Annotated in this window: 54 protein-coding genes (2 of these 54 cut by a window edge); 26 read left to right on the top strand and 28 right to left on the bottom strand. The window is 72.5% G+C overall.

Going from position 1 to position 57671, the window contains the following annotated elements; genetic code table 11:
- From ACNTMW_RS12065 to ACNTMW_RS12045, 5 genes are all read right to left on the bottom strand, one after another.
- Positions 1-396, bottom strand: the 5' portion of a protein-coding gene (locus ACNTMW_RS12065) for a flavin-containing monooxygenase (protein ID WP_426633552.1). 1047 nt of this gene lie to the left of the window's left edge; only the first 396 of its 1443 coding nucleotides appear in the window; it begins with the start codon at positions 394-396; its stop codon lies off the left edge, out of view.
- A 265-nt stretch (positions 397-661) separates the two neighbouring features.
- Complete coding sequence (locus tag ACNTMW_RS12060; RefSeq protein ID WP_426633727.1) at positions 662-1363, bottom strand: endonuclease/exonuclease/phosphatase family protein; 702 nt, start codon at positions 1361-1363, stop codon at positions 662-664.
- A 50-nt stretch (positions 1364-1413) separates the two neighbouring features.
- Positions 1414-2358, bottom strand: coding sequence for an ROK family glucokinase (locus ACNTMW_RS12055; protein ID WP_426633551.1), 945 nt, complete (start codon positions 2356-2358; stop codon positions 1414-1416).
- A 19-nt stretch (positions 2359-2377) separates the two neighbouring features.
- Positions 2378-3238, bottom strand: a complete 861-nt coding sequence (locus ACNTMW_RS12050) for a hypothetical protein (protein WP_426633550.1) — start codon at positions 3236-3238, stop codon at positions 2378-2380.
- Positions 3239-3323: 85 nt separating this feature from the next.
- Positions 3324-3776: an SRPBCC family protein gene (locus ACNTMW_RS12045; RefSeq protein ID WP_426633549.1), complete on the bottom strand. Its 453-nt coding sequence runs from the start codon at positions 3774-3776 to the stop codon at positions 3324-3326.
- Between the two features lie 184 nt (positions 3777-3960).
- Between ACNTMW_RS12045 and ACNTMW_RS12040 the strand changes: the two genes are divergently transcribed.
- From ACNTMW_RS12040 to ACNTMW_RS12030, 3 genes are all read left to right on the top strand, one after another.
- Positions 3961-5760, top strand: coding sequence for an AMP-dependent synthetase/ligase (locus ACNTMW_RS12040; protein WP_426633548.1), 1800 nt, complete (start codon positions 3961-3963; stop codon positions 5758-5760).
- Positions 5761-5836: 76 nt separating this feature from the next.
- On the top strand, positions 5837-7405 hold the full coding sequence (locus tag ACNTMW_RS12035; RefSeq protein ID WP_426633547.1) for a sensor histidine kinase: 1569 nt from the start codon (positions 5837-5839) through the stop codon (positions 7403-7405).
- A gap of 30 nt (positions 7406-7435) precedes the next feature.
- Entirely contained in the window at positions 7436-8104 is a 669-nt protein-coding gene (locus tag ACNTMW_RS12030; RefSeq protein WP_168071948.1) for a response regulator transcription factor, read from the top strand.
- 37 nt (positions 8105-8141) lie between these two features.
- On the opposite strand, the gene ACNTMW_RS12025 is transcribed toward ACNTMW_RS12030, so the two are convergent.
- From ACNTMW_RS12025 to ACNTMW_RS12005, 5 genes are all read right to left on the bottom strand, one after another.
- On the bottom strand, positions 8142-9458 hold the full coding sequence (locus ACNTMW_RS12025) for an outer membrane protein assembly factor BamB family protein (protein ID WP_426633546.1): 1317 nt from the start codon (positions 9456-9458) through the stop codon (positions 8142-8144).
- A gap of 84 nt (positions 9459-9542) precedes the next feature.
- Positions 9543-10676: a glycosyltransferase family 4 protein gene (locus ACNTMW_RS12020; protein WP_426633545.1), complete on the bottom strand. Its 1134-nt coding sequence runs from the start codon at positions 10674-10676 to the stop codon at positions 9543-9545.
- Positions 10673-11935: a M48 family metallopeptidase gene (locus ACNTMW_RS12015; protein ID WP_426633544.1), complete on the bottom strand. Its 1263-nt coding sequence runs from the start codon at positions 11933-11935 to the stop codon at positions 10673-10675. The genes ACNTMW_RS12020 and ACNTMW_RS12015 overlap by 4 nt, the downstream gene beginning before the upstream one ends.
- A gap of 141 nt (positions 11936-12076) precedes the next feature.
- On the bottom strand, positions 12077-12328 hold the full coding sequence (locus ACNTMW_RS12010) for a hypothetical protein (RefSeq protein ID WP_426633543.1): 252 nt from the start codon (positions 12326-12328) through the stop codon (positions 12077-12079).
- A 65-nt stretch (positions 12329-12393) separates the two neighbouring features.
- Positions 12394-13773, bottom strand: a complete 1380-nt coding sequence (locus ACNTMW_RS12005) for an NYN domain-containing protein (RefSeq protein WP_426633542.1) — start codon at positions 13771-13773, stop codon at positions 12394-12396.
- Between the two features lie 127 nt (positions 13774-13900).
- Here ACNTMW_RS12005 and ACNTMW_RS12000 point away from each other — a divergent pair, with 127 nt between their 5' ends.
- The 5 genes from ACNTMW_RS12000 (at position 13901) to ACNTMW_RS11980 (ending at position 19801) form a co-directional block, all read left to right on the top strand.
- A complete protein-coding gene (locus ACNTMW_RS12000) occupies positions 13901-15682 on the top strand; it encodes a DEDD exonuclease domain-containing protein (protein WP_426633541.1) in 1782 nt (593 codons plus the stop codon).
- A 111-nt stretch (positions 15683-15793) separates the two neighbouring features.
- The gene (locus tag ACNTMW_RS11995) at positions 15794-18040 is read left to right on the top strand and encodes a RelA/SpoT family protein (protein WP_426633540.1); all 2247 of its coding nucleotides are present in this window, start codon (positions 15794-15796) and stop codon (positions 18038-18040) included.
- Between the two features lie 17 nt (positions 18041-18057).
- The gene (locus tag ACNTMW_RS11990; RefSeq protein WP_426633539.1) at positions 18058-18594 is read left to right on the top strand and encodes an NUDIX hydrolase; all 537 of its coding nucleotides are present in this window, start codon (positions 18058-18060) and stop codon (positions 18592-18594) included.
- 46 nt (positions 18595-18640) lie between these two features.
- On the top strand, positions 18641-19471 hold the full coding sequence (locus ACNTMW_RS11985; protein WP_426633538.1) for a nucleotidyltransferase family protein: 831 nt from the start codon (positions 18641-18643) through the stop codon (positions 19469-19471).
- Positions 19472-19513: 42 nt separating this feature from the next.
- Positions 19514-19801, top strand: coding sequence for an Lrp/AsnC family transcriptional regulator (locus tag ACNTMW_RS11980; protein WP_426633537.1), 288 nt, complete (start codon positions 19514-19516; stop codon positions 19799-19801).
- 69 nt (positions 19802-19870) lie between these two features.
- Here ACNTMW_RS11980 and ACNTMW_RS11975 read toward each other — a convergent pair whose 3' ends face one another.
- The 4 genes from ACNTMW_RS11975 to ACNTMW_RS11960 form a co-directional block, all read right to left on the bottom strand.
- Positions 19871-21817, bottom strand: coding sequence for a S9 family peptidase (locus ACNTMW_RS11975; protein ID WP_426633536.1), 1947 nt, complete (start codon positions 21815-21817; stop codon positions 19871-19873).
- Between the two features lie 107 nt (positions 21818-21924).
- Positions 21925-22983 (bottom strand): anthranilate phosphoribosyltransferase, encoded by a 1059-nt coding sequence (gene trpD, locus ACNTMW_RS11970; RefSeq protein ID WP_426633535.1) that lies wholly within the window; start codon positions 22981-22983, stop codon positions 21925-21927.
- 7 nt (positions 22984-22990) lie between these two features.
- Positions 22991-23392: a hypothetical protein gene (locus ACNTMW_RS11965; protein WP_426633534.1), complete on the bottom strand. Its 402-nt coding sequence runs from the start codon at positions 23390-23392 to the stop codon at positions 22991-22993.
- Complete coding sequence (locus ACNTMW_RS11960) at positions 23389-24480, bottom strand: cytochrome c oxidase assembly protein (protein WP_426633533.1); 1092 nt, start codon at positions 24478-24480, stop codon at positions 23389-23391. The genes ACNTMW_RS11965 and ACNTMW_RS11960 overlap by 4 nt, the downstream gene beginning before the upstream one ends.
- Before the next feature lie 151 nt (positions 24481-24631).
- Between ACNTMW_RS11960 and ctaE the strand changes: the two genes are divergently transcribed.
- The 5 genes from ctaE (at position 24632) to ACNTMW_RS11935 (ending at position 29385) form a co-directional block, all read left to right on the top strand.
- Positions 24632-25231: an aa3-type cytochrome oxidase subunit III gene (gene ctaE / locus ACNTMW_RS11955; protein WP_426633532.1), complete on the top strand. Its 600-nt coding sequence runs from the start codon at positions 24632-24634 to the stop codon at positions 25229-25231.
- 70 nt (positions 25232-25301) lie between these two features.
- A complete protein-coding gene (gene qcrC, locus ACNTMW_RS11950; protein WP_426633531.1) occupies positions 25302-26159 on the top strand; it encodes a cytochrome bc1 complex diheme cytochrome c subunit in 858 nt (285 codons plus the stop codon).
- Positions 26156-27223 (top strand): cytochrome bc1 complex Rieske iron-sulfur subunit, encoded by a 1068-nt coding sequence (gene qcrA, locus ACNTMW_RS11945; RefSeq protein WP_426633530.1) that lies wholly within the window; start codon positions 26156-26158, stop codon positions 27221-27223. The genes qcrC and qcrA overlap by 4 nt, the downstream gene beginning before the upstream one ends.
- Positions 27220-28845 (top strand): cytochrome bc1 complex cytochrome b subunit, encoded by a 1626-nt coding sequence (qcrB, locus tag ACNTMW_RS11940; RefSeq protein ID WP_426633529.1) that lies wholly within the window; start codon positions 27220-27222, stop codon positions 28843-28845. Before qcrA ends, qcrB begins: the two co-directional genes overlap by 4 nt.
- A gap of 345 nt (positions 28846-29190) precedes the next feature.
- Positions 29191-29385: a hypothetical protein gene (locus ACNTMW_RS11935; RefSeq protein WP_426633528.1), complete on the top strand. Its 195-nt coding sequence runs from the start codon at positions 29191-29193 to the stop codon at positions 29383-29385.
- 282 nt (positions 29386-29667) lie between these two features.
- On the opposite strand, the gene ACNTMW_RS11930 is transcribed toward ACNTMW_RS11935, so the two are convergent.
- The 3 genes from ACNTMW_RS11930 to ctaC all read right to left on the bottom strand — a co-directional run bounded on the left by ACNTMW_RS11930 (position 29668) and on the right by ctaC (position 31980).
- Positions 29668-30510 (bottom strand): ROK family protein, encoded by an 843-nt coding sequence (locus ACNTMW_RS11930; protein ID WP_426633527.1) that lies wholly within the window; start codon positions 30508-30510, stop codon positions 29668-29670.
- Positions 30511-30680: 170 nt separating this feature from the next.
- Complete coding sequence (locus ACNTMW_RS11925; RefSeq protein ID WP_426633526.1) at positions 30681-31112, bottom strand: cytochrome c oxidase subunit 4; 432 nt, start codon at positions 31110-31112, stop codon at positions 30681-30683.
- A gap of 19 nt (positions 31113-31131) precedes the next feature.
- The gene (gene ctaC / locus ACNTMW_RS11920; protein WP_483428538.1) at positions 31132-31980 is read right to left on the bottom strand and encodes an aa3-type cytochrome oxidase subunit II; all 849 of its coding nucleotides are present in this window, start codon (positions 31978-31980) and stop codon (positions 31132-31134) included.
- A 238-nt stretch (positions 31981-32218) separates the two neighbouring features.
- Here ctaC and ACNTMW_RS11915 point away from each other — a divergent pair, with 238 nt between their 5' ends.
- Both ACNTMW_RS11915 and ACNTMW_RS11910 read left to right on the top strand, forming a co-directional pair.
- A complete protein-coding gene (locus ACNTMW_RS11915; RefSeq protein ID WP_426633525.1) occupies positions 32219-33313 on the top strand; it encodes a cysteine desulfurase family protein in 1095 nt (364 codons plus the stop codon).
- A complete protein-coding gene (locus ACNTMW_RS11910) occupies positions 33310-33528 on the top strand; it encodes a sulfurtransferase TusA family protein (protein WP_426633524.1) in 219 nt (72 codons plus the stop codon). Before ACNTMW_RS11915 ends, ACNTMW_RS11910 begins: the two co-directional genes overlap by 4 nt.
- 83 nt (positions 33529-33611) lie before the next feature.
- Here the strand turns inward: ACNTMW_RS11910 and ACNTMW_RS11905 are convergent, their stop codons facing one another.
- From ACNTMW_RS11905 to ACNTMW_RS11885, 5 genes are all read right to left on the bottom strand, one after another.
- Positions 33612-34034 carry a DUF4395 domain-containing protein gene (locus tag ACNTMW_RS11905; protein ID WP_426633523.1) on the bottom strand — a complete coding sequence of 141 codons (423 nt, stop codon included), beginning with the start codon at positions 34032-34034 and terminating at the stop codon, positions 33612-33614.
- Positions 34034-34483, bottom strand: coding sequence for a TlpA family protein disulfide reductase (locus tag ACNTMW_RS11900; protein ID WP_426633522.1), 450 nt, complete (start codon positions 34481-34483; stop codon positions 34034-34036). Before ACNTMW_RS11900 ends, ACNTMW_RS11905 begins: the two co-directional genes overlap by 1 nt.
- Before the next feature lie 21 nt (positions 34484-34504).
- The gene (locus ACNTMW_RS11895) at positions 34505-35491 is read right to left on the bottom strand and encodes a carbohydrate kinase family protein (RefSeq protein WP_426633521.1); all 987 of its coding nucleotides are present in this window, start codon (positions 35489-35491) and stop codon (positions 34505-34507) included.
- 177 nt (positions 35492-35668) lie between these two features.
- Positions 35669-36037 (bottom strand): iron-sulfur cluster insertion protein ErpA, encoded by a 369-nt coding sequence (gene erpA / locus ACNTMW_RS11890; protein WP_426633725.1) that lies wholly within the window; start codon positions 36035-36037, stop codon positions 35669-35671.
- A 180-nt stretch (positions 36038-36217) separates the two neighbouring features.
- Complete coding sequence (locus ACNTMW_RS11885; RefSeq protein ID WP_426633520.1) at positions 36218-37399, bottom strand: glycerate kinase family protein; 1182 nt, start codon at positions 37397-37399, stop codon at positions 36218-36220.
- Between the two features lie 67 nt (positions 37400-37466).
- Between ACNTMW_RS11885 and nadA the strand changes: the two genes are divergently transcribed.
- From nadA to ACNTMW_RS11860, 5 genes are all read left to right on the top strand, one after another.
- Positions 37467-38633: a quinolinate synthase NadA gene (nadA, locus tag ACNTMW_RS11880; protein WP_426633724.1), complete on the top strand. Its 1167-nt coding sequence runs from the start codon at positions 37467-37469 to the stop codon at positions 38631-38633.
- 331 nt (positions 38634-38964) lie between these two features.
- Positions 38965-40296, top strand: coding sequence for a UDP-N-acetylglucosamine 1-carboxyvinyltransferase (murA, locus tag ACNTMW_RS11875; RefSeq protein ID WP_426633519.1), 1332 nt, complete (start codon positions 38965-38967; stop codon positions 40294-40296).
- 105 nt (positions 40297-40401) lie between these two features.
- On the top strand, positions 40402-41043 hold the full coding sequence (locus ACNTMW_RS11870) for a DUF3043 domain-containing protein (RefSeq protein WP_426633518.1): 642 nt from the start codon (positions 40402-40404) through the stop codon (positions 41041-41043).
- 1708 nt (positions 41044-42751) lie between these two features.
- The gene (locus ACNTMW_RS11865) at positions 42752-44314 is read left to right on the top strand and encodes a WG repeat-containing protein (protein ID WP_426633517.1); all 1563 of its coding nucleotides are present in this window, start codon (positions 42752-42754) and stop codon (positions 44312-44314) included.
- A gap of 104 nt (positions 44315-44418) precedes the next feature.
- The gene (locus tag ACNTMW_RS11860) at positions 44419-45417 is read left to right on the top strand and encodes an aldo/keto reductase family protein (RefSeq protein ID WP_426633516.1); all 999 of its coding nucleotides are present in this window, start codon (positions 44419-44421) and stop codon (positions 45415-45417) included.
- Positions 45418-45541: 124 nt separating this feature from the next.
- On the opposite strand, the gene ACNTMW_RS11855 is transcribed toward ACNTMW_RS11860, so the two are convergent.
- The 3 genes from ACNTMW_RS11855 to ACNTMW_RS11845 form a co-directional block, all read right to left on the bottom strand.
- Positions 45542-45973 (bottom strand): MarR family winged helix-turn-helix transcriptional regulator, encoded by a 432-nt coding sequence (locus ACNTMW_RS11855; protein ID WP_426633515.1) that lies wholly within the window; start codon positions 45971-45973, stop codon positions 45542-45544.
- A gap of 168 nt (positions 45974-46141) precedes the next feature.
- On the bottom strand, positions 46142-46924 hold the full coding sequence (locus tag ACNTMW_RS11850) for a site-2 protease family protein (protein WP_426633723.1): 783 nt from the start codon (positions 46922-46924) through the stop codon (positions 46142-46144).
- Between the two features lie 4 nt (positions 46925-46928).
- Positions 46929-47129 (bottom strand): hypothetical protein, encoded by a 201-nt coding sequence (locus ACNTMW_RS11845; RefSeq protein WP_426633514.1) that lies wholly within the window; start codon positions 47127-47129, stop codon positions 46929-46931.
- A gap of 105 nt (positions 47130-47234) precedes the next feature.
- On the opposite strand from ACNTMW_RS11845, the gene ACNTMW_RS11840 reads away from it, so the two are divergent.
- Both ACNTMW_RS11840 and ACNTMW_RS11835 read left to right on the top strand, forming a co-directional pair.
- Positions 47235-49001: a bifunctional adenosylcobinamide kinase/adenosylcobinamide-phosphate guanylyltransferase gene (locus ACNTMW_RS11840; RefSeq protein WP_426633513.1), complete on the top strand. Its 1767-nt coding sequence runs from the start codon at positions 47235-47237 to the stop codon at positions 48999-49001.
- A complete protein-coding gene (locus ACNTMW_RS11835) occupies positions 48994-49776 on the top strand; it encodes an adenosylcobinamide-GDP ribazoletransferase (RefSeq protein WP_426633512.1) in 783 nt (260 codons plus the stop codon). The genes ACNTMW_RS11840 and ACNTMW_RS11835 overlap by 8 nt, the downstream gene beginning before the upstream one ends.
- A 35-nt stretch (positions 49777-49811) precedes the next feature.
- Here the strand turns inward: ACNTMW_RS11835 and ACNTMW_RS11830 are convergent, their stop codons facing one another.
- Positions 49812-50162, bottom strand: coding sequence for an MmcQ/YjbR family DNA-binding protein (locus ACNTMW_RS11830; protein ID WP_426633511.1), 351 nt, complete (start codon positions 50160-50162; stop codon positions 49812-49814).
- A 2-nt stretch (positions 50163-50164) separates the two neighbouring features.
- The gene (gcvT, locus tag ACNTMW_RS11825; RefSeq protein WP_426633510.1) at positions 50165-51259 is read right to left on the bottom strand and encodes a glycine cleavage system aminomethyltransferase GcvT; all 1095 of its coding nucleotides are present in this window, start codon (positions 51257-51259) and stop codon (positions 50165-50167) included.
- A gap of 108 nt (positions 51260-51367) precedes the next feature.
- Here gcvT and ACNTMW_RS11820 point away from each other — a divergent pair, with 108 nt between their 5' ends.
- On the top strand, positions 51368-52939 hold the full coding sequence (locus tag ACNTMW_RS11820) for a leucyl aminopeptidase (protein ID WP_426633509.1): 1572 nt from the start codon (positions 51368-51370) through the stop codon (positions 52937-52939).
- A gap of 94 nt (positions 52940-53033) precedes the next feature.
- Here the strand turns inward: ACNTMW_RS11820 and ACNTMW_RS11815 are convergent, their stop codons facing one another.
- Positions 53034-53357 (bottom strand): hypothetical protein, encoded by a 324-nt coding sequence (locus tag ACNTMW_RS11815; RefSeq protein WP_426633508.1) that lies wholly within the window; start codon positions 53355-53357, stop codon positions 53034-53036.
- Positions 53358-53540: 183 nt separating this feature from the next.
- Here ACNTMW_RS11815 and lpdA point away from each other — a divergent pair, with 183 nt between their 5' ends.
- The 3 genes from lpdA to ACNTMW_RS11800 all read left to right on the top strand — a co-directional run.
- On the top strand, positions 53541-54923 hold the full coding sequence (gene lpdA, locus ACNTMW_RS11810; protein WP_426633507.1) for a dihydrolipoyl dehydrogenase: 1383 nt from the start codon (positions 53541-53543) through the stop codon (positions 54921-54923).
- A gap of 78 nt (positions 54924-55001) precedes the next feature.
- Entirely contained in the window at positions 55002-56852 is a 1851-nt protein-coding gene (gene sucB, locus ACNTMW_RS11805) for a 2-oxoglutarate dehydrogenase, E2 component, dihydrolipoamide succinyltransferase (protein ID WP_426633506.1), read from the top strand.
- Positions 56853-56941: 89 nt separating this feature from the next.
- On the top strand, positions 56942-57671 hold the 5' portion of the coding sequence (locus ACNTMW_RS11800) for a TIGR01777 family oxidoreductase (RefSeq protein WP_426633505.1). Its footprint extends 167 nt past the window's final position; the window shows 730 of its 897 coding nt (coding positions 1-730); its start codon is at positions 56942-56944; the stop codon falls past the right edge of the window.

The following is a 57671-nucleotide window of genomic DNA, read 5'->3' as shown; positions in this document are numbered from 1 at the left end:
GTCGGCGTACCGCTCGAAGTACGTCAGCAGCCGCGAGTGGTGCGGGTAGTCCGGCCAGTCGTCGGGCATCGGGAAGTCGGGGAACTGGGTGAGTGGCTTCGACGAGATGAGGTGGGTACTGGCGTAGACCGGGCTGCGGTCGTGCCGCCAGTTCCAGGCGCCGCCGACGGTGGTCTCCCGCTCGTAGCAGTCGACGCTGAACCCGGCCTCCCGGAGATTCTTGATCGCGGCGAGCCCGCTGCCGCCGGCGCCGATCACGCAGACCGCGTCGCCGCGGTCGTACACCGGCTCGCCGTCGCGCCGGTCCGATACGGCGTAGGCCGCCGGCTCGCCGTCGCTCCGGTCCCGCGCCGCGGAGGCCGCGGTGCCGGGCCGGACGGCGTCGTCATCGTTCACGGTTGACTCCCTCCCCGGCTCGGCATCCTCTCGGTATCCGGAGCGTCTTGTCCACCCTCACGCCACGGAATATCGAAGATCACCGCACAAGACCACCACGCGGGATCGCCGGGCAAGATCAGCACAGCTTCCGGGAAGTTGTTGCCTCGGGGCGGGACTGAGACCACAACTTCTCAGAAGTTGTGTCGATCAAGGCCGGCCCGGCGGGCCACGGTCGAGGCGGACCGGCCAGGGTCGAGGCGGGCGGGCCGTGGCCGAGCCCTGGCTACGGGAGGGCGACGTCGACCAGCAACGGGAAGTGGTCACTGGCCAGCCGCGCCGGCGGCGGGTCGAAGACCCGGTAGTCGACGATCTCGCAACGGGCGTCGACGAGGACCGCGTCGATGCGACGGTCCGGCGCGCCGACCGGGAAGGTCGCCCGGTCGGCCTGCCCCGTGGCGGCGGCCGCGTCGACCAGCCGGGAGCCGGTGAGGGTACGCCAGGCACCGCCGTCCGGGGTTTCATTGACGTCGATGCCGAGCAGCAGCGGCGCACCGACCCTGGCGATCACCCGTCGCAGGAGTTCCGCCTGGACCGGCCGTTCACGCTCGTCGGTGGCCAGGTGCGAGCCGGCAACGGCGAACCGGGTACCGCCGACCGAGCAGTCCACGACGACGGCGCCGCGCAGGTGCCGGCCGGGCGTCAACGGGTACCGGACACAGCGCTCGCCGTGTACCCGTACCCGCAGACTGGTGAGGACCAGGTTGCCGAGCGCCGGCAGGCCGCCACCGGCCACCACGAGGCCGAAGCGGGCCGCGAGCGCCGCGGACTTCGCCCGCCAGCGGAAACGCCGCGGCGCCTCCTGCAACACCACCACGTCGGGCTCGGCGGCCCGTACCACCGCCGCCAGGGCGGTGACGTCGTCGCGCAGCCCGTGCACGTTGTACGACATCAGGCGCAGCCGGGCACCCCGGCTCCCGGGCGTCAGCGGCGGGCCACCGGCCATCGGCGTCAGCGGCGGGCCACCGGCCATCGGCGTCAGCGGCGGGCCAGGTCGGCCGCGCCGACGACCCCGGCGAGGTTGCCCATCTGCGCAGCGTGTACCTCGGCGACCGGCAGGGCGCCGCGCGCCTCGAGGTTGTCCCGGTAACTGGCCTCGGTCGGCCTGATCAGCAGGTCACCGGCCTCGACCACGCCGCCACCGACCACGATCACCTGCGGGTCGAGGATCTGCACCATGTCGACCATGCTGTTGCCCAGCCAGTACCCGACCTGCTCGAACGCCGCGATCGCGGCCGGGTCGCCCTGCTTGCCCGCGGTGGTGACCATCGGGCCGGTGATCGCCTCGGGCATCCCACCGGCGAGGGCGAGCAGGCGCTCGGCCTTGTCGGGGGCTTCCTTGGCGGTGGCCCGGGCGTAGCGGACCAGGGCGGTGCCGCTGGCGTACTGCTCCAGGCAGCCGTGGCGCTTGCAGCCGCAAGGCAGGCCGTCGGGTACGACCCGGACGTGGCCGAGTTCGGCGGCGACCCCGTGAGCGCCGCGGATCAGCTCGCCGCCCATCACGATGCCGCTGCCGATCCCGGTACCCACGGTGTAGAGCACCATCGAGTCGGAGGCGTCGCGGGCCGCGCCGAAGCGGAACTCCGCCCACGCGGCCACGTTGGCGTCGTTCTCGACCACGACGGGGACGTTGAACCGGCGGGCGATCTCGTCGCGCAGCGGCTCGTCCCGCCAGGCCAGGTTCGGCGCGTACATGATGACCGACCGCTCGGCGTTGATCCACCCGGCGGCGCCGATGCCGATCGCCTCGACCGGGTGGATCGCGGTCAGCTCGGTGATCACCTCGCAGATCATGGTGGCCGTGCCGGCCGGGTCTTGAGCCGGTGTGGGCCGCCGCGCCTCGGCCAGAACCTCACCGTCAGGACCGACGATTCCGCCGAGCACCTTGGTCCCACCGATATCGACTCCGATGGTCAGCGACACGCGTTCCTGCTTTCGTTTCCTATGTTGTGCCGTCTTCGGGGTCGCTGCGGACCGGCTTCCGGACGGCCTTCTTGGCCACGGCCTTCCTTGCCGCGGTCTGCCCGGCCGCAGCCTCCTCGGCCCCGGCCTTCCTGGCTGCGGTCTTCTTCGCCACGGCCTTCTTGGCCACGGCTTTCTTCGCCACGGGCTTCTTTGCCGGGGCGTCCGCCGCCACCGGCTTCTTTGCCGGGGCGTCCGCCGCCACCCGTTCGGACACCGGAGATCCGGCGTCCGCGGAGGCGGGAAGATCTGAAACCGTACCCGATACCCGCGGCCCCGGGGAGGCGTCCGCCGGCCGGGCCGGAGGCGGGGCCGTGGTGGCCGCGTGCCACGGATCGCCGGGCGACCGGTGGGCCGTGGATGCGGGCACCGCACCACTCAACGCCCGCAGCAGCCCGCTGATTCCGACCGCCAGGTCACCCGCCGCGGACGCCAGCCGCTCGGCGAACTCCGGACTCGGGTCGCGCAGGGCGGCGATCAGCCGGCACACCGGGCACACGCAGCAGTCCGCGGAGCCGGTGGACATGCCGGCGGTCGGGCCGCCACCGGAGTGGACGGAAGGACCGGCGCCGGCGCCGGTATCCGGACCGTTCGTGACGCCGGCATCCGGAGCGGACCTGGCGCCGGCATCCGGACCGTTCGTGGCGCCGGCCACGAAGCCGGCGAGGCCCGCCGCGAGATCGTGCACCCGCTCGGAGCTGAGCACCTGGTCGGCCAGCATCCGCAGTTGCCGGTTGGCCTCCACGCCGCGCAGCGCGGTCGATGCCCAGCCCAGACCCGCCGCTATCAGCCGCTCGGCCTCCTCACGCGGAGTGCCGATCCGGCCGTCACCGTTGTTCACGTCGAAGCACCGCCACAATCCGTCCCGCCGGTACCGGCGTGCGTGCCACGGGAGGCGGGCACGCCGGTACCGCGGATCCGTTCGCTCACACCGCCGCCAGGGACTCGACGCGGCGCTTGAGGTCCTTCAACGCGGAATCCATGATCATTTTCTCGGCCTTGCGCTTGAACATTCCCAGCATTCCGATCGACAACTCCACGGCCAGCGTGTACGTCACCGTGGCGGTGCCGTCGCCGTTGTCGGTGAGGTCGTACGAGCCCTCCTGCGACTTCTGCATCTTCGATGGCTTGACCAGGTGCCACTCGATGCGCGAGAGGTCGTCGGCGTAGTCGTACGACAGGATGTACTCGTCCGCCACGACCCCTGCGTCCAGGACGAACCGCACCTGACTGGCGTAGCCGTCCTCGTACTCCTCCGTCACCTCGGCGGACTTGACCGCCGAGACCCACTCGGGGTACTTGGAGAAATCGCAGATGACCGCGGCGACCTTATCGCACGGCGCGTCGATGATGATCGACTGCGTCGAGGTGTCCGTCATGAACGGCAGGCTACCCTCGCCGGGCTGGAGATACGCGCCGGGTTCACCCGAACTCGGCGACGGATGCGCCAGCGACCCCGGGTGACCTCGCTCACGACGCGAGGAACGGCAAACCCCACATACAGTTGCGATCACATTGCCGGTAGGTTCCGGGTACCGGTCAGCAGACACGCGAGGAGTCGACGTGCGGGAGTTCTCCGTACCGCCGGTCGCGATCATCGACGATTCGGCCACGCTCACCGATCCGGTGTGGGACAACGCGGCCAAGGCGCCCGATGCGGTCCAGTTCGCCCGCCGAGTCGGTGGCATCTGGCAGGACGTGACCTGTGCACTGTTCCGCGACGAGGTGGTCGCGCTGGCCAGGGGGCTGCTTGCCGCCGGGGTCCAGGTCGGCGACCGGGTCGGGCTGATGAGCCGCACCCGGTACGAGTGGACCCTCATCGACTACGCGATCTGGGCCGCCGGCGCGGTGACCGTACCGATCTACGAGACCTCCAGCGCCGAGCAGGTGGCGTGGATCCTGTCGGACTCCGGGGCGGTCGCCTGTTTCGTGGAGACCAACACGCACCGCGAGGTCGTGGCGCAGGTCCGGGACCGCTGCCCGGCGATGACCCACCTGTGGCAGATCGACTCACCGCGCGGTGCCGTCGACGAGCTGGTCGCCGACGGGGCCGCGATCCCGGCCGAGGAGGTCGAGCAGCGCCGGCACGCGATCCGCGCCGACGACACCGCGACGATCATCTACACCAGCGGCACCACCGGCCGGCCCAAGGGCTGCGTGCTGACCCACCGCAACCTGTACTTCGACATCGCGAACGCGATTCCCGAGCTCCGGTCGATGTTCCAGCCGGGCTCGTCGACCGTGCTGTTCCTGCCGCTGGCCCACTCGTTCGCCCGGATCATCCAGACCGGCTGCATCCAGGCCCGGGCCCGGATGGGGCACCTGCCCGACGTCAAGACCCTCGTCGACGACCTGCAGTCGTTCCAGCCGACGTTCCTGCTGTCGGTGCCGCGGGTGTTCGAGAAGGTCTACAACACCGCGCAGCAGAAGGCGACCGCCGACGGCAAGGGCGCCATCTTCCGGCGCGCCGAGCAGATCGCCATCGCCTACAGCGAGTCGCTGGACAACGGCGGCCCGGGCCTGGTGCTACGGACCCAGCACGCGTTGTTCAACAAGCTGGTGTACGGCAAGCTGCGGGCCGCCCTCGGCGGGCGCTGCACCCACGCGATCTCCGGCGGCGCCCCGCTGGGCGTCCGGCTGGCCCACTTCTTCCGCGGTATCGGCCTCGACGTGCGGGAGGGGTACGGCCTGACCGAGACCTCCCCGGTCGTGGCCGCCAACTTCGACGGAAGCGTCCGCATCGGCACGGTCGGGCGTCCGCTGCCCGGTACCACCATCCGGATCGCCGACGACGGTGAGATCCTCGTCAAGGGCGGCCAGGTCTTCGCCGGCTACTGGAACAACCCGGTGGCGACGGCCGAGGCCCTCGACGACGACCGCTGGTTCCACACCGGTGACCTGGGCAGCCTCGACGACGAGGGGTACCTGAGCATCACCGGCCGCAAGAAGGAGCTGCTCGTCACCGCCGGCGGCAAGAACGTGGCACCGGCGGTGCTGGAGGACCGCGTCCGCGGGCACGTCCTGGTCAGCCAGTGCATGGTCGTGGGTGACCGGAAGCCGTTCATCGCCGCCCTCGTCACCCTCGACGAGGAGGCGCTGCCGGCGTGGAAGGCCGACAACGGCAAGCCCGCGGAGGCAGGCGTCACCGATCTGCGTGACGATCCACAGCTGCGGGCCGCCATCCAGGAAGCGATCAATTACGCTAATCAGGCGGTCTCGAAGGCCGAGGCGATCAAGTCGTTCCGGATCCTGCCTCGGGACTTCACGGAGGCCACCGGCGAGCTGACCCCCTCGCTGAAGGTGAAGCGCAACGTGGTGATGAAGGAGTACGCCGACGAAATCGCCGCGATCTACGGCGGCTGACGAGCCGCTCGTTCCCGTACTCCTGCCCCGGCGCCGCCTGCTCGGACTGTCCGTCCGGGCGGTGATGCTCGTCCTGATGGCGGCGCTGACGCTGGGCGTGGCGCCGTACCCGGTCGTGCTCGGGTGGCTCGCCCTGGTCGCCGTGGCGGGTGTGCCGGCCGTCCTCGCGCCGGACCACCGCGTCATCGGGCCCCTCGGCCGCCTGGCCGAGGTCGTGATGACCTGCCTCGCCGCGGCCGCGATCGCCCACGCCGCCCACCTGCCCGGTGGCGTGGGCGCCGCCGCGGTGGTGCTGTCCTACCTGTGGATACCGCTCGTGGGCGCCGCCCTGGCCGGCCGCCGGTTCGAGGCGCCCGCCCTGCTGGGGGCCGCGGCCCTGGTCCTCGCGGTGGCCCGGCTCGCCGACTCCCAACTGGGACCGGCCGGGTTCACCCGGGCGGCTGTCCAGTGGCTCGGGCTGGGCGCCGTCGCCGCCGTGGTGGCCGGCATCCTGCGGTTCAGCCTGCTCTCCCAGCGCGACTCGCCGCAGCCGTACGCGGAGGCGACCCGCCTGCTCACCCAGCTGCGCAGCGTGGCCCGGCAACTGCCGGGCGCCACGCTGGACCCCGGTGGCCTCGCCGAGCACCTGCTCGACGAGGTACGCGCGGTGGCGCCGGCGGAGCGGGCCGCGGTGCTGTCGACCAGCGGCGGTGGCCGGCTGGTGGTGCTCGCGCAGACCGGCGCCGAGCGGGTCGACTGGGAGACCGGCCTGGACGCCGACTCGGCGATCGCCGACGCCTGGGCCAGCCAGCAGCCGCAGACCGCCAGCCGGTCCCAGGCCAGGTCGGCGGTGCCGGCCGGGGTCGAGGTGTCGGCGCTGATCGTGCCGCTGGTGGCCGGGGTCCGCACGATCGGGTTGATCGCGCTGGAGACCGACACGCCGGCGGCGTACCCGCCGGCCCTGGCCGCCCAGGTCGCGCAGGTCGCCGCCCCGGCGGCGCTGCGGCTGGAGGCCGCGCTGCTGTTCGACGAGGTGCGGTCGCTCGCGACGTCCGAGGAGCGGCAGCGGCTGGCCCGCGAGATCCACGACGGGGTCGCGCAGGAGCTGGTGATGGTCGGCTACGGCATCGACAACGCCCTGGCCACCCTGCCCGACGTCGACGCGACCACCGAGGAGCTGCGGGTGCTGCGCTCGGAGGTCACCCGGGTCATCACCGAGCTGCGGCTGTCACTGTTCGAGCTGCGCAGCGAGGTCGACCGGTACGGCGGCCTGGCCACGGCGATCGCCGACTACGCCCGTACCGTGGGGCAGTCCGCCGGCCTGCGGGTGCACCTGTCGCTGGACGAGTCGACCGCGCGGCTCCCCGCGGCGACCGAGGCGGAGCTGCTGCGCATCGCGCAGGAGGCGATCACGAACGCGCGCAAGCACGCGGGAGCCGAGAACCTCTGGGTGACCTGCACGATCGATCCGCCCTTCGCAGAGATCGAAGTGTCGGATGACGGACACGGAATAGTGGATCGTCCTAAAGAGGGACGGTACGGTCTTGCAATCATGGCGGAACGCGCGGAACGTATCCGGGGCCGGTTGGAGATCAGGCCGCGTGTTCCCAGCGGCACGACCGTGGCGGTTGTGCTTGGCTCTGCGCCACGGCGCGGTAGCGTGTGAGTCACACTGAGCAAGGAGAGAGCGCCGGATATGTCCACACCCGTCACCTCAACCACCCGGACCAAGGTCCTGCTCGTCGATGACCATGACCTCATTCGCCGGGGGCTTCGCCACGCGTTCGAGCGTGACCGGCAGTTCGAGGTGGTCGGCGAGGCGGCAACCGCGGCCGAGGCCATCCGCCAGGCCGGTGCGCTGCAGCCGGATGTCGTCATCATGGACCTGCGGCTGCCCGACGGCAGTGGCCTGGAGGCCACCCGCGCGCTCCGCAAGACCAGCGCCAACATGGGCATCGTCGTGCTGACCATGTACGCCGGTGACGACCAGCTGTTCGGTGCCCTCGAGGCCGGCGCCAGCGCGTTCGTGCCCAAGACCGCCCCGGCCGACGAGGTGGTCGCCGCGGCCCGCCACGCCGCGTCGGCGCCCAGCGCGTTCACCGCCGCCGACCTCGCCGAGGCGATGAAGCGGCGGCTCGCACCGACCGGACCGCAGCTGTCGCCGCGCGAGGGCCAGGTGCTGCGCCTGCTCGCCGACGGCATGAGCGTCGCCGGCATCGCCAAGCAGCTGTTCGTGTCGGAGTCGACGGCCAAGACCCACATCTCGAAGCTGTACGAGAAGCTGGGCGCGGCCAACCGGGCCCAGGCGCTGATGACCGCGCTGCGGCTCGGCCTGCTCGAAGCCCCCGACACGCCGAAGTTCTGAGCCCGATACTGACGGGCGTGGCGGCCGGTCGACCGCGCTAGGCGCCGGCGACGGCCACCACGCCCGTCAGCGTCGGCACGTACGCGCGGTTGTGCGCGAGCGTCGGCGAGGCGAAGTGCGACACGTCTCCGACCGGGAGACGCTGGCGGACCGCGCCCGTCGCCGGGTCCAGGGCGGTCAGGCTGCCCATCCCGGTGTCGACGACCCAGACCGCGCCACCGCCGACGACCGGTGAGCCACCACCGGACATCTCGGCTCGCCAGCCGACGGTGATCCCGCCGTCGGCACCGATCGTGACCGCCCGCGGGCCGTCCTGGCAGGGCACGTAGACCGTGTTTCCGCTGACCGCGGCGCCGCCGTACGCCGGGCACACGGGCGCCTGCGCCACCTGTCCGCCGATGCCGCCGAGCCGGTCGGGCCGCACCGTGTACCCGACGCCCCGCTTGCCGTCGGCGTAGACGTACCCGCCGGCCGCGGCCGGGGTCATCGAGCCGAGGTCGGCGTCGGACGAGTTGTCCTGAGGCCAGCTGGACGGCGTGAACCGGTCCACCAGTTCGAGGTCGCGATTGAGCGCGATGACCGAGTCGCTGCCGTCGTAGCCGGTGGTCGACTCGCCGTTGCCGACGGCGTACATCAGCCGGTCACCGACCACCGTCGCGCCACCGGGAGCCCAGATGCCCCCCTCCCGGCGGGTGGGGATGTGGTAGCTGAGCGGCCGGGTCGCGCCGGTGGTCGGCAGCGCGACCACCGCGCCGACGTAGTTGGCACAGTCGCCGGCGAGCCCGCCGTAGGCGATGTAGACCCGGCCGCCGACGAGGTTGAGCGCCGCCCGCTGCTGATGGGCGATCCGGTCCCCGGTCGGTGGCTCGGCGGCCCGCCGCTCGCGTACCGCACCGGTGGCGGCGTCGACACTCACCAGTACGTGCCGTCCGCCGCCGGTCTCGGCGAGCGCGAACAGCAGCGCCGTGCGCGGGTCGTAGACCATGGTGCTGGTGATGCCGAGGGGGTCGATGTTGCCGCACGGCAGCTGCGCCAGCGGTACCGGCGTGCCGACGTGGGTCGACCAGAGGACCCGCCCGCTGTCCGCGGCGAGGGCGTAGACGGTGTCGTTCTCCGTCGCGGCGAAGATGCGGTTGCCGACCGCGAGCGGCTGGCCGTAGACGGCTCCGTCCAGCCGGGCCACCCAGGCCCGGGTGAGGGTACCGAGCGGGGCCAGACCCACGGCGACGCCGGAGCGGCCGTTGTCGTGGTGGTACGTGGTCCAGTCCGCCGGGTCCGGTGCGGGATCGGCGCACCCCGAGACCAGCAGGAGACTCACCGCGGCCGCCAGCCGGGCGGCCAGCGCCCAGCGCACCCGCGGACACTTCCCCGGAACCCACCCCGTAATCAGCGGACGGCGCGGGAACCCGGCGGACGGCGTGACCCGCGGGCGGCGCGGCTACCCGCCCGCGCCGGACAGCAGGACCCGCATCCGGTCGGCCTGGGTCTGCCAGGACCACTCGGCCTCGACCCAGGCCCGTCCCGCCGCGCCGAGGCGGCGCGCCAGGTCCGGGTCGGCCAGCAGGGTCGCGACCCGGTCGGCGATCGCGGCGGTGTCGCGCCCGTCCACCACATACCCGGTCTCACCTTCGCGCACCGCGTCCGGGGCGCCGCCGGAGTCGCCGGCGACGACCGGCAGCCCGGTCGCGGAGGCCTCCAGGTAGACGATGCCGAGCCCCTCCACGTCGAGGCCGCCGCGCCGGGTCCGGCACGGCATCGCGAACACGTCTCCCGCGGCGTAGTACGCCGGCAGGTCCTGCCACGGCACCGAACCGGTGAAGACGACGTGGTCGGCGACGCCGGTCTCGCCGGCCAGCCGCTGCAACGCCGACCGGTACGGGCCGCCGCTGACCACCAGCAGCGCCGCGTCCGGTACCCGGCGGCGGATCGCCGGCAGCGCCCGGATGAGCGCGTCCTGGCCCTTGCGCGGCACCAGTCGGGACACGCACACCACGACCGGCCGGTCGACCAGCCCGTACCGGCGGCGCACCGAGTCGCCGTCGACGCCGGGGTGGTATGTCGTGGCGTCCACGCACGGCACCAGCCGCTCCAGCGCGGTCAGGCCGCCCAGAACCCGCCCCAGCCGGTCCCGCTGGTACCCGGTCAGGTAGGTGACCACGTCGGCGCCCCGGCCGATGCGCCGCAGCAGGCTCCGGGCACCGGGCAGGGCGGCCCAGCCGACCTCGTGGCCGTGGGTCTGCGCCACCACCCGGCGGATGCCGGCCCGCCGGCGCAGCCCGTCGGCGAGCAGCCCGAGCGGGGCGGCCGCCCCGAACCACACCGTGTCACAGTCGTACGCCCGCGCGAGCTGGACCGCCCGCCGGGCCACCCGGGGGGTCGGCAGGAGCACCCCGGTGTCCTCCCGTACCACCTCGAACGGCTGGTCGGCGTCGAACTTCTCCGCGCCCTTCCAGGTCGACGCGTACACCACGACCGAGTCGGCCGGCTGGCGCACCGCGAGGTTGTGCACGAACTGCTGGATGCCGCCGGGTCGGGGCGGGAAGTCGTTGGTGACGAGCAGGGTCCGGGTCACCGCCGTGCCCCCGTACGCGACCAGGCGCGGGCGGCCGCCATCCGCTGCACCGTCGACGGGTGCGACGCGAACAGCGTGTACTCCACCGGGTTGGGGTCCGGGTCGCCCAGGTTCACCAGCGACAACCGCGCCTGCATCGCCTCGAAGGTGGCCGGGTCGCGGGTGAGGGCCAGCGCGTGCCGGTCGGCACGCGCCTCGATCCGCCGCGAGACCGCGTTCTGCACCGGGCCGGCGACGAGACCGACGACCGCGGCGACCGCCAGCAGCAGCGCCACCCCGCGCGGCTCGGCCAGCGACTCCACCCCCGCGCGGCGCAGCAGGCCGGTCCACGAGCCCAGCAGGTACAGCGCGCAGACCACAGCGGCCGAGCCGAGCGCACCGATCAGCGTGCCGGTGACCACGTCACCGTCCTTGGCGTGGCCGAGTTCGTGCGCGACCACCGACTCCACCTCCGTCGGGGGCGCCTCGCGCAGCAGGGTGTCGTACACGACGATGCGGCGGGTCGGCCCGAGGCCCGAGACGTACGCGTTGACCGCCCGGGTGCGCCGCGAGGCGTCCGCGACCAGGACGTCGGAGACCGGCACGCCGTCCCGGTCGGCCATCGCGATCAGGTCGCTGCGCAGTTGGCCGGGCTCCAGCGGGGTGAACCTGTTGAACACCGGCTCGATCAGTACCGGGAACACGAACGTGAGCAGCACCGTCAGCCCGGCGGCGCCGGCCGCGCCGAACGCCCACCACCAGCGCGGCGCGAGGTGGGTGACCGTGTAGAAGACCACCAGCACGACCGCGCCGATGACGGCGCTGATCGCGTACGCCTTGAGCAGGTCGACCGCCCAGCCGCCCCACCCCTGGGTGGACAGGCCGTACCGGCGGAGGACGTGCTGGCGCAGCGCGGCGAACGGCAGACCGACCAGCTCCCCGGCGAAGACGACGAGCAGCCCGCCGAGCAGCGCCTCGGCCAGCCAGTGCCCGTGGAACGGGCGGCCGGCCAGCCGCACCAGCGCGGCGCCCAGCGGGGTGAGCCCGAGCGCCAGGGCGACGACCAGCCCGATCACCATCGCGCCGTAGGTGCCGGGACGCAGCGCCGCCTGGAACGCACGCCCGCGCGCCACGGCGTCGGCCGGCAGTTCACGCAGCGCGGCGAGCTGGTCGGCGCGCGGTGCGGGCGGGCCGGACCACGGCACCCGCAGCGCGGTGACCAGGGCCAACCCGGCGAGCAAGGCGACGAGCACGACGGTGGCCCACCATCGAGGGGTCATGTCCGCGGCTCCTCCCGCTTGATCGGGCGAGCCAATCCTACGTTCGCGGTCGACGCCCGGGCCGGCGACGTTCGCGGCCGGCGCTCAGGCCGCGTGATGGCCCCGGCCGGTATCCGGGCCGACCATGGTCACGGCCGGCGCTCAGGCCGCGTGGTGGCCCCGCCGCCGCGGCGGCACCAGCCGTAAGCGGGGACGGCTGTCCTCCCGGCTGAGCACCGTGACCTCGAAGCCGGCGTCGGCGAGCACCTGCAGCGCCCGCCGCTCCGCCTCGTCGTCGGCGCCGACGTCGGTATCGGGGCGGATACCCCGGTGTGCCGGGCCGAACAGCATGTTGACCACGCACCCCTCGCACGCCTGCCCGCGCGCCCGGCACGTGTCGCAGTCGATGAGCATCGCTCCTCCTAGCGGTTCACCACCGTGGGTAACCACACGCTAGGCCCGGGGTACGACAGAAATCCTCATGATCGGGACAGACGGCGCAACAGGGCATCGGCGCCGAGCGGATACGCACCGTGGCGGCGCACCCCGTCGGCGACCTCCCGGTCGGACGAAACGACGACGACGGGCCGGCCGGTGGGTTCCGCACGGACCAGCCGGCGGATCAGCTCGTCGGCCGTCTCGCCCTTACGGGAGAACAGCACGCGCACGCCCCGCGGCGCCGGCGGCAGACCGACCACCCGCTCGGCACCGTCGAAGACCACGGTCACCTCGGCGCCGGTCTGGGCGGCCAGGCCGCCGAGCCCGTTGACCAGCCGGCGGCGCTGCTGCTCCAGGGAGATCTCGGCGAACCCGCGCTTGGTCACGTTGTAGCCGTCGACGACCAGGTGCGCCTTCGGCAGGGCGAGCAGCTGGTCCAGCCGGGCCGGGTCGTCGGCGTCCAGGGCCCGCGCGGTCGTCGCGCCGCCGGGCGGGCCGGGCCGCTCGGCGTGGACGTCGGCGACGAAATCGGCGGGCATCCGGTCGGTGGGTTCGAGCGCCAGCTCCCGGCGCAGCCCCACCGCGGCCCGGCCGATCGTCTCCAGCAGCAGCCACAGCCGCGCGTCGTCGACGGCCCGCGCTTCCTTGGCGGTCTGCCGGGCCGCCCCGGCCAGCGACTCGGCCTCGGCGAGCTTCGACTTCAGCCGGCGTACCTCCGCGTCATGATCGGCGGCGGCACGGGCGGCCCGGCCCTTCTCGGTGGCCAGCATCTCGCTCGCCTTGCGCTCGCGCGCCTGGGTCTCGCGCAGCGCCTTACCCAGTGCCCGTACCTCCTCGCGCAGGCCGCCCGCCTCGTCACGCAGTCGCGCCAGCTCGTCGCGGAGCTTGTCCGCCTCCACCCGGGCCACCGCGCGGTCGTGCTCGGCGCGCGCGGCGCGCTGCTCGACCTCGCGGATCCGGTCGGCGACGGCGGCGCTCGCGGTGTCGGCCCGTACCGCGCGGGCGGCGGCGGTGACCAGATCGCACCAGCCCTCCGGGCGGGCCAGGTAGGCCAGCGCGGCTACCTCGACCGGATCGGCCGCGGCCGGCGGCGCCCCGGCCATGACGGCCGTTCCGAGTTCACCGGCCTGCTCGACGACCCGAACCGCCAGCCGCTGCCGCAGCAGCGGATCGCCGGCGAGCTGGGCGGCGATGGCGGGGCCGCCGAGCCGGGCGCGCCGGGCGGGGGCGAACTTCGCCACCCGGCGCAGCGCCGTGGGCAGCTCGTCGGCCGGCATCCCGGTCATCGCGGCGGCCGCCAGCGCGATGACCCGCTGACGTACCGGCTCGGGCAGGGTCGGCTCGGTCTCGTGGCCCTGCTCCCGCGCAGCAGCGCCCGCGACCTCGGCTACCTCGTCGGCGAACGGCTCCTGTGCGGGCATGCGCCAAGTGTCGCATTGTCGACGGGCCGGCTGTCGTGGCCGGTCAGTCGATCTTCGAGCCGCAGGGCCCGTGGTACGGCGGTGGTGCCGTGTCCTGGGTCACCGGCCACACCACGGGCGGGGCGAAATGTCAGACCACGGTCGTATCGTGCCCGCCGTGGCGGAAGCGGTACGGGAGACGTTCCATCAGGAGACCCTCGACGCGCTCTTCGACGACGCCCGGGCCCGCTCGCTGTTCGCGACCACGTTCGTGGTCGTCGACCTGGAGACCACCGGCGGCGCGCCGGACGGTGGCGGCATCACCGAGATCGGCGCGGTCAAGGTGCGCGGCGGCGAGGAGCTCGGCGAGTTCGCGACGCTGGTCAACCCCGGCCAGCCGATCCCTCCCTACATCACGGTGCTCACCGGCATCACCGAGGCGATGGTGCTGCCCGCCCCGCGCATCGAGACTGTGCTGCCGGCGTTCCTCGAGTTCGCCACGGACGCGGTCCTGGTGGCGCACAACGCCCCGTACGACACCGGCTTCCTCAAGGCCGCGTGCGCCGCGCACGGCTATCCCTGGCCCAAGCCGCTGGTGCTCGACACGGCCGCCCTCGCCCGGCGCGTCCTCACCCGTGACGAGGTGCCCAACAACAAGCTGGCCACACTGGCCAGGTGGCTAGGCAACGCCCGCCAGCCCTGCCACCGTGCCCTCGACGACGCCCGCGCCACGGTCGACGTGCTGCACGCCCTGATCGGCCGGCTCGGCGGGCACCGGGTGCACACGCTCGGCGACGCCCTGGAGTTCGTCAAGGCGGTCAGCCCGACCCAGCGCCGCAAGCGGCACCTCGCCGAGAACCTGCCCAATACCCCTGGGGTGTACGTCTTCCGCGACGGCCGCGACCGCCCGCTGTACGTCGGCACCAGCTCGGCGATCGCCACCCGGGTGCGCAGCTACTTCACCGCGTCGGAGAAGCGGGCCCGGATCAACACCGAGATGCTGGCCGCCGCCGAGCGGGTGGAGGCCATCGAGTGCGCGCACTCCCTCGAGGCGGAGGTCCGCGAGCTGCGCCTGATCGCCGCCCACAAGCCGCCCTACAACCGGCGGTCGAAGTTCCCGGAGCGGGTCGTCTGGCTCAAACTGACCGAGGAGGCCTATCCGCGGCTGTCCGTGGTGCGCAAGCTCGCCGCCGACGGCGGCTCCTACCTCGGCCCGTTCGCGTCCCGCCGCCTCGCCGACCTGGCGGCGGCCGGGGTGTACGAGGCGCTGCCGCTGCGGCAGTGCACCCAGCGCCTGTCCACGCGCCGCCCGGCGGCGGCGTGCGCCCTCGCCGAACTGGGCCGCTGCGCCGCGCCGTGCGAGCACCGGGTCAGCCCGGAGGAGTACGCGGCCACCGCGGCGGAGCCGTTCCACGCCGCCACCACCGGTAACCCGGGCGAGGTGGTCCGCCGGCTGCTGGCGAGGATGCGGTCGCTGTCGGAGACCAGGCGCTACGAAGAGGCCGCGGCGGTGCGCACCCGCCTGGTGGCCTTCCTCCGGGCGTCCGTACGCATGCAGCGGCTCGCCTCGCTGACCGCGATCAGCCAGGTCGTCGCGGCTCGACCCGCGGCCGCCGGCGGCTGGGAGCTGGCGGTCATCCGGCACGGGCGGCTCGCCGCGGCCGGCACCTCCCCGCCGCGGGTGCATCCCCGCGCGACGCTGGAGACGCTGTTGGCCACGGCGGAGACGGTCCGGCCCGGCCCCGGGCCGGTGCCGTGCGCCAGTCCGGAGGAGACCGAGCGGGTGCTGGCCTGGCTGGAGCGGCCGGAGACCCGGCTGGTCGAGGTCGACGCCGGCTGGGCCTCCCCGGTGGACGGTGCCGGCCGGTGGCGTGAACTTCTGGCCACTGCGGAGGCAGCGACGGGCGCGGTAACCAATCTTGGGCTTTAATGAATCCTACGAACGCACATACTCAAATAGCCGTTCGTTGACCAACTGGCTAACTAGGCTGGACGAATCCCTATTCTCTGGTGGCCCGGCCCGGTCAGAGGAGGTGTCCGAGTGGATTCCGGCGTTTCCGGGATCGGCGGGCGCCTCGAGCCTGCGCTGGGCGCCCTACCGGACACGATCGGCTGGGACGAGCTACAACGTGCGAAACCGGTGCCCGAGGACGTGCTCGTCGACGATCGATGTCCGGCCGCCGAACCGAGCGCGCCGAACCGCGAGTGGCCCGACAACCGGGCCCGTCCGGCCGTCCCCGGCGCGACCGCACAGGCCACGGCGGCGCCCGGCACCACGGCACCCGGCACGACAGCACACAGCATGAGCACGCAGAGTCAAACCCCGGCGACCGACGTACCACCCGTCCCGGCGGGCCTACCGGGGCCGCGCGGTGGCACCGGCCGGACGCCCGCACCCAGCCGGCCCGCCGGCCGTCCCTCCCCTGCGGCACAGCCGCGACCCGCGTCGGAGCACCCGACCGGCGCCCGGTCGAGATCGAACCCGCCGGCCACCCCCGGCGCCCCACCCGCGCCGCCGTTCGCGGCCCCCAGCGCGCCGACCGCGCCGCCCGGCACCGGCCTCACCCGCCGCCTGCTGTCGATGCTGCCGTGGCCGACCGGTGGCGATCCGGTCGGCGAACTCGTCCGCCAGCACCGCTCGGTCCATCCCGGCGGCGACCCCAACCTGCTGCGCCGGGCGTACGCGATCGCCGAAGAGATGCACCGGGGGCAGACCCGCAAGAGCGGCGACCCGTACATCACGCACCCGCTCGCGGTGGCCGAGATCCTCGCCGAGCTGGGCATGGACACGACCACCCTGGTCGCCGCGCTGCTGCACGACACGGTCGAGGACACCAGCTACACCCTCCAGGCCCTGGAGGGCGACTTCGGGGCCGAGGTCGCCCTGCTGGTCGACGGGGTGACCAAGTTCGACAAGGTCTTCTACGGCGACGCCGCCGAGGCCGAGACGATCCGCAAAATGATCATCGCGGCCGGCCGGGACGTGCGGGTACTCGTCATCAAGCTCGCCGACCGGCTGCACAACATGCGTACCCTCGACGCCCGCTCCCCTGCCTCCCGCGCCCGTATCGCGCGCGCGACGCGGGACGTGCTGGTGCCGCTGTGTGACCGGCTGGGCATCCAGGCGCTCAAGCGCGATCTCGAGGACTGCGTGCTGAAGGCGCTCAGCCCCAGCGGGTACGCCCTGGTGGCCGACTACGTCGCGCACCGCCGTGGCCGGGGCAGATACCTGGACCGGGTCATCGCCGAGGTACGCACGGAGCTGAACCGGGCCAAGGTGGACGCGAAGGTGTCGTCCCGCCCCCGGCACCTGTACTCGATCTGGAAGGACACGGTCGCCGGCAACTACACCGAGCCGCACGACCTGCCCCGCGTCGTCATCGTCGTCAACGGTCCGGACACCGACTGCTACGCCGCGCTCGGCGCGATGCACGGCCGGTGGCGGCCGGTACCGGGCCGGTTCAAGGACTTCATCGCCTCGCCGAAGAACAACCTGTACCGATCGCTGCACACCACCGTGCTCGGGCCGGACGAGGAACTGCTCGAGGTGCTCATCCGGACCGAGCCGATGCACCGCGACGCGGAGTACGGCATCGTCGCCAACTTCCGCTACCCGCTGCTCGCCCGGGCGAGCAGCGAACGGGAACAACTGGCCTGGCTGCGCCGGGTGCTCGACTGGGAGAGTTCGGCCACCGACCCGGCCCAGTTCCTCGCGTCGTTGCGCTGCGACCTCGCCGAGTCGCAGATCATCGTCTTCACCTCCACCGGGCGGCCGGTGCTGCTGCCGGCCGAAGCCACGCCGGTCGACCTGGCGTACACGCTGGGCCAGCACATCGGCGACCGGTGCATCGGTGCCCGGCTCAACGGCCGACTGGTCGCGCTGTCGTCCGGACTCGACGACGGCGACGTGGTCGAGATCATCACCCGGCAGGGACAGCGCGACGAGTTCGACTTCGACGACAAGGCGCCGGCGCCGGGGCCGTCCCGGGAGTGGCTGCAGTTCGTCAAGACGCCCCAGGCCCGCCTGCACATCAGCGACTGGTTCACCGAGAAGGACGCGCCGGCGGTCACCATCGCCGACAAGGTGCGCCTCGGCCGGCTGGCCATCGGCCTCGCGCTGCGCCAGCGCGGCCGGGGGCTGGGCAGTGACCTGCCGCTGGTCCGGCTCGCCGTCAAGGTCGGCTACCCCGACCTGGAGACCCTGCTGGTCGCCGTGGCCGAACACAAGCTGGCGGCACCCGAGGTGGTGGACCAGCTGATCGCCTCGGTCGACCACACTCCACACTGAACCACTACCCTTTGACGGTGACCGCTTCCGGACAACCCCCCGCGCTGCGGGTGCTGCGCCTGGCCGCGTACCGCACGTTCTACCGGTTGCCGTTCCCCTGGCGGCGGCGGCTGGTCCGGTGGGGCAGCCCGCACTACATCATCGGCGCGGTGACCATCGTGCGGGACGCCGACGCGCCACCACCGGGCCGGATCCTGCTGCTGCGCCAACCCCCCTCCTCCGGCTGGTCGATCCCCGGCGGCCTGCTCAACCGGGGAGAACGACCGCCTGCCGGCGCGGCCCGTGAACTCGCCGAGGAGACCGGTATCCGGGTCGACCCGGCCCGGTTGCGCCCGGGCGTGCCGAATGCGGTCGTCCACACCGGAGGCCGCTGGGTGGACATGGTGTTCGAGGTGTCGGTACCTGCCGACCAGGCGCTGACCATCGACGAGGCGGAGGTGCACGAGGCCGCCTGGTATCCGCTCGACGCGCTACCGCGACTGTCCACGCCGACGGCGAGGCTGCTCGCCCACTATGGCATCGGCCCGCTCGCCGACGACCCTCAGGACGACTGATGAGCGAGCGGAGCGCGGTGCGGTCGCCCGGCGGAGCGCTGCTGACGTGAGCGTCTGCGCGGTGGTGCTGGCCGCCGGCGAGGGGCGCCGGCTGCGGCCGTTGACCGAGGTACTCCCGAAGGCGCTCTGCCCGGTCGGTAACGTGCCACTGCTCGACCGGGCGCTGGCGCGGCTGGCCGGGTTGGGGCTGACCGGCCCGGACCGGGTCGCGGTGAACGCCTGTTACCTGGGCGAGCAGGTGGTGGCGGCCGTCGGCGACCGGGCGCACCTGGCGGTCGAACCCGGCGATCCGCTCGGGACCTCGGGCGGAGTGGGCAACCTGCGCGGCTGGATCGACGGGCGGGGCGTCCTGGTGGCCAACGCCGACGCCTACCTGGCGGCTGCGGCCGCACCCGGCCGGGACGTCGCGGCGCTGCTCGACGGGTGGGACGGTGCGACGGTACGGCTGCTGGGTGTGCCCGCCGGCGACCGGGAGTCCGAGTTCGGCCCGTACCGGTTCGCCGGCCTGTCGCTGCTGCCCTGGTCGCGGGTGCGGTCGCTGGTGGCGGAGCCGGCCGACCTGGTCCGGACGGTGTGGCGCCCGGCCGAGGCCGCCGGTGAGCTGACGGTCGTGCCGTACCCGGGGCTGTTCCTCGACACCGGTACCCCCGGCGACTACCTGGCCGCCAACCTGCACGCCGCCGGGGACGGCGACCTGGTCGACGCCTCGGCCACGGTCACCGGGCGGCTGGCCGGGGCGGTGGTGGGCGCGCGGGCGCGGGTCGAGGGACGGGTGACGCGAGGGGTGGTGTGGCCCGGCGGGTACGTCGGGCCCGACGAACATCTCGTCGACGCCGTACGGGTCGGTCGCGACCTGACCGTACCGGCGGCCCCGTAGCATGTGGAGGTTCGCAGCCCCACCCGCGCAAAGGAGCCCAGGGTGATCACCGCCATCGTCCTCATCGACTGCGCCACCGACTCGATCCCCGAGGTCGCCGAGGCCCTCGCCGAACTGCCCGGTGTCAGCGAGGTCTACTCGGTGGCCGGCGGCGTCGATCTGATCGCGATGGTGCGGGTCCGCGAGTTCGACCAGATCGCCGAGGTGATCGCCGGCGGCATCTCCAAGGTGCCCGGTGTCATCAACACTGATTCGCACATCGCGTTCCGCGCGTACTCGCGGCACGACCTGGAAGAGGCGTTCGCGATCGGCTTCACCGACGCCGACTGAGCCGGTCCGGGTGTCCCGGTACCGGCCGGTCCGGGGTGCCGGGCACCCCGGACCGGAGCGGTCCGGCTCTCACAGCCAGCGGCGCCACCACTCCAGGATCGCCTCGAAGCGTGCCACCCGGTGCGAGGGCAGTCCCGAACGCGACAGCTCGTGCCCCTCGCCCGGGAAGAGCAGCAGCTCCACCGGTACGCGCCGCAGCCGCAGCGCCACGTACAGCCGCTGTGCCTGCTCCACCGGGCACCGCCAGTCGGCTTCCGAATGGATGATCAGCATCGGGATGTCGATGCGGTCGGCGAACGTCAGCGGGCTCTGCCGGTCCCGCTGTTGCGGGTCGGGGCCGTACAGGTCCTCGCCGAAGAACCAGCCGATGTCCGACGAACCGGTGAAGCTGTCGATGGCGTTCACGGCCCGTTCGCTGATCGCCGCGGAGAACCGGTCGCCGTGATGGGCCGCCATCCAGGTGGTCATGAACCCGCCGTGCGACCCGCCCAGCACACCGACCCGGTCGCCGTCGAGGTCGGGCGCCTTCAACGCGGCGTCGAGCAGGGCCAGCAGGTCCGCCGCGGTGACCTCGCCGACATTGCCCCGCACCGCCTGGCCGTGCGCCTCCCCGTAGCCGCTGGAGCCGCGCGGGTTCCCCATGACCACCGCGTACCCGGCGCCGGCGTACACCTGGGCCTCGTCGAACAGCCGCCAGCCGTACTGGGTGAACGGACCGCCGTGGATCATCAGCAGGACCGGGTGCGGTCCGTCGCCGGCCGGCCGGACCACCCAGCCGTGCACCGGGTACCCGTCCGGCGCGGTGGCGTCGATCTCCTCCTGGGCGAAGACCGGGGCGTACCCGGCGTTCCAGTCGGTGAGGTGGCGGACGTCGCCACCGGGTACGACGACGGCCAGCTCACCCCAGGTCGTCGGGTCGGCCACCGACACCGCGATCGTGCCGCCCGCCGCGGCCGCGTTGAGCACCTGCCGCTCACCGCCGACCAGCAGCTCAGGCTCGCCGCCAGCGAAGGGCATCCGCAGCAGCTCCACGGCGCCGCGGTTCTCGTTCAGGAAGAGCACCCCGTCCGGGGCCACGACGATCTCGCTCCCCAACGCGGTCAGCCCGTACCGCTCGGGATCGGTGAGCGCCCGCGGCGCGCCGCCGGTGACCGGCACGGTCCACAGCCTGTCGGTACGGCACACGGCGTGGCGGCCGTCGGTGTCGGCACCGACGAAGAACAGCGTCTGCCCGTCCGGGGAGAACCGGGGCTGCCCCAGGTCGAAGCCGCCGCTGGTGACCGCCCGCAGGCCGGTGCCGTCCGGCCGGCTCACCCACAGGTCGGTGAACAGGTCCTCGTCGTGGCTGTCGTGTCGGGCGGCCACGAACGCCAGCAGCTCGCCGTCGGGACTCCAGTCCGGTTCACTGTGGTCGAAGTCACCCTCGGTGACCTGTACCGGCTCCGCCCCCTCGGCCAGCGCGTCGACGACGAACACATGCCGGCGCCGGTCGAGGACGAACCCGACGCCGTCGAAGCGGTAGCCGAAGCCGGTGATCCGCCGGGGTGGTTCCTGCTCCGGGCCGATCCCCGGCACGGTGCCGTACCGGCCTTCCTCGGGTACCCGCGCGGTGTAGACCAGCCGGCTCGAGTCCGGGCTCCATACCGGCGCGCGGTCCACGCCCAGCGGGTGGTCGGTGAGCCGGCGCGCCTCGCCGCCGTCGACCGGCATCACCCACACCTGCGGCTTGCCCACCCTGGCGGTCCTCGGGTCGGCGTCGTGGGCCGACTCCTCCCGTACCGCCCGCACGAACGCCAGCCACCGCCCGTCCGGCGAGATCGCGGCACCGCTGTCCCGCCACCCCCGGGTCAGCTGGCGGGGCGCCGCCGAACCGTCGGTCGGCACCTGCCAGAGCTGGCTGGTGTAGTCGTCGGCAGCTAAGTCGATGCGCTGGACCGCGACGACCGCGGTGGATCCGTCGGGGGTGAGGGCGGGGATTCCGGGTACGCGCGGTCGCGAGAGGTCGGATGGCTGCATGACCGGACACTATCCCGGTCGACGGTCACCCGGGGGGCCGCGCGGGCACGGCCGCCTCACCCGGCGGGTACCCGGGCATCACCCCGGGATCCGGTCACCCAGCGGCGCTACCGGGCCTGCTGGGCCACCTTCGCCGTGGCGACCCAGCGGTGCAGCAGGTCACCGGCGGCGCCCGAGTCGATCGTGGCGGCGGCCCGCTCGATCCCGGCACGTAGCGCCGCACCGAGGTCGTCGCCCCAGCCGGCCTGCGCGGTCAGCGCCGCGGCGGCGTTGACCAGCACCGCCTCCCGGACCGGACCGGGCTTGCCGGCGAAGATGTCGCGCGCCACCTCGGCATTGAACCGGGCGTCCCCGCCGCGCAGGTCGCCCGGTCGCGAGCGGTCGACGCCCAGGTCGGCGGCGTCGACCACGGTCTCGGTCACGCGACCGTCGCGGACCGCCCACACCCGGGTCGGCGCGGCGGTGGTGAACTCGTCGAGCCCGTCCTCGCCCCGCATGACCAGGACCGAGTCACCCCGGCTGGCGAACACCTCGGCCATGACCCCGGCCATCCGGGGGTCGGCACAGCCCACCGCCGCGTTCGCCGGCTGAGCCGGGTTGGTCAGCGGGCCCAGGAAGTTGAAGAACGTGGGCACACCCATCTCACGGCGCGGTACACCGGCGTGACGCATGCCGGGGTGGTACCGCGCGGCGAAGCAGAACCCGATCCCTACCTCGGTCACGCACCGGGCCACCCCGGCCGGGCCGAGGTCGAGCGGGACGCCGAGCTCCTCCAACAGGTCGGCCGCACCGCACAACGACGAGGCGGCCCGGTTGCCGTGCTTGATGACCGGTACGCCGGCCGCGGCGACCACGACGGCGGACATGGTGGAGATGTTGACGGTGTGGGCACCGTCACCACCGGTGCCGACGATGTCGACGGCGGACGCCCGTACCGGGGCCGGCAGCTCCACCCGGACGGCGCTGGCGACCATCGCCTCGACCAGCCCGGCGATCTCCGCGGGGCTCTCCCCCTTGGCCCGCAGCGCGACCGCGAACGCCGCGATCTGCACCGGCGTGGCACCACCGGACATGATCTCGTCCATGGCCCAGGCGGTGTCCTCGGTCGACAGTTCCTCGGCCCGCAGCAGCGCCGCGAGCAGGGTCCGCCAGCTCCGCTCGCTCATGATCGAATCATCCGGTGACGGCGGCGCGGCCGCGCAGCAGGTCGGCCACGGTACGCCCGGTGAGGATGGGGTCGAGCGGGTGGACCAGCGTGGCGTCGACGCGGGCGTACGCGGCGAGCCAGCGGTCGGCGGCGCGGGCGATCACCACGCAGGTCGGCGGCGCGTCCGGCAGCTCGTCCTTGAGCTGGCGCGCGATGCCGATGCCACCGGCCGGGGCGGCCTCGCCGTCCAGGACGACCAGATCCACGTCCTGGTCGTCGACGATGCGGACGGTCTCGGCGTAGGTGGCCGACTCCACGAACCGGACCGTCAGGTCCTTGGCGGGTCGCGTGCCGATGGCCAGGCGCATCCGCTCCCGCACCTGCGGGTCGTCGCTATAGAGCAGAACCGTGTAGCTACCCTCGGTCATCGGCTGCTGGCTCCCTGAGTGTCTCGACTGCCGAGGGGATCGTACCCGCCGCCGTCGCGTTCTCCGGCTCCGGTCGCCGCTTCCGGCGAGTTGCCCGTGGGCACGGCGCCTCCCGTGACCGGCACGGCGCCCGGGGCGGCCGCGCCGGCGGGCTGCGCGACCCCGACGCCCGGCGCGGTGGCCATCATCTCCTCGCGGTCGAGCCGGCGGTCGAGCCGGCGCGCCTCGCGTTCGGCGTGGCGCATCCACTGCACCACGAGCACGCCGAGCATGGTGACGCTCACCACCTCGCCGCCGGCCCACAGGATGCCGCCGGCCAGCCGCTGGTCGGTGAACGGGTCGGCCCAGCCGAGGCGCAGGGACGGGTACCAGTCGCCGCCGAGCAGCGTGGTGCTCTGCATCACGGTCAGACCCAGGACCGTGTGGAACGGCGTGGACAGGAACATCAGCAGCGCCCGGCCCGGGTACGGCCAGCGGCCGGGCAGCGGGTCGATCCCCAGCAGCGGCCAGAAGAACAGGCAGCCCACCCCGATGAAGTGCAGGTGCACCAGCTCGTGGACCAGCGTGTTGCGCATGGTCAGCTCGTACAGGCCGGTGAAGTACAGCGCGAACGGGGTCACCACGAACAGCCCGTACGCGAACAGGGGGTACGTCCAGATCTTCGCGACCCGGCTGTGCACGACCGACAGCAGCACCCGCCGCGGGCCGTGCGGCAGGGTCCGCAGCGCCAGCGTCACCGGCGCGCCGAGCGCCAGGAAGATCGGGGCGATCATGGACAGCACCATGTGCTGCACCATGTGCACCGACAGCAGGGTGGTGTCGTAGGTGCCGATGCCGGTGAGTGTGACCGACGCGATACCACCGAGGCCGGCGACCACGAACGACACCGTCCGAAGCGCCGGCCACCGGTCACCGCGCCGTTCCAGCCGCCAGACGGCGTACAGGTAGGCGATCGCGACGGCCAGCAGCGCCACCGCCAGCCACGGGTCGAGTTCGAGGCGGAACAGCGTGCCGGCCCGCAGCGGGGCGAGCGGCTCGTCGTCTCCGCCATGGGCGAGAATGGTGAGCGCAGGGTCTTGGTACTGCACGCCACGAGGCTAGCCGCCCGTCCCGCCGCCGCCCAGGCGCCCACCGCGCGGCAACCGGTCGACCCGGTACGCGACGCCCACCGGGTGGCGACACGCACTAATCCGGCGACCCCGGCGCGTAGTGATCCTGGTCGCGGGCAATAATGACCGCGTGACTGCGGCCCCAGCCATCTCCAAGAGTCAGATCCATTCACTGACCAGGCCCAACATGGTCAGTGTCGGAACTATCGTGTGGCTCTCCAGTGAGCTCATGTTCTTCGCGGCACTGTTCGCGATGTACTTCTCCATCCGGGCGGCGGCGCCAGGTCTGTGGAAGGAACACACCCCACACCTGAATCTGCCGTACGCCGTGACCTTCACGACGATCCTTGTGCTGTCGTCGGTCACCTGCCAGTTCGGTGTGTTCGCCGCGGAGCGCGGCGACGTGCACTCACTGCGCCGGTGGTTCACCCTCACGTTCGTCATGGGTCTGGTCTTCGTGCTCGGCCAGGCGAACGAGTACCGCACCCTGGTCGAAGAGGGCGTCAAGATCAACGGCGACGGGTACGGATCGATGTTCTACCTGACGACCGGTTTCCACGGCCTGCACGTGACCGGCGGTCTGGTGGCGTTCATCTTCTTCATGATCCGATCCACCATGGGGCGTTTCACGCCCGCGCAGGCCACCTCGGCGATCGTCGTGTCGTACTACTGGCACTTCGTCGACCTGGTGTGGGTCGCGCTGTTCAGCATGATCTACCTGCTGAAGTGACGCGACCGGGTCACAACTCGCACCCGTGGCCCGTCCTGACGACGTAGTACTGACGACAAAGGTTGAGGAAATGACTGTCGACGACTCGGCCGGCGCCGCCGGTCCGCCACGTGAAGACCGACGCGGCAGGCTGCTCGCCGGCCCGGTACGGAGAAGCCGCCTGCGCCGACGCGTCTTCGCCGGCGTACGACTGGTAACCGCGCTCGCCATCGTCGGGGGCATCTACACCGCGTTCGCGCCCGGCAGCCAGGCGGAGGACGCGCCGAAGCAGCTGTCCGAGGCGGCCCAGCTGGGCAAGCGGATGTACGACCAGAGCTGCGCCACCTGCCACGGCCCGAACGCCCAGGGCGCACAGGGCCGCGGCCCGAGCCTGATCGGCGTCGGCTCCGCGAACGTGGAGTTCCAGGTCGAGACCGGCCGGATGCCCGCGGCGCGGCCGCAGCAGGCCCAGGTGGAGCGCAAGCAGCCGATGTTCACCACCGAGCAGGCGCAGCAGATGGGCGCGTACATCCAGGAGCTGGGTGGCGGGCCGCAGCTGCCGGCCGGCGAGAACCTGCGCGAGGGTGGCGACGTCGCCAAGGGCGGCGAGCTGTTCCGCGTCAACTGCGCCTCCTGCCACGCGTTCAGCACCAACGGCGGCGCCCTGTCCTCCGGCAAGTTCGCGCCGAGCCTCCAGCCGTCCACCGACCGGCAGATCTACGCGGCCATGCTCAGCGGCCCGCAGAACATGCCGGTGTTCGGTGACAACCAGCTGACGCCGCAGGAGAAGCGGGACATCATCGCCTACATCCAGTACCAGAAGCAGGACAAGGACCCGGGTGGCTTCGGCCTCGGCCGCTACGGCCCGGTCCCCGAGGCGCTGGTGATCTTCCTGGTGGGCATGGTTTCGATCATGTTCGTGACGCTCTGGATTGCAGGAAAGTCATGAGTACGCAGACTGACGTCGACTACGACGTGAACGACCCGAAGCTGACCCGCTTCGACCTGGTCAAAGAGGGAGCGCGGCGGGACGGCGTGGAGATCGTCCACTACGCCCCCCGGTTCCCGGTGCCCGGCACCCGCGCCGAGAAGCGCGTCGAGCGGACGATCGCACTGCTGTTCGTGCTCACCGGCCTGCTCGGGCTGGCCTTCGTCGCCGCCTACATCTGGTGGCCGTGGGAGTACAAGCCCGGCAGCGGCATCGAGAAGCTCTACAACACGGTGCTCGGCGTCACCCTGGGCGGGTCGCTGACCTGCCTCGGTGCCGCCATCGTCGTGTGGGCCAAGAAGCTGCTCCCCGAAGAGGTGTCGATCCAGGAGCGCCACGACCAGGCGGACCTGGCCGAGCGGAAGCTGACCGGCGCGACGCTGCTCAACATGGCCGACGAGACCGGCATCCAGCGCCGCCCGCTGCTCAAGGGCGCGCTCCTGGTCGGTGCGGCGCCGCTCGGCCTCGCCGCGGCCGCGCCGCTGATCGGCGGCATGATCAAGAAGCCGGGCAACATGCTGTTCGAGACGGCATGGAAGCCGGCCAACGGCAAGCTGATCCGGCTCACCCGCGAGGACGGCAGCGAGATCCGGCCCGAGGACGTCAGCGTCGGCGGCCAGGTGACGGTGTTCCCCGGCGTCCCCGGCGGCGCGACCAACGAGCACGCCGACTCGCCCGTCCTGCTCATCCACCTGCGCCAGCAGGACGCCGACACGCTGCGGTCGAACCTCGACCACGTCAAGGTCAACGCCGAGAACGGCGGCGCGATGTGGGGCAACTACGTGGCGTACTCGAAGATCTGCACCCACGCCGGCTGCCCGGCTAGCCTTTACGAGCAGCAGACCAACCGCCTGCTGTGCCCGTGCCACCAGTCGCAGTTCCAGATCACGGACAACGCCCGGCCGGTGTTCGGTCCGGCCACGCGCCGGCTGCCGATGCTGCCGCTGGCCATCGAGGACGGCGTACTGGTAGCCAAGTCTGATTTCAGGGTCCCGATCGGGCCCGGGTTCTGGGAGCGCCCGTGAAGCGACGCAAGATAGACATGGCGGCGTTGCCCGCCAAGGCCGGCGCGGAGATCGACGATCGGCTACAGGTTTCCTCCCCCATGCGGCGCCTGTTGAACAAGGTGTTCCCCGACCACTGGTCGTTCCTGCTGGGTGAGATCGCGCTCTATTCGTTCGTCATCCTGCTACTGACCGGTACGTTCCTGACGTTCTGGTTCGACCCGTCGATGAACGAGGTCAAGTACAACGGCCCGTACACGCCGCTCAAGGGCATCGAGATGTCCCGGGCGTTCGAGTCGAGCCTCCAGCTGTCGTTCGAGGTCCGTGGCGGCCTGATCATGCGGCAGATGCACCACTGGGCGGCGCTGCTGTTCATGGCCGCGATCGTGGTGCACATGCTCCGGGTGTTCTTCACCGGCGCGTTCCGCAAGCCGCGTGAACTCAACTGGATCATCGGCGTGCTGCTGTTCTGGCTGGGCTTCGTCGAGGGCTTCGCCGGGTACTCGCTGCCCGACGACGCGCTGTCCGGCACCGGTCTGCGCATCGCCCACGCGATCATGATGTCGATCCCGGTGGTCGGCACCTGGGTGGCGACCTCGCTGTTCGGCGGGGAGTTCCCGGGCCACGCGATCCTCGGTCGGCTCTACATCGCCCACGTCCTGCTCGTACCGGCCATCCTGCTCGGCCTGATCGCCGCCCACATGGGCCTGCTGGTCAAGCAGAAGCACACGCAGTGGCCGGGGCCGGGCCGGACCAACGACAACGTGGTCGGCATCCGGATGTTCCCGGGCTTCGCGGCCAAGGCCGGCGGCTTCTTCATGCTGTGCTTCGGCCTGGTCGCCGTGCTCGGCGGTCTCTTCCAGATCAACCCGGTCTGGCTGTTCGGCCCGTACAAGGCGGCGGTCGTCTCCGCGGGGAGCCAGCCCGACTGGTACGTGATGTTCCTGGACGGTTCGACCCGTCTGATGCCGCCGTGGGAGGCCCGCTTCCCACTGTGGCCGGGGCACCACTACACGCTGCCGCCGCTGTTCTGGCCGACGGTGTTCCTGCCGGGCGTGCTGACGATGCTGCCGCTCTTCTACCCGTTCATCGAGGCGCGGTGGACCAAGGACAAGCGGGCACACCACCTGCTGCAGCGTCCCCGTGACGTACCCACCCGTACGTCCCTGGGCGCGATGGCCCTGGCGTTCTACCTCGTGCTGGCGCTCTCCGGCGCCAACGACGTGATCGCTGAGAAGTTCCACATCAGCCTGAACGCGATGACCTGGGCCGGCCGGGTCGGCCTGCTGCTCCTGCCGCCGCTGGCGTACTGGCTGACCTACCGGGCCTGCCTGGGCCTGCAGCAGCACGACCGGGAGGTGCTGGCCCACGGCGTGGAGACCGGCATCATCAAGCGGATGCCGGACGGGCGCTTCGTCGAGGTGCACCAGCCGCTCGCGCCGGTCGACGAGCACGGCCACCCGGCCGAGCTGCCCTACGCCGGCTGGGTCGTACCGAAGAAGATGAACCGCCTCGGCGCGCTCGTGCCGACGGTCAAGGGCTTCTTCTTCCCGATCGAGGAGGCGGCCCCGCCGGCCCGCGGAGCCGAGGCCCCGGTCTCGCCGGCCCCGTCCCGCGAGGAGATCGGCACCGGTCAGCGGTAACTGCCGCGCCACACGTAAGGGCGCCCGTCGGAATATTTCCGGCGGGCGCCCTTCGTTTCTGCCCGTGGAGCCGCACGGATGCGGCCCCCGTGGCGCCGCACGGATGTTGTCTCCCCGCGGCGCCGCACGGATGCGGTCCCCGTGGCGCCGCACGGATGTTGTCTCCCCGCGGCGCCGCACGGATGCGGTCCCCGTGGCGCCGCACGGATGTTGTCTCCCCGCGGCGCCGCACGGTCCCTGTCGGGCTGGCCGGTAACCCGATTCACCGGTGACACGCCGGCCGGAATGCCGCATTCCCGCCACGCCGGGTGGCAGGCTCGTAGCTGAGTGAACGGAGGTCCAGCGGTGCGATTCCTCGAGCTCTACTGCGGCCACTGCGCCACACTCCGCGTGTTCGAGCAGCCCCCGTGCGAGGACGGTCACGGCGCCGACTGTGACGAGTGGATCTGCTCCGACTGCGGCGACGCCCTGCTGATCGCGTCCTTCGCCCCGGTCCGCCTGGAGCGGCGCCACAGCACCACCACGCGCCGGGCCGCCTGAGACCCCCGCTCCCCCGACCCCACATCACCGGCGGCCTGTCCTGCCTCCGTAGATCTTGGAGAGTTTGGCACCAATATTGGTACCAAACTCTCCAAGATCGGAGCCGTGGAGCCACGTCGTCGCACACCGCCCGCACCGACTCAGGGCGCCGCACACCGCCCGCACCGACTCACCCGGTGGCGCACCCCGTCCATTCGGTCAACCAGGCGTACCTCGGCCCACCACGCCGGCCCGGTGCCTGTCTCCGGCTTCGACGCCTGGCAGGACAAGACCCAGCCGGTCTCACGTGATCGCTTGACCGGCCAGGTGGATGGCGCCGAGAGCCACGATGCGGGGAGCGTCGTCCGCGCGCCTGATGGTGCAGGACTGCCACAGCTGCGGTAGGGCGGTCTGCTCCGCGGTCCGCAGCGCGCTGTCGAGATAGCCGGGGTAGGTCAGGGTGCCGCCGGCAAGCGTGATCGCCAGCGGGTTGAGCAGGTTGACCACGGTAGCGATCGCCAGACCGAAGCTCGCACCGGCGGCACGGACGGCGGCCGTGACAGCGGGGTCGGTGGCGGCGAGGGCGGCATGGATGGCAGCGGGGGTCAGTCCGGTCGCGGCGACGACGGCCGCACCGCCGGCGAGTTCGTCCAGGCGACGGACACCCCGCGGGGTCGGGACCGGCGTGCTGCCGATCTCACCGGCCCACCCGCGGACACCGTGGACGACCTTGCCGTTGGCCATCCAGCCCATGCCGATCGCGGTACCCGCCACGAGCGTGGCGGCCGTGGCATCCGCGGGCAGGTCGCGGCTGGTGTGTACCAGCGCGGCACGGATGTCGTTGACGAGCACGTGCGGGATTCCGGTACCGAGCAGCTCGGCGGGCTGCCATCCGGCCAGTTCGGGGAGTACGTCGGAGATCTCCACCCGTCCGGCCGCGGGATCGACCAGCCCGGGGACAGCGATGCCCACGGCCTGAGGTGGCCCGGGCAGAGTTCGAGCGAACTCGTGGATCTGCCGGCTCAGGTACTCCGGCGTCGCGGCCGGTCCGGTGCCGACCCGCCGTTCGCGTACCGGCTGCCCCTTCGCGTCGTGGGCGAGCAGCAGCATCTTGGTGCCGCCGATGTCCACGCCGATTGTGGTCATCGCCGCGCCCTCCGTCCCCTGCCATGGTCTGGAGCGCGATCATGACACGGTATGGCCCCGCCGACGACCCCTCGGCCGGTCCACAAGCCCTCCCCTGGCATACCGACCCCGGAAACGCCACAGCGCCCCGCGAGGGGGCGCTGTGGGAGGTTCTGCGATCCGCCGGGGCGTCAGTGTTCCACGCCGCGCCGTGAGCCGGTGTAGAACTCGAAGAGCAGGCCGCCGGTAGCGAGGATCACGGCGACCATGCCGACCGCGATCAGCCACGGCGCCCAGAACACCATGCCGAGACCGGCCACGGTGGCGGCAAAGGCGAGGCCGAGCGGCCAGTAGCTGCCCGGGGCGAAGAAGCCGACCTCGCCCGCACCTTCGGAGATGTCCGCGTCCGCGCGGTCCTCCGGCCGCAGGTCGATGCGGCGGGAGATGAACCAGAAGTAGCCACCGCACATCGTGCACAGCAGGCCGGACAGGACCAGCGCGACGGTGCCGATCCACTCCATCCGGTGGACCGGGCTGTCGAGCCAGGTCCAGTAGCCGTAGACCGCGGCAGCCGCGTAGAGGAATACGCCGACCACGGCGAAAAGCTTGTACTCGCTCTTCATGATGGATCCTTGTCCGCCGTCAGCTCGCTGCGCGCTGTTGCTGGTCGGCTGGGAACGGGTGGGTCGTCGTCGCGAACGGCTTCTCGCCGATGCTCTCCAACGCCTCGGGCGTGCTCATGCCCTGCTGACGCGCCGCGATGAAGCGCTCGTACTTGTCCGGCGTCACCGCACGCAGCTCGAAGTTCATCATCGCGTGGTAGGCACCGCAGAGCTCGGCGCACCGGCCGACGTACGCGCCTTCCTTCTGGACCGTCACCTGGAACTTGTTCTCCACGTTGCCGGGGAACACGTCCCGCTTGAACAGCAGGTCCGGCACCCAGAACGAGTGGATGACGTCCTTGGAGTTCTCGTAGAGCAGGATGCTCTTGTTGGTCGGCACGACCAGGACCGGAACGTAGTCGCTGGTGCCGATCGTGGAGATCGCCTGCCCGTCGGCGCCCTTGGCGTTCTGGTCAAGGTAGCGGAACTGCCAGTTCCATTTGAACGCGACGACCTCGACCTTGACGTCGGGGTTCTTGCTCACCTTGTCGACGTAGCTCTGCGTGGTCGCCGTGTAGTAGAACAGCACCGCGATGACCAGGAACGGAAGGATCGTGTAGAGGAACTCGATCGGCAGGTTGTAGCGCGTCTGCAGCGGCAGCTCCTCGCCGCGCTTCCGGTAACGCACGATGCACCAGAAGATGAGTCCCCACACCAGGAAACCGACCACCAGGGCGGCCAGCACAGAGCCGACCCACAGGTCGTACATCCGGTGGGACTGGTCCGAAACTCCGCCCTCGGGCCAACCGAAGCCCCGGAACGGCTTGCCGACATCGCCGAGCGAGCAGCCGGAGAGCGCCATGACCGCGCCGAGCGCCGCGACGCTCAAACCGACGACACGCGCACCGACCGACCCGCGGCGGTTACGCGCCCGCGCGGAACTCGCGCCCGAACCGCTTGCGAACACCTGCTCTTGCCTCCTTAGCCCAAGGCCGCGACCCCGCTCGCCGATCCTGCCTCAGCGATCTTGACAACCGCCGACCTTGAGGGCATCACCGACGGTCGCAGATTACTCGACACCGCCCGGCGCACCTGGCAGGGGGTCACCGTGTCCCTACCCTGAATAGGTGCCCACATACTTCGACGCGGCCGCCGCCGCGCCGCTGCACCCCGTCGCGCGGCAAGCGCTGCTCGCCGCGCTGGACGACGGCTGGCTCGACCCCGGCAAGCTCTACAGCCAGGCCCGCCGGGCCCGCCAGCTCCTGGACGCGGCACGGGGGTCAATGGCCGAGTCGCTCGGCGTACGCGAGGACGAGCTGCACCTGTGCGCCAGCGGCACCGAGGCGGCGGCGCTGGCGGTACGCGGTGGGCTGGCCGGCCGCCACCGGGCCGGTACGACGTTCGTGTGCTCCGCGGTGGAGCACTCGGCGGTGTTGCAGGCCGCGCCGGGCGTGACCGTGCCGGTGGACCGGCTCGGCCGGGTCGATCTGGACGCGTTCGCGGCCGCGGTGGGCGCGCCGGGTGTGGCGTTGGCCGCACTGATGAGCGCCAACCACGAGGTGGGTACGGTCCAGCCGGTCGCACGGGCGGCCGAACTGTGCGCGGCGGCCGGCGTCCCGCTGTACGTGGACGCCGCCCAGTCCGCCGGCCGGGTGAGTTTGCCCACTGGTTGGTCGCTGCTGTCGGCCAGCGCGCACAAGTGGGGTGGGCCGCCGGGCGTCGGCGTGCTGGTGGTCCGCAAGGGCACCCGCTGGCTCGACCCGCGACCGACCGTCGCGCCGCCCAACCTGCCGGCGGTGGTGGCCGCCGCGGCGTCGCTGCGGGCGGTCCTGGCCACCGCCGACGCCGAGGCCGCCCGGCTGTCGCCGCTGGTGGACCGCATCCGCACGGTGGTGGCCTCGACCGTGCCGGACGTCGAGGTCGTGGGCGACCCGACTGACCGGCTGCCGCACCTGGTGACCTTCTCCTGCCTGTACGTCGACGGCGAGGCGCTGCTGCACGCGCTCGACCGGCACGGCTTCGCGGTGTCGTCGGGTTCCTCGTGTACCTCGTCGACGCTGCGTCCGAGCCACGTCCTGGAGGCGATGGGGGTGCTGTCGCACGGCAACGTACGGGTGTCCCTGCACCGGGAGACCACGGTCGACGAGGTGGCGCGGTTCCTGACCGTCCTGCCGGGCGTGGTGGCCGAGCTACGGGAGCACGCGGGGGTGGCGGGGCTGTGACCGGGCCGGAGATTCTCGACTGCCGGGGGCAGCGCTGCCCGCTACCGGTGATCGCGCTGGCCCGCCGCCTGCCCGAGGTCGCCGTCGGCGCGGTGCTGCGGGTACTGGCCGACGATCCGGCCGCCGCGGTCGACATCCCCGCGTGGTGCCGGATGCGCGGCCAGGAGTACCTGGGGGCGGCCGACGGCGGCTACGACGTCCGGCGCGTCACCTGAGCCGTACGTCGGGCGCGTCACCCGGCCGCACGTCCGGTGCGCCGGGCGCGAGACCCGCGTCACCCCGACCGGTGAGACCCGCGTCAGCGGAGCGTCGACCTGGCCGCCGTGATGCGCCGGAGCAGGAGATACAACTCACAGCCGAGGCACAGCCCGAAGGCGGCGTTGAGGAACGCCGCCGCGAGGGCGCACGCGATGGCGATCATGCCGACGACCGGGGAACCCGCCAGGTAGGCGGTGGCGGCGGCGGCCGTGAAGACGAAGCCGACCCCCTGAGCGAAGCGGACCGGCTCGGACGGCTCCCGCACCGGCGGTGGTGGGCTCAGGTGGCGCGCCACGAACTTCCGATAGATCCACCCGTACGGCGCGTACCTGACGCTCGCGGCACCGGCGGCGAACACGATGGCCTGCGCGACGGCGAGCCAGCCGCTGCCCGTGACCAGACACACAGCGAGGACCACTGAGGTGATGACCGCGCTGAACCGCGGCCCGCGGGGATCGAGCATTATCGGCTACTTTCGGCTGTCATCGCATCGCCGACCGCTGCCAGCAGGTGCGGCCGTGTGGGTGGTTGGCCGGCGGCGCGGCGGACCACCCGGCCGGTGGCGTCCACCACCAGGAGGGTAGGGGTCCGCATGATGCCCAGCGCCCGCACCTCGTCCAGGTGTGACTCCGCGTCGACCTCGATGTGGCGGACCCCGTCGACCTCCGCGGCGACCGAGGCGCACAGTGCCCGGGTGGCCCGGCACGGGGCACAGAATGCCGACGAGAACTGCAGCAGCGTCACGGGAGTGCCGTCGGAGACACCGAGCCGGGTGAGGACCTCACGTTCGGAGGTCGACGCCTGGTCCGGCGGGCGGAGCTTGCCGTCGCGGGCCCGACGGACCAGTCCGAACGCGGTCGCCGCCAGCACGACGGCGGCGACGACAACGATTCCGGTCAGTTCGGAGGGCACGCCGCGAGAATACCGCTTCCCCTACCGGGGCAGTAGGGATAGCTGCGGGCTGACCTCCTCGGCCGCCTCGTCGCCGTATGACTCCGCGAGCCGCTTGATGAACTCCGCGCCGCGCACCACGTACTCCTGCGTGCCGACCGTCTCCAGGACCAGCGTCGCCAGCAGCGAGCCGACCTGGGCGGACCGCTCCAGGGACAGCCCCCACGACAGGCCGGCGAAGAACCCGGCCCGGAAGCCGTCGCCGACGCCGGTCGGGTCGTACGCCTGGATCTCCCGGGCCACCGGCACGTGCACCGGGTCCATGTCCCGGCCGGTCACGCGTACCCCGTCCTTGCCCAGCGTGGTGACGCAGACGCCGACCCGGTCGAGGATCTCGGCCCCGGACAGACCGGTCTTGGCCTCCAGCAGTTCCTTCTCGTACTCGTTGGTGAGCAGGTAGGCGGCGCCGTCGACCAGGCTGCGTACGGCGTCCCCGGACATCCGGGCCAGCTGCTGCGACGGGTCGGCGGCGAACGCGTAACCCCGCTCGCGGCACTCCTCGGTGTGGCGGACCATCGCCTCCGGGTCGTCGGCGCCGATCAGGAACAGGTCGATCCCGCCGAGCCGGTCGGCGACCGGGGCCAGCTCGATGTTGCGCGCCTCGGCCATCGCACCCGCGTAGAACGACGCGATCTGACACATGTCCTCGTCGGTGGTGCAGACGAACCGGGCCGTGTGCGCGACCTCACTGACGTACACCGAGTCGCAGTCCACGCCGTGGCGCTCCAGCCAGGAGCGGTAGTCGCCGAAGTCGGCACCGACCGCGCCGACCAGGGTCGGGCGCAGGCCCAGCTGGGCCATGCCGAAGGCGATGTTCGCGGCCACCCCGCCCCGGCGTACGACCAGGTCGTCCACCAGGAACGACAACGACACCTTGTGCAGCTGGTCGGGCAGCAACTGCTCGGCGAACCGGCCCGGGAAGTGCATCAGGTGGTCCGTCGCGATCGAGCCCGTCACAGCTATCTTCATGGGAACCTCAAGGTGTCTTAACAGCGGTCGGACAGCGGGCCGAGCCTACCGGCCGCACCCGGGATCCCGCCGGACACGGCCGCCGGACCCGGGATCCCGCCGGACCCGCCCGCCACACCCGCTTCATACGCGAAACGGCCGCACCCACGAGGGGTACGGCCGTTTCGAAGACGTGACTCAGTGGAACGAGTCACCGCAGGCGCACGAGCCCTGCGCGTTCGGGTTGTCGATGGTGAAGCCCTGGGCGTCGATGCGGTCGGCGAAGTCGATCGTCGCGCCGGTGAGGTAGGGCACGCTCATCCGGTCGACCACGACCTCGAAGCCGTCGTATTCGGTGACGGCGTCACCGTCGAGCGAACGCTCGTCGAAGAACAGCTGGTAACGAAGTCCGGAGCAGCCACCCGGCTGAACCGCGACGCGCAGCCTCAGGTCGTCGCGGCCCTCCTGCTCGATCAGCGCCTTCACCTTCTGCGCGGCGACGTCGGTCAGGACGACGCCGGCCGGGTTGGCGGCCTGAGCTGGTTCAGTCTGCGAAGCGGTCACGATTAGTGCTCCCTGCGCTGGTTTGTAAGGTCCACCGGGGGCAACGACGCACCGCCCGGAGAGCATTCCCATTGTGACATAGCAGGCGACCTGCGCTCTCCCGAGCGATCCGCAGATCACCGCGGGTACGGCCGCGCGTCACCGCGGGTACCGGGCCGGGCACGCCGAACGCACCGCGCGCGGTCAACGGCTCCACTGCCGGGCCGCCCGGGCCGCCAGCGCCCGCAACCCCTCGGTTGGCCGGTCCATCGCCGCACCGGGCGGTCCGACGTGCTCCGCCACCGAGTACACGGTCGTCACCCCGATCCGCGCCGCCTCCCGCCGCCCGGCGCTGATCTGGCCGGCGACGACCAGGCAGGGCAGCGCCCGGTCCCGGGCCGCCTCCGCGACCGCGGCGACGACCGTACCGCGCAGCGCCCGGTGGTCGAACGAACCGACCCCGGTGACGACCAGGTCGGCGGCGTCCAGCGCGGCGTCAAGACCGGACAGGCGCCGGACGAGGCCGGTACCGGACACCCGGTGGCCGCCGAGCGCGAGCACCGCCGCGCCCAGCCCGCCCGCCGCACCGGCACCGGGCGCCGTGGCCAGGCCGGCCGGGCAGCCGGGCAGGTCGCGCTCCAGCACCTCGGCGAACCGGGTCAGGGCCGCGTCCAGGACCAGGACGTCCGCACGGGTGGCGCCCCGGCCGGGCCCGTACACCGAACTGGTGCCGTGCAGGCCGACGAGCGGGCTGTCGACGTCGGTGGCGGCCACCAGCCGGGCACCCCGCAGCCGCGGTACACCACCGAGGCGGGCGCAGGCCGCGAGCGCCGCTCCGCCGTACGGCAGGGCGTACCCGGCGTGGTCGAGCGGGACCGCGTCGAGCGCGGCCAGCATGCCGGCGCCGGCGTCGTTGCTGGCCACGCCATCGGTGTCGCCCCCGACGGCGGCGGCCTGGCCACCCAGCCCGATGACGACCTCCCGCGCGCCGTTCTCCACCGCCGCGGTGACGAGCGGGCCGAGCCCGTACGACGTGGTGATCCTCGGATCGCGCTCGGCCGCCGCGAGCAGGTGCAGCCCGCACGCCTGGGCGGCTTCGACGTACCCGGTCGCGCCGTCGACGAGCACCTCGCCGGTGACCGGCCGGCCGAGCGGATCGGTCGTGGTCACCCGGATCCGCCGCGCCCCGGGCAGGTCCAGCGCGTCCAGGAACCCGGTACCGCCGTCGGACAGCGGCCGTACGGTCACCTCGTCGCCGGGGGCCACCTCATGCCAGCCGTCGGCCATCGCCTCGGCCGCGTCCCGCGCCGACAGCGCGCCGAATTCCGCCGAATCCCGCGCCGAGAGCGCACCGACGAACGTGTCCGGACAGATCAGTACCCGCATGATCCGCGAGTCTGCCAGGTCACAGTGACGTGGCCCGTGCACCGTCAGGCGCACGTGCAAGCATGGTCTGGTGACTTGGGCTGAACCCTCTGCGACCGCGACCGCGCTGCTCCTGCTGGGCCGGGGCACCGACCCGGCCAGTGAGCGGGGCGTCGAGTGCCCCGGCGACCTGCCCGCGCCCAGCGACCCCGACCTGGTCGCCCGCGCCACGGCGGCCAAGGCGGCGCTCGGCGACCGCGTCTTCGTCCTCGGGCACCACTACCAACGCGACGAGGTGATCCAGTTCGCCGACGTGACCGGCGACTCCTTCAAGCTCGCGCGGGAGGCGGCGGCCCGGCCGGACGCCGAGTACATCGTGTTCTGCGGCGTGCACTTCATGGCCGAGAGCGCCGACATTCTGACCAGCGACGCGCAGAAGGTCGTGCTGCCCGACCTCGCGGCCGGCTGTTCCATGGCCGACATGGCGGCGCTGCCTCAGGTCGAGGAGGCCTGGGACACGCTCGTCGAGCTGGGCATCGCCGACCGGACGGTACCGGTCACGTACATGAACTCCTCCGCCGACATCAAGGGCTTCGTCGGCCGCAACAAGGGCGTCGTCTGCACCTCGTCGAACGCCGAGCGGGCGCTGCGCTGGGCGTTCGAGCGCGGCGAGAAGGTGCTCTTCCTGCCCGACCAGCACCTCGGTCGCAACACCGCCGTGCTGGAGATGGGCCTGACGCTCGACGACTGCGTGCTGTACGACCCACACAAGCCGAACGGCGGCGTGACCGCCGAGCAGTTGCGCGCCGCGAAGATGATCCTGTGGCGCGGCCACTGCTCGGTCCACGGGCGGTTCACCCTGGACTGCGTCACCGAGGTGCGCGACCGGGTACCCGGCGTCAACGTGCTGGTCCACCCCGAGTGCCGGCACGAGGTGGTCACCGCCGCCGACTACGTCGGGTCGACCGAGTACATCATCTCCACGATCGAGGCCGCGCCGGCCGGCTCGGCCTGGGCCGTCGGCACCGAGCTCAACCTGGTACGCCGGCTCGCCAACGCCCACCCCGACAAGCAGATCACGTTCCTGGACCGGACCGTCTGCTACTGCTCGACGATGAACCGCATCGACCTGCCGCACCTGGTCTGGGCGTTGGAGGAACTCGTCGCCGGCCGTGTGGTCAACCAGATCACGGTCGCCCCGCAGACGGCGCACTACGCCCGGGTCGCGCTCGACCAGATGCTCGCCCTGCCGTAGGCGCTCAGCCTGCCGCAGGTGCTCGACCCGCCGCAGGCGCTCCGGCACGCACCGGGGCGGGTGCCACTCCGCTCCCCGCCGGTACCCCGGCTTCTGCACCGGCCTCCCGGCACGCCTGGCGTACCCGGCACGCCAGGCAGCTCATTACGCTCCGCCCCTGATCGGTGACGCCATGCCGTTTTGACGGCGACACATGCCGATTTCATGCCACCACAAGACTCCGCTTATCGATCGACCGGATCGGTGGGGATATGCTGCCCGAGCGAGACCGGACCGTGATCTTTTCGAGTCCCCTTCCCCCCACATCTCTCGCTCCAGGCTTCGGAGGTCTGTGTTGAACGACGTCCTCGTCGTGCACGGCGGCACGCCCCTGTACGGAAAGACCCGGGTACGTGGCGCCAAGAACCTCGTGTCGAAGGCGATGGTGGCGGCGCTGCTGGGCGACACGCCCAGCCGGCTGTTCGACGTACCGGCGATCAGCGACGTCGAGATCGTCCGCGGTCTGCTGGAGCTGCACGGAGTACGCGTCACCGACGGCGAGAGCGACGGTGAGCTGGTCCTCGACCCGACCAATGCCGGCCGGGCCGACGCCGACGAGATCAACGTCCACGCCGGATCCAGCCGGATCCCGATCCTGCTGTGCGGCCCGCTGCTGCACCGGCTCGGCCACGCGTTCATTCCCGACCTGGGCGGCTGCAACATCGGCGGCCGGCCGATCGACTTCCACCTGCGGGCGCTGCGCGAGTTCGGCGCGGTCGTCACCAAGACCGCGTCCGGGATGGACATCACCGCACCCAACGGCCTGCACGGCACCAAGCTGGAACTGCCGTACCCCAGCGTCGGCGCCACGGAACAGGTCCTGCTGACCGCCGTGCGCGCCGAGGGTGTCACCGAGCTGCGCAACGCCGCCATCGAGCCGGAGATCATCGACCTGATCTGCGTCCTGCAGAAGATGGGCGCCATCATCAAGGTCCACACCGACCGGGTCATCGAGATCGAGGGTGTGAAGCGGCTCGGCGGGTACGTCCACCGCCCGATCCCCGACCGCATCGAGGCCGCGAGCTGGGCCGCGGCCGCGCTGGCCACCAAGGGCGACGTGTTCGTCGAGGGCGCCCGGCAGTCCGACATGATGACCTTCCTGAACACCTTCCTGTCGGTCGGTGGGGCCTTCGAGGTCGACGACACACCGGTCGGTGGCGGCATCCGGTTCTGGCACCCCGGTGGCGAGCTGCGCGCGGTCGCCCTGGAGACCGACGTGCACCCCGGCTTCATGACCGACTGGCAGCAGCCGATGGTGGTGGCGCTGACGCAGGCGCGCGGGCTGTCGATCGTGCACGAGACCGTGTACGAGCGGCGCCTGGGCTACACGAAGGCGCTCAACACGATGGGGGCGACGATCCAGGTGTACCGGGAGTGCCTGGGCGGCACCCCGTGCCGCTTCGGGCGCCGCAACTTCCTGCACTCCGCGGTGATCGCGGGGCCCAGCAAGTTGCATGCGGCGGAACTGGTGATCCCCGACCTGCGGGCCGGCTTCAGTCACCTGATCGCCGCGCTGGCCGCCGAGGGCACGTCGCGCGTCTACGGGGTCAACCTGATCAACCGCGGGTACGAGGACTTCGAGAGCAAGCTGGCCGCGCTCGGCGCCCGCGTCGAGCGCCCCTAGCCGTGATCGTGGCGAGTTCGCGGGGCCACCGCCCCGCGAACTCGGCTTGATCATGGGGAGGGTGACGGTGGGTGTAAGCGTGCCGCGTCGGATACCCTTCACCGCGTGCCGTCGCTCTTTCGCCGCAAGTCAACCGATCTGGTGGAGGCTGCCGTAGCCGAGGCCACCTCGGCCGACGCAAGCTCCGCCGAGGCCACCGAAGCCCGCCCCAAGGGGTACACGCCGAGCAAGAAGGAGCTCGGCAAGATCACCCCCAAGCGCCCGCGCGCGGGTGCGTTGCGGGAGGCCCCGCCGGCCGACCGCAAGGAGGCGGCCCGGCGCGCCCGCGAGAAGGCGCGGGCGGCCCGCACCGAGCAGCGGGCCGGCATGCTGGCCGGTGACGAGCGCTACCTGATGCCGCGCGACCAGGGACCGGAGCGGGCACTGGTCCGCGACGTGGTCGATTCCCGCCTGACCGTCGGCACCTGGTTCTTCAGCTTCGCGTTCGTCCTGCTGGTGGTGTCGTCGATGCGGTCGCTGCCACCCCAGGTCGGCCTGGCGGCGAACCTGGTCTGGTTGCTGCTGGGCTTCGGCGTCATCCTGGACGTCGTCCTGATGTCGCGAAAGATCAACCGGCTGGTGCGCGAGCGCTTCCCGAAGACGCAGCAGCGGATGGGCAGCCTGTACATGTACGCGGCGATGCGCTCGCTCAGCTACCGGCGCTTCCGCATCCCGAAGCCCCGGGTGTCGGCCGGCGCCAAGATCTGACCCTGGACGCCCGCGCGCTCGGGCCCGACCACCACGTACCCGTGGGCCGGTCGGGCCCGAGCGCCGTCTCGGGCCGGCAGCACGGACCCTGCCGCGGCACCGCCATCCGGCCGGCCATGACGCCCCGCCCATGGCGGCCATGACACCCCGCACATGGCGGCCAGGACGTCGTCGGCGCGGATCCGGACATCCGTCGGCGGCCGCCCGTACGACCAGCCGCCCGTACGAGTAGCCGACAGCCACCACCGGCGGTACCGTCCACGATCCCCGACCGGACGACACCGCGAACGACCGCGAGGGCTAAGACTTGACGAACATCGCGGCAATCTTCGCCTGTCGATATGTCGTATGCGCCTGGATTGAGGTACGGCGAGTGCGGCGTACATCCTGAATCTGGTGAAAATGGGGCGAGCCACGGTGGCGGCGGGGAGGCTCAAGCCGTACCCTCCTTCCGCGACCACGCCAGAATGTGTGGACCAGCGGAGGGGACGCTGGTCAATTCCCGGCGCGGGGATTTCTCTTGGGGCGAGGAGATCTGAGCGTGAGCGACGTGCACCCGGACGAGGAGCCGGGAACCGCCGCGCCCGCTTGGGCGACCCTCCCCACCCTGCCCTGGGGCCACCCCGTACCCGAACCCAGGCACAAGCCGGACATCGCCCCTTCCGCACCGGCGCGTACCGAGGACGCCGCCGCCCCGCACCGGCCACCGAACCGTTCCGACCCACGCCCCGACGCCTGGCGCCCACCGCAGCCGTACCCGCGTCCGGACGACAGGTTCCCGCCGCGCCCGGACGCCGGGCCGGATCTCGGGATCCCACCGCACCCGGAGAGCCGGCACGAGCTGCCGCCCCGGCCGAACCTGCCACCGCCGCCGCCCACCGGCCGGCCGTCGCCGGCGTACCGGTACCCCGCGCGGTCGGCCCATCCGCCGTACGGCGACGACGCCGACCCGGCCCGCGGCCATCTCGCCGGCCCACCCCGGCCCGGGCACCCGCAGCCGTCCGGTCCGGCCGGTCCACCCGGGTCGTACCGGGCGGCCCCATCGCCGCCTCGCCCGGTACCCGGGGTGCCCGGTGACCACGGCCAGCCGTACCCACCGCCCCACCGCGGTCCACGGCCGAACCCGGCGGTACCACCACACCCCGGCGCGCCCGTGCCACCGAGGACCACCGGCTACGGCGCTCCCCCGGGTACGGCGGGGCGCGGCGGGCCGGTCCCACCGCCGCCCGCTCCTCCGGTTCCCGGCCGGCACGCTCCGGCCGGGCCGCCGGTGCCACCCCGCCCGATGAGCGCACCGCCCTCCGGTCCCCGGCCGGGCTTCCGGCCGACCGTGGAGCCACCGGTGTCATCGGTACCGATGTCCGGCCCACCGGTGTCGTCGGTGCCGATGTCCGGCCCACCGGTGTCATCGGTACCGATGTCCGGCCCACCGGTATCGCGCGCACCCGGCTTCGGGCCGCCCGTATCCGGTGCGCCCATGTCGGGTCCGCCCGTCTCCGCTCCGCCCACGTCGGGTCAACCCTGGTCCGGCCCGCCGGGCGCCTCCGCGCCGGTGTCCGCACCGCCGACCCCCGTGTCCGCACCGCCGACCCCCGTGTCCGCGCCCCCGGTGTCCGCACCGCCGACCCCCGTGTCCGCACCGCCGACCCCGGTGTCCGCGCCCCCGACCCCCGTGTCCGCGCCCCCGGTGTCCGCACCGCCGACCCCCGTGTCCGCGCCCCCGGTGTCCGCGCCCCCGGTGTCCGCGCCCCCGGTATCGGTGACGCCGGTATCCGCGCCCCCGGTATCCGCACCGCCGGCGAGCCGTGACACCGCCGACGCGGCCGCGGCCGTACCCGAGGGTCCCGCCACGGACGGAGGGAGCGCCCCGGCCGCGGATTCGCCGGAGCCACCCGCGCCGCCGGAGCCACCCGCGCCGCCGGAGCCACCCGCGCCGCAGGAGCCACCCGTACCGCCGGTCGACGCCGAGCGGGTACTCGCCGAGTACCACTGGCAGTTCGATCCGGACACGCTGCGGGAGGTCGTCGAAGGCGCCCAGATCGACGAACTCACCGAGGTCCGCCGCCTGCTGACCGCGAAGCTCGACGCGGAGTCCGGCAACGGCCCACGGGCGCGGCTGCTCAGCCTGCGGGCGGTGGTCTCGCGGATCCTCGACGATCTCGACACGGCATTGGCCGACGGCCAGCTCGCACTGACCCACGCCGAGGCCACCGGCGAGCTGCGCCGGATCGCGATCGCCCAGGCTCGGCTCGCGCACGTCCTGCAGTGGCGGGGCGAGTACGACGAGGCCGACCGGCTGTTCACGCTCGCGAACTCCACCGAGCTTCCCGACCGGCTCCGCGCGACGATGCACCACCAGGCCGGCAAGTGCGCCTTCGACCAGGGACGCTTCATCGAGGCGTGCAACCACTTCGAGCGGGCCCTCGAACTGCGCCGTGAGGAGGACCCCGACCTCATCGCGCAGACCGAGCTGGCGCTGGACGCCGTGTTCCGGGGGGTCGCGGAGAAGGGCTTCGGGCCGTACCCGCGCTCCCGCCACGAGATCCTGCAGATCCCGAAGGCGCTGGCCGCGACGCTCGACGAGCACACCCGGCGGTGGGGCTTCACCGACGATCTCGGCGTGTTCCGGATCGCACCGAGGTTCACCGACGTCCAGCCGTTCCGCGACGGTGTGGCGTGGGTCCAGCGCCCGGGTTCACGCAACTGGGAGCTGATCAACGACGTCGGAGACCTGCTGATCGACCGTACGTCCGGGTACCTGGGAGTGGGCAGCTTCTCCGACGGCATCGCCTGGGTCTCCCGCGACGGCACGAGCCGTTGGCTCGCGGTGGACAAGTCGAACAGGGTCCTCATCGAGGCCGGGTTCGACGACGTGCGGCCGTTCCGGCGCGGGCTGGCCCCGGTCCGGCGCGACGGGCGGTGGGGCGCCGTCGATGCCACCGGCCGGCTCGTCGTACCGCTGCGTTACGACGGGTTCGCCACGGCGCTGCACGACGGGCGCTACATCGACGGGTTCTGTGACGAGGGTCTCGCGATCATCGCGCTGGGCAGTTACAAGGGTGTCGTGGACCGTACCGGCCGGCTGATCCTGCCGCCGCTGCACCCGGCGCTGGTGATCCACCCGGTGGTGTTCCTGTTCGCCACCCCGGCGGGTCGCTGGGGCGCGCTCGACCGGCGCGGCCGCCCGCTGCTCGCGGCCGAGTTCCCCAGCCGGGACGCGGTGACCGAGGAGATCGACCGGCTGCTCAGCGACGCCCGGCCGATCCTGTAGGAGTACCTCTGTCGCTCCCTGCGGGAAGCGCCCCCCGTCCGTTATCGATCCTGTAGGAAGCACCACCGGAGCGCTCCTTACCCGGCAACGATAGGGTCAAGGTCATGGAGTTCCGTCACCTTGGCCGCTCCGGGATGCTCATCAGCGAGATCTCGTACGGCAACTGGATCACCCACGGCTCGCAGGTTGAGGAGGAGCAGGCGACCGCGTGCGTGCGGGCCGCTCTCGACCTGGGAATCACCACCTTCGACACGGCCGACGTGTACGCCGGCACCCGCGCCGAGGAGGTGCTCGGCCGGGCGCTGAAGGGGCAGCGGCGTCAGTCGCTCGAACTGCTCACGAAGGTCTACTGGCCGACCGGCACCGGCCCCAACGACCGCGGCCTGTCCCGCAAGCACATCATGGAGTCGATCAACGGCTCCCTGCGCCGGCTGCAGACCGACTACGTCGACCTGTACCAGGCCCACCGCTACGACTACGCCACCCCGCTCGAGGAGACGATGGAGGCGTTCGCCGACATCGTCCACTCCGGCAAGGCCCACTACATCGGTGTGTCGGAGTGGAAGGCGTCGCAGATCCGCGAGGCGCACGCGCTGGCCCGCGAGCTGAAGATCCAACTCGTCTCCAGCCAGCCGCAGTACTCGATGCTGTGGCGGGTCATCGAGCCCGAGGTCGTACCCACCTGCGAGGAGCTGGGCATCGGCCAGATCGTATGGTCGCCGATGGCCCAGGGCGTGCTGACCGGCAAGTACCTGCCCGGCCAGCCGCCGCCGGCCGGTTCCCGGGCCACCGACGAGAAGTCGGGTGCGGGCTTCATCTCCAGCCTGCTGACCGACGAGGTGCTGACCCGGGTGCAGCAGCTCAAGCCGCTCGCCGAGCAGGCCGGCCTCACCATGGCGCAGCTGGCGATCGCCTGGGTGCTCCAGAACCCGAACGTGTCGTCGGCGATCGTCGGCGCGACCCGGCCGGAGCAGTTGCAGGACAACGTCAAGGCCGTGGGCGTCAAGCTCGACGCCGACCTGATGAAGGCCATCGACAGCGTGCTGGACCCGATCGTCGAGCGGGACCCGGCCAAGACCGAGAGCCCGCGCACCCGCGGGTAACGCGACACCCGCCAAGATCGTCACAACGTCTACGGAACCAGGATCGCCACAACTTCCGAGAAGTTGTGGCCTCACGGAGCCGGGAGACCACGACTTCCGGCAAGTTGTGACGATCTTGGCGGCGTCAGTCGTCCTCGACCAGGGACTCCAGGGCGGGGAGCGCGGCCACCAGCGCGGCCCGCTGTTCGCCGGTCAACCGGGCGACCCGCGCGCCCAGCAGCGCCGTGCGCTGCGACCGGATCCGGGCAAGGGCCTCGATCCCGGCCGGCGACAGCGAGACCCGTACCGAGCGGGCGTCGGTCGGGTCGGGTTCCCGGATCACCAGACCACGCTCGGCCAGCGACGACAGCACCCGGGTCATCGTCGGGGCGGTCACCGCCTCGCGGGCGGCCAGCTCGCCGGAGCGCAGCGCCCCGTGCTTTTCCAGGGTGGCGAGAGCCGACAACTGCAGCGGCGGGACGTCGTTGGTCGCCAACCTGATCCGGCGGGCCAGCCGGCTGACCGCGAGTCGCAGCCGGGTCGCCAGTTCACTGTCCACGTCGGTCGGCTCGCTCACGATGGTCACTCCTCGGACGTCTACGACGAGGGATGAACAGTAACAATGAGCTGTTCAGCCGTTACCGCGACCCGGCACCGTACCGGTTCAGCCCGGCGCGACGCCGGCCACCCGGGGCCGACGCGACCCCGGCCACCTCGGCGGCACTCGGGTACCGCCCCGGCGGGACTACAGCGCCAGGCTCGGGAAGAGCCGGTGCCCCTCCGCCACCAAGCTGATGGGCAGGCCGATCAGGTCGCCGAGGAAGAAGACGACATTGAAGAACAGGCCGTTGATCGCCGGAGTCCACAGCAGCGCGATCAGCAGCAGCATCCCGTAGGGCGCCACATGCTGGAAACCCCGCTGCCACTGCGGGCTCAGCCACGGCTCGACCAGATTGCCGCCGTCGACCCCCGGGATCGGCACGAAGTTGAGTACCGTCGCGGTCAGTTGCAGGAACGCCAGGAACGCCACCCCGCTCCAGAACGTCACGTGCGCGAACGTGTCGACACCCCACGCGAACGGCAGCACCAGCAGGATCGAGAACAGCAGGTTCGTGGCCGGACCGGCGAAGCTGATGAAGCTGTCCCACCCTCGGCTGCGGATCGCGTGCCGGTCGACCCACACCGCACCGCCCGGCAGGCCGATGCCGCCGAGCAGGACGAACGCCAACGGGATCACGAACGACAGGAACGGATGCGTGTACTTGGTCGGGTCGAGCGTCAGGTACCCGCGCTCGGCGACCATCCGGTCACCACCGTGGAAGGCGACGACCGCGTGCGCGTACTCGTGCAGGCACAGCGACACGAGCCAGCCGGAGGCGACGAACAGGAACACGTTGAACCGGTCGTTGCCGATTCCCTGCCAGGCCATCCAGCCGCTGACGGCCACCAGGCCGACCAGGCAGACGAAGATCGGGCTGGGCCGGAACTGGGCACGGCTGAGGCCGTAGGACCGGCGCTGGCTACCCAGCACCTCACTCCTCCCGGGGCAGGAGGCTCATCCGGTACTCCACCCGGTCCTCCTCCACGAGGCTCGCCGTCACCGCACCGGTCGCCAGTAGATCACGCCACGTCTGCCCGATCCAGGACTCGGCGTCGGACTGGCTGGAAAACGCCTCGTGCGGCCCGTCGACGGGCCGGCCCTGCGCGTCCTCGTACCGCCACATCCACGCCATGTCGCGTACCCCTTCCCCTCGGTCCCCGGTCAGCCTAACGACCTTCGGCGCGAAGTTCGGATGCCGGGCACCGGACCCGGGGCTCGGCGCCATAAGGTACGGAGCATGTCATGGCAGTCCGGCAGGCGTCTCCTTGTACTGGGTGGGATCCGTTCCGGCAAGTCGGAGTTCGCCGAACAGATCGTGTCCGCTTCCACCCAGGTCCGCTACGTCGCGACCGCCGCCGGGGCGGGTGATCCGACGTGGGCGGCCCGGATCGCGGCGCACCGGGACCGCCGCCCGCAGCAGTGGTCGACCGAGGAGACCGGCGCCGACCCGGGGCGGCTCGTCACACTGCTCGCCGACGCGAAGCCGGACGAGGTGCTGCTGGTCGACGACCTGGGCGGCTGGCTCACCGCGACGCTCGACGCGGCCGGCGCCTGGGACGCCGGCGCCGGGGCACCCGACGACCCGGCCGTGACATCGTTCACTCCCGATGGCGCCGCGACACCGGCCGCGGGCGCCGCGGCGGCGCTCACCGCCGCGGTGCGGGACTGCCCCGCGGCCATGCTCGTCCTCGTCAGTCCCGAGGTGGGGCTCACGGTCGTCCCGCCGACCCCCTCAGGCCGGCTCTTCGCCGACGCGATCGGCACGCTGAACCAGGCCGTCGCGCAGGAGTGCGACGCGGTCGCGTTCGTCGTCGCGGGCCAGCCGACCTGGGTCAAGGGCACCGACCCGCGTGGTCCGGCGGCCGGTGCCCGGCTGACCCCGGTCACCGGCGGGGTGTCCACGCCCGCCGTGGCAGACGCCACCGCCCAGGTCGCCACGCCGGCGCCGGAGGTCACCGCACCCGCCCGGACGCCGACCGGCGTGGCGGCGATCACGGTCGGCATGAGCCTGCCGATGCCCGACGAGAACGCCCCCGCCGCGGCCGGCGAGCGGCTGGCCACGCTCGGCGTGGCCGGGTTCGGGGCGCTGGCCCCGGTCGTCCGGTTCGCCGCCGGCACCCAGGGCCAGGCGGTTCCGCAGCCGTGGCAGCAGGTACGGATGCTGGTGCTGCACACCGACCACGACGGCGACGTGGCCGCGGGTGACTCCCCCGCCGCGTCCGCGCGCCGGCTCGACGCGGCCGAGCGCGGTGAGGGGCCCTGGGCGCTGCTGGCCGGCACCGCGGGCGTGGCGGTGCAGACCGTCCGCTGGCCTCGGACGGCCGCCGCGATCGAGCACACCGACGCGCTGGAGCCCGACGAGGTGGACGCCGCGCTGGAGTACGGCTGGCAGCTCGCCGAGAGCGCCGTGGACACCGGCACCGACCTGATCGTCCTCGGCTCGGGCGGGGCGGGTGCCGACGCCGTGGCGGCCGCGATCATCTCGCTGACCGCCAACGGCGAGATCGCGGCGCTGCTCGGCCGCGTCATCGGCCCGGACGGGCGCATCGACGACCTGGCCTGGATGCGCCGGTGCGCGGCCGTGCGCGACGCGCTGCACCGGGTACGGGCCCGGGCCCGCGACCCGCGCGCGCTGCTGGCCACGCTCGGCGGCGCCGACCACGCGGTGGCGACCGGGGTCCTGCTCGGCGCGGTGGCCCGGCGCACCCCGGTCATGATCGACGGACCGGTGGGCGTGGCGGCCGCGCTGGTCGCGCGGGACTTCGGGGCGCAGACCCGGCACTGGCTCGTGCTGCCCGACACCGGCGGCCACCCGGCCGTCCAGTTGGGCGCCGAGGTCCTGGGGGTCACGCCGGTCCTGGATCTCCGGCTCGGGCTCGGTGAAGGGGCGACGGCCCTCGCGGCGCTGCCGCTGCTGCGCTCGGCGCTCACGCTCGCGGCGACCCTGCCCGCGTCGCCGCCGCCCGCGTCGGCGACGGCCCCGTCAGCGCCGCCCGGTGTCTGAAGCGCCCTCCGGGCCGGCCCTCGGCGCCGGGCTGCGCCTGGCGCTGACCACGTTCACGGTCGCGCCGGTACGTGCCGGCCGGGTCGACCGGGCCGCGGCGGGGGGCGCGATGGCGCTGGCGCCCGTGGTCGGCGCGGTGCTCGGCGCGGTCCTGGCCGCGGTCGGGCTGGCCCTGCGCTGGCTCGGCGCGCCGGCCCTGGTCGCCGGGGCCGTCATGGTCGCGGTCGGGCTGCTGCTCACCCGCGGCCTGCACGTGGACGGGCTGGCCGACACCGCCGACGGGCTGGGCTCGTACCGGGACGCGGCCGGCGCGCTCGACGTCATGAAGAAGCCCGACATCGGCCCGTTCGGGGTGGCCGCGGTCGCGGTCACGCTGCTGCTCCAGGCCGCGTGCGGAGCCGCCCTGCTCACCCGGCCCTGGCCGGCGGCGGTCGCCGGGGTGGCGGCCGCCACCGCGGCGGGCCGGCTCGGGGTGGCCTGGGCGTGCCGGCGCGGGGTACCGGCGGCGCGCCCGGGCGGGCTGGGCGCGATGGTCGCGGGGACGGTCGGGTGGCTCGCCGCCACCGCCGGTCTGGTGTTCGTCGCGGCACTGGCGCTGCCGGCGGCGCCCGGCCACCGTTGGCAGGGCCCGGCGGCGGTCGCCGTCGCGCTCGTCGCCACGCTGCTGCTGGTACGCCACGCGGTCCGCCGGCTCGGCGGGGTCACCGGTGACGTCCTCGGCGCCGTCGTCGAGGTCGGCGCGACGGTCGGCTACCTCGTACTGTCGCTGTCCTGACGCCCGGCGCCGGCCACGACGGCGCCGGCACCAGCTCAGCGCCCGGCGCTGTCGTAGGCGGTGACCAGCCGCCGGGGCGCGGTGCGCCGCCACGCCTCGACCAGCAACTCCGCCAGCTCCTCGACGTCGATGCCGGGAAGCTGGACCCGGACCCAGCCGTACCGGCCGACGTAGGCAGCCACCGAGAAGACCTCCGGCCGGGATCCGACCAGCTCCGCCTGCTCCTCCTTGCTCGCCTTCACCGACATCGCCGGTGAGTCCGGCGCGCCGGAGGCGAACATCTTGCCCCGTACCCGAAGGGTCGGGTGACCCCACTCGGGCACCTCGACCTCCTCGACCTCGGGCAGCGCCAGGGCGATCCGGCGGGCGTCGGCGTAGTCGGCCACGGCTACTTCACGCCGGGGCGGACGAACGGCGGCTTGACCACCTTCATGCGTGAGCGCCGGCCCCGCACGTCGACGGCGACCTCGCTGCCCTCGGTGAGCCCGGCGGCGGTGTCGAGCAGGGCGAGGGCGATGCCGATCCGCCGGGTGGGCGAGAAGGTACCGCTGGTGATCTCCCCCACCGGGGTGTCGCCGCTGAGCACCGTCATGTGCGGGCGCGGGATCCCCCGATCGAGGGATTCCAGGCCCCACAGCGTCCGGCGCGGGCCGGCCGCCTTCTCGGCCAGCAGCGCGTCGCGACCCCAGAACGCCGGCTTGGACCAGCCGACCGCCCAGCCGGCCCGGGCCTGCACCGGCGTGATCTCCGGCGAGAGGTCCTGGCCGTGCAGCGGGTACCCCATCTCGGTGCGCAGGGTGTCGCGGGCGGCCAGGCCGCAGGCGCGGATGCCGTGCTCCGCGCCGGCCGCCATGATCGAGTCCCACAGCGCGGTGGCGCGCGCGACCGGCGCGACCAGCTCGTACCCGTGCTCGCCGGTGTACCCGGTCCGGCACACGATGACGTCGTCGGCGACGGCGAAGCTCATGTACGCGTGGTCGGTCGGCAGGGCAAGCGCGGCCAGCACCTCGGCCGACCGGGGCCCCTGCACCGCGAGGACGGCGAAGTCGGCGTGCCGGTTCTCCACCTGGATCCCGTCCGGCGCCGCGGCGGCCAGCCGGCGGACAACCTCGGCGGTGTTCGCGGCGTTCGGTACCAGGAAGACGTCGTCGGCGGCGTTGAGGTAGACGATCAGGTCGTCGACCACTCCGCCCGTGTCGTCACAGCACAGCGTGTACTGCGCCCGGCCGGGCCCGATCCGGCCCAGGTCGCCCGTCAGGCACGCGTTGACGAAGTCCGCCGCGCCCGGCCCGCGTACCGTCGCCTTGCCGAGGTGGGAGACGTCGAACACGCCGACGGCCTCGCGGACGGCGGTGTGTTCCTTGAGCACGCCACCACCGGCGTACTCGAGCGGCATTTCCCAACCGCCGAAAGCGGCGAACTTGGCGCCTAGCTCGGCGTGTCGTGGGTACAGCACGGGTCGGAGCAACGCTGCTTCGGTCATGGCTGGCAACCTATCGCGTCGCGACCGGGGGTTCGCCTCCACCGTCGATGATCATCGCCTACCATCTGCCGGAACAGCCGATGTGAGCGGCGGACACGCTCACTTCCTGTGGACGGAGAACCTGTGACCTCGCTCAACCTGGTGGACACCGACCCTGCGGAGCTGCGCGTCGACGCGATCGTCATCGGCGTGCACAGTGTCGCCGAGCCGGAAACCGGCCAGGCACCACTCCTGCTCGCATCCGGCGCCGAGAGCATCGCGGCGGCGTTCGACGGCCGGCTCACCGAAACGCTCGCCCTGCTCGGCGCGACCGGCGCCACCGGCGAGGTCACCAAGCTGGCCAGCCTGGGCACGGTTACGGCGCCGCTGGTCGTGGCCGTCGGCCTCGGGCCGGAGCCGACCGGCGCGGCGCCCGCGTCGGAGAACCTGCGCCGGGCCGCCGGCTCCGCGGTACGGGCCCTGGCCGGTTCGTCCGCCGTCGCGCTCAGCCTGCCGCTGTCGGACGACCCGGGTGGCGCCGACGCGGCCCGGGCACTGCGGGCGATCGCCGAGGGCGCGCTGCTGGGCGGGTACCGGTTCGCCGCGTACAAGACGAAGCCGGCCCCGGGGCGGCGCGACCCGGTGTCCGAGGTGCGCGTGCACGTGCCCGACGCCGCCGACGCGGCGATGAAGGCCGAGGCCGACCGGGCACTCGCGGTGACCTCGGCGGTCCGCCGGGTCCGCGACTGGGTCAACACCGCCCCCAACGAGCTCCGCCCGCCGGCGTTCGCCGACGCGATCGCCGAGGCCGCCACGCAGGCGGGCCTGGAGGTCGAGGTCCTCGACGAGAAGGCCCTGGCCGAGGCCGGGTACGGCGGCATCCTCGCGGTCGGCCAGGGCTCGGCGGCCCCGCCGCGGCTGGTCCGGCTGGCGTACCGGCCGGACGGCGGCGCGCCGGCCCGGCACGTGGCCCTGGTGGGCAAGGGCATCACGTTCGACAGCGGCGGCGTGTCGATCAAGCCGGCGCAGGGCATGTGGGAGATGAAGTCCGACATGGCCGGCGCGGCCGCGGTCGCCGCCACGATGCTCGCCGTCGCCGCGCTGCGGCCGGCGGTCGCCGTCACCGCGTACGTGCCGCTGGCCGAGAACATGGTCTCCGGCTCGGCCTACCGCCCCGGCGACGTGGTGCGCATGTACGGCGGCAAGCACGTCGAGGTGCTCAACACCGACGCCGAGGGCCGGATGGTGCTCGCCGACGCGATCGTGCGGGCCGGGGAGGACGGCCCCGACTATCTGGTCGAGACGTCGACGCTCACCGGTGGACAGGTCGTGGCCCTGGGCAAGCGGGTCGCCGGGCTGATGGGCGACACGACCTTCCTGGCGCGCCTCAAGGAGATCGGCGACTCGGTCGGCGAGCCGGGCTGGCCGATGCCGCTGCCCGACGACGTCCGCAAGGGCATGGAGTCCGAGGTGGCCGACATCTCCCAGGTCAACGCCGGGATGGACCGGGCCGGCCACATGCTCCAGGGCGGCGTGTTCCTGTCCGAGTTCGTACCCGCCGACCTGCCGTGGGCGCACGTCGACATCGCCGGACCGGCCTACCACTCCGGCGAGCCGTTCGGGTACTGGACCAAGGGCGGCACCGGGGTTCCGGTACGCACGCTGACCGCGCTGATCGAGGACGTCGCCGCGAACGGCTGACCCTTGTGATCCACACAATGTCGGGGACGTTGTGGTCTGCGGGGTGCCCCGAGACCACAACGTCCCCGACATTGCGACGATCCAGGCGCCGGCCTCAGGCTTCGGCGCGCTTGCGCCGGGCGTTGTAGTCGCGCATCCGCTGCGGGTACCCGACCAGTGCCACGTCGTAGACCGGGATCCCGAGCCGATGGGCCCAGCGGCGGGCCTCGTCCGGGCTGCCGATGCGCCGGCGGGTCCATTCACCGTCGTGCGCGATGAGGATGACGGTCGTCTCGGTGACCGTCGTGCGCGGCTCGATCAGCGCCTCGACACCGCGTCGACTGCGCACGAACTGCTCCAGGTGCTCCAGATCCTCCCGGCTGGCAGCCCGGTTACCGCGGGCGACCGCCGCCTTCCGGCGTCGGCGAAACAATGCCACCGACGGTCCTCCTCCCCGTTCGCCGCCGCCTCCGGCCGGCTTGCGCGTGCGCAAAGGGTACGCCCGGAGAGCGTGTCGTAGGGCACCTCGTTTCCCGATTGCCTTCACACAGTGACAAGATGTCCGAGGATTGTGAATAGCGCCGGCCGCCGTGACCGGCCGTGCACCGCCAGGGAGAAACACGTGAGCGACCCGAACGCCGGTTACGACGTAGTAATCCTCGGGGGCGGCAGCGGCGGTTACGCCACCGCGCTGCGCGCCGCAGAGCTCGGCCTGTCCGTCGTGCTGATCGAGAAGGACAAGGTCGGCGGAACCTGCCTGCACCGCGGCTGCATCCCCACCAAGGCGCTGCTGCACGCCGGCGAGGTGGCCGACGCCGCCCGCGAGGCCGAGCAGTTCGGCGTGCAGGCGACGTTCAACGGCATCGACATGAAGGCCGTCAACTCCTACAAGGACGGCGTGATCACCCGGCTCTACAAGGGCCTGCAGGGGCTGATCAAGTCCCGCAAGATCACCTATGTCGAGGGCGCGGGCCGCCTGGTCGCCCCGAACGCCGTCGAGGTCGACGGCCAGCGGTACACCGGCCGCAACATCGTGCTCGCCACCGGCTCGTACTCGAAGTCCCTGCCGGGCCTGGAGGTCGACGGCGAGCGGGTCATCACCTCCGAGCACGCGCTGACCCTCGACCACGTGCCCGCGTCCGCCGTGATCCTGGGCGGCGGCGTGATCGGCTGCGAGTTCGCCAGCGCGTGGAAGTCGTTCGGCGTCGACGTGACGATCGTCGAGGCGCTCCCCCGGCTGGTTGCCGCCGAGGACGAGCAGAGCTCGAAGGCGCTGGAACGCGCCTTCCGCAAGCGCGGCATCGCCTTCAAGGTCGGCAAGCCGTTCGAGAAGGTCGAGCGCACCGACGCCGGTGTCAAGGTCACCATCTCCGGCGGCGAGACGCTCGAGGCCGAGCTGCTGCTGGTCGCCGTCGGGCGCGGGCCGGTCACGGCCAACATCGGGTACGAGGAGCAGGGCCTCAAGATGGAGCGCGGCTTTGTGCTCACCGATGAGCGCCTGCGTACCAACCTGCCGAACGTGTACGCCGTGGGCGACATCGTCCCGGGCCTCCAGCTCGCCCACCGGGGCTTCCAGCAGGGCATCTTCGTCGCCGAGGAGATCGCCGGCCAGAACCCGGCGGTCATCGACGAGAGCGGCATCCCCCGGGTGACCTACACCGAGCCCGAGGTCGCGTCGATGGGCCTGACCGAGGCCAAGGCGCGCGAGAAGTACGGCGACAAGGTCGAGACGTTCACCTACGACCTGGCCGGCAACGGCAAGAGCCAGATCCTCAAGACCTCGGGCTTCGTCAAGCTCGTCCGCGCCCCCGAGGGGCCGGTCGTGGGCCTGCACCTGGTCGGCAGCCGGGTCAGCGAGCTGATCGGCGAGGCGCAGCTGATCTACAACTGGGAGGCGTTCCCCGCAGAGGTCGCCCAGCTCATCCACTCGCACCCGAGCCAGAGCGAGGCGCTCGGCGAGGCGCACCTGGCGCTCGCCGGCAAGCCGCTGCACGTCCACGGGTGATCAAGAACCCTTACCACCCAGTAGTAGTTGACGACATGAAAAGCTGGCGACACCAGCTACATACAAGGAGTCTGTGAAATGCCGGTATCGGTCACCATGCCGCGGCTCGGCGAGAGTGTCACCGAGGGCACCATCACCCGCTGGTTGAAGCAGGAGGGTGACCGGGTCGAGGCCGACGAGCCCCTGCTCGAGGTGTCCACCGACAAGGTGGACACCGAGATCCCCGCCCCCGCGGCCGGTGTTCTCGCCCGGATCGTGGTCGGCGAGGACGAGACCGCCGAGGTCGGCAGCGAACTCGCGATCATCGCGGGGGACGGCGAGTCGGTCGACGGCGGCGCGCCGGCCGCGTCCGCCGACGGGCAGGCCGGGGTGCAGCCGTCCGCCACGCCGGCGGAGGAGGCCGAGCCGGAGGCGGCGACCCCCGACGCCGAGCAGGTTGCGGCGAGCCAGCCGCAGGCCGGTGGCGGGCAGTCGCCGAACGGTTCCGGCGGCGGTACCGGTACGCCGGTGACCATGCCGGCCCTCGGCGAGAGCGTCACCGAGGGTACTGTCACCCGCTGGCTGAAGTCGGTGGGCGACACCGTCGAGGCCGACGAGCCGCTGCTGGAGGTCTCCACCGACAAGGTCGACACGGAGATCCCGTCGCCGGTGAGCGGGACCCTGCTCGAGATCAAGGTGCCCGAGGACGAGACGGCCGCCGTCGGTGCCGAGCTCGCCGTGATCGGGACCGCCGGTGGCGGCGCTCCGGCCGCACCCGCCCAGCAGGCCGCCCCGGCCGCACCCGCCCAGCAGGCCGCACCGGCCCCCGCACCGCAGGCCGCACCGGCCCCCGCCCAGCAGGCCGCACCGGCCCCCGCCCAGCAGGCCGCACCGGCCCAGCCGCAGCCGGCCGCCGCGGCGGGTGCGTCGGCCGGGACCGCCCGGCCGGCCGCCGGTAACGGCGCCGCCCAGCCGTCCAGCGCCGCGCAGGCGGTCGAGGACTTCGGCGGGTACGTCACCCCGCTGGTCCGCCGCCTCGCCAGCGAGCACGGTGTCGACCTGTCGAAGCTGGCCGGCACCGGGGTCGGTGGCCGGATCCGCAAGCAGGACGTCCTCGACGCCGCCGAGCGCCAGCGGGCCGCGGCCCAGGCCGCGCAGCAGCAGGCCCGGCCGGCCGCTACGGCCGCCCCGGCGCAGGCGCCGGCCAAGCCGGCCCCGAGCCCGCTGCGGGGACGCACCGAGAAGCTGACTCGGATCCGGGCGATCACGGCCAAGCGGATGGTCGAGTCGCTGCAGATCTCGGCCCAGCTCACCACGGTCGTCGAGGTCGACGTCACCCGCATCGCCCGGCTGCGCGACCAGGCGAAGGCGCAGTTCCAGCAGATGCACGGCGTGAAGCTGTCGTTCCTGCCGTTCTTCGCCCTCGCCACCGTCGAGGCGCTGCGGGTACACCCCAACGTCAACGCCTCGATCGACCTGGAGGCGAACACCGTCACCTACCACGACGGCGAGCACCTGGGCATCGCGGTGGACACCGACAAGGGCCTGATGGTGCCGGTGATCCACAACGCCGGCGACCTCAACCTGGCCGGGCTGGCCAAGCGCATCGCCGACCTGGCCGAGCGCGCCCGCACCAACAAGCTCACTCCGGACGACATCTCGGCCGGCACGTTCACGCTGACCAACACCGGCAGTCGGGGCGCGCTGTTCGACACTCCGATCATCAACCAGCCGCAGGTCGGCATCCTCGGTACCGGCTCGGTGGTAAAGCGGGCCGTGGTCGTGGACGACCCGGAGCTGGGCGAGATCATCGTGCCGCGGTCGATGGTGTACCTCGCGCTCTCCTACGATCACCGGCAGGTCGACGGCGCCGACGCGGCGCGGTTCCTGGGCACGATCAAGGAGCGGCTCGAGGCCGGCCACTTCGAGTCGGAGCTCGGCCTGGCCTGACACCAGCATGATCACGGAGAGTCCGGGCACCTACGGTGACCCGGACTCTCCGTATCTGTGGACCTTCCCCACACCGAAAGGGTGACGGCATGCGGATCCTCATCGCCGGCTCCTCCGGCTTTCTCGGCACCCGACTGGCCCGCGCCCTCACCGCGGACAGACATGAGGTCCGGACGCTGGTCCGCCGGCAGGCACGGACGGCCGCCGAGAGCCGCTGGGAGCCCGACCGTGGACGGGTCGACCCCGGCGTGATCGCCGAGACCGACGCGGTGATCAATCTGGCCGGCGCGAACGTCGGCGGCAGGCGCTGGACCGCGGAGTACAAGCGGCAACTGCGGGACAGCCGCATCGACACGACGGCCACGCTCGCGCGCGCGATGGCGGAGGCCGACGCCCCGCCGAAGATCCTGCTCAACTCCTCGGCCGTCGGGTACTACGGCGACACCGCCGACCGGCCGGTCGACGAGCAGTCCCCGGCCGGAACCGGGTTCCTCGCCGACCTGTGCCGCGACTGGGAAGCGGCCACCGCACCGGCGCAGGCGGCGGGGGTGCGGGTGGCACACCTGCGCACCGGCTTCCCGCTCGACCGCGACGAGGGTTTCCTCAAGCCGCTGATGTTCGTCTTCCGGCTGGGCATCGGCGGCACGCTGGGCAGCGGCGACCAGTACCTGCCGTGGATCGCGCTGCCGGACTGGCTGGCGGCGGTACGGTTCCTGCTGGAGCACGACGTCGCCGGGCCGGTCAACCTGACCGGCCCGAATCCGGTCACCAACGCGGCGTTCACCCGCGCCCTGGGCCGGCAGTTGCACCGGCCCACCC

The sequence above is a fragment of the Planosporangium spinosum genome (assembly GCF_049999945.1).
Classification (GTDB): domain Bacteria; phylum Actinomycetota; class Actinomycetes; order Mycobacteriales; family Micromonosporaceae; genus Planosporangium; species Planosporangium spinosum.
The sequence above is the reverse complement of the archived record's forward strand: the minus strand, read 5'-3'. Positions and strand labels throughout refer to the sequence as shown.

What these genes read in the sequence shown, in the direction of transcription:
- ACNTMW_RS12030 (WP_168071948.1), top strand. Translation starts at nt 7,436, where the DNA reads ATGTCCACACCCGTCACCTCAACCACCCGGACCAAGGTCCTGCTCGTC.
- ACNTMW_RS11895 (WP_426633521.1), bottom strand. Translation starts at nt 35,491, where the DNA reads ATGAAGATAGCTGTGACGGGCTCGATCGCGACGGACCACCTGATGCAC.
- ACNTMW_RS12010 (WP_426633543.1), bottom strand. Translation starts at nt 12,328, where the DNA reads ATGCTCATCGACTGCGACACGTGCCGGGCGCGCGGGCAGGCGTGCGAG.
- ACNTMW_RS12015 (WP_426633544.1), bottom strand. Translation starts at nt 11,935, where the DNA reads ATGACCCCTCGATGGTGGGCCACCGTCGTGCTCGTCGCCTTGCTCGCC.
- ACNTMW_RS11965 (WP_426633534.1), bottom strand. Translation starts at nt 23,392, where the DNA reads ATGACCGAGGGTAGCTACACGGTTCTGCTCTATAGCGACGACCCGCAG.
- ACNTMW_RS12035 (WP_426633547.1), top strand. Translation starts at nt 5,837, where the DNA reads ATGGCGGCGCTGACGCTGGGCGTGGCGCCGTACCCGGTCGTGCTCGGG.
- trpD (WP_426633535.1), bottom strand. Translation starts at nt 22,983, where the DNA reads ATGAGCGAGCGGAGCTGGCGGACCCTGCTCGCGGCGCTGCTGCGGGCC.
- ACNTMW_RS12005 (WP_426633542.1), bottom strand. Translation starts at nt 13,773, where the DNA reads ATGCCCGCACAGGAGCCGTTCGCCGACGAGGTAGCCGAGGTCGCGGGC.
- qcrA (WP_426633530.1), top strand. Translation starts at nt 26,156, where the DNA reads ATGAGTACGCAGACTGACGTCGACTACGACGTGAACGACCCGAAGCTG.
- ACNTMW_RS12000 (WP_426633541.1), top strand. Translation starts at nt 13,901, where the DNA reads ATGTCAGACCACGGTCGTATCGTGCCCGCCGTGGCGGAAGCGGTACGG.
- sucB (WP_426633506.1), top strand. Translation starts at nt 55,002, where the DNA reads ATGCCGGTATCGGTCACCATGCCGCGGCTCGGCGAGAGTGTCACCGAG.
- qcrC (WP_426633531.1), top strand. Translation starts at nt 25,302, where the DNA reads ATGACTGTCGACGACTCGGCCGGCGCCGCCGGTCCGCCACGTGAAGAC.
- ACNTMW_RS11975 (WP_426633536.1), bottom strand. Translation starts at nt 21,817, where the DNA reads ATGCAGCCATCCGACCTCTCGCGACCGCGCGTACCCGGAATCCCCGCC.
- ACNTMW_RS11845 (WP_426633514.1), bottom strand. Translation starts at nt 47,129, where the DNA reads ATGGCGTGGATGTGGCGGTACGAGGACGCGCAGGGCCGGCCCGTCGAC.
- gcvT (WP_426633510.1), bottom strand. Translation starts at nt 51,259, where the DNA reads ATGACCGAAGCAGCGTTGCTCCGACCCGTGCTGTACCCACGACACGCC.
- ACNTMW_RS11885 (WP_426633520.1), bottom strand. Translation starts at nt 37,399, where the DNA reads ATGCGGGTACTGATCTGTCCGGACACGTTCGTCGGTGCGCTCTCGGCG.
- ACNTMW_RS11860 (WP_426633516.1), top strand. Translation starts at nt 44,419, where the DNA reads ATGGAGTTCCGTCACCTTGGCCGCTCCGGGATGCTCATCAGCGAGATC.
- ACNTMW_RS11925 (WP_426633526.1), bottom strand. Translation starts at nt 31,112, where the DNA reads ATGAAGAGCGAGTACAAGCTTTTCGCCGTGGTCGGCGTATTCCTCTAC.
- ACNTMW_RS11905 (WP_426633523.1), bottom strand. Translation starts at nt 34,034, where the DNA reads ATGCTCGATCCCCGCGGGCCGCGGTTCAGCGCGGTCATCACCTCAGTG.
- ACNTMW_RS11930 (WP_426633527.1), bottom strand. Translation starts at nt 30,510, where the DNA reads ATGACCACAATCGGCGTGGACATCGGCGGCACCAAGATGCTGCTGCTC.
- ACNTMW_RS12045 (WP_426633549.1), bottom strand. Translation starts at nt 3,776, where the DNA reads ATGACGGACACCTCGACGCAGTCGATCATCATCGACGCGCCGTGCGAT.
- ACNTMW_RS11840 (WP_426633513.1), top strand. Translation starts at nt 47,235, where the DNA reads ATGTCATGGCAGTCCGGCAGGCGTCTCCTTGTACTGGGTGGGATCCGT.